The organism is Streptomyces sp. 6N223 (assembly GCF_052246635.1).
In the GTDB taxonomy this organism is placed as follows: Bacteria; Actinomycetota; Actinomycetes; order Streptomycetales; family Streptomycetaceae; genus Streptomyces.
This window is the reverse complement of the sequence record NZ_JBQQCA010000006.1, coordinates 1-55,689: the sequence shown is the minus strand read 5'-3', so window position 1 is coordinate 55,689 and position 55,689 is coordinate 1. Positions and strand designations below refer to the sequence as shown.

The 55,689-nt window shown below is 73.9% G+C and carries 51 protein-coding genes and 2 pseudogenes (1 of these 53 only partly in view); 24 read left to right on the top strand and 29 right to left on the bottom strand.

The features are described from left to right. On the bottom strand, positions 1–942 hold the 5' portion of the coding sequence (locus tag ACTWQH_RS06495) for a DUF2264 domain-containing protein (protein ID WP_443285376.1). The gene continues 813 nt to the left of window position 1, outside the view; only the first 942 of its 1,755 coding nucleotides appear in the window; the start codon lies at positions 940–942; its stop codon lies off the left edge, out of view. Between the two features lie 232 nt (positions 943–1,174). Between ACTWQH_RS06495 and ACTWQH_RS06490 the strand changes: the two genes are divergently transcribed. Continuing rightward, positions 1,175–1,852: a DUF4352 domain-containing protein gene (locus tag ACTWQH_RS06490; RefSeq protein WP_443285375.1), complete on the top strand. Its 678-nt coding sequence runs from the start codon at positions 1,175–1,177 to the stop codon at positions 1,850–1,852. Between the two features lie 109 nt (positions 1,853–1,961). Here the strand turns inward: ACTWQH_RS06490 and ACTWQH_RS06485 are convergent, their stop codons facing one another. Together ACTWQH_RS06485 and ACTWQH_RS06480 are read right to left on the bottom strand one after the other, a co-directional pair. After that, complete coding sequence (locus ACTWQH_RS06485) at positions 1,962–3,080, bottom strand: ADP-ribosylglycohydrolase family protein (RefSeq protein WP_443285374.1); 1,119 nt, start codon at positions 3,078–3,080, stop codon at positions 1,962–1,964. Between the two features lie 20 nt (positions 3,081–3,100). After that, positions 3,101–5,713 (bottom strand): bifunctional FO biosynthesis protein CofGH, encoded by a 2,613-nt coding sequence (locus tag ACTWQH_RS06480; protein ID WP_443285373.1) that lies wholly within the window; start codon positions 5,711–5,713, stop codon positions 3,101–3,103. A 197-nt stretch (positions 5,714–5,910) separates the two neighbouring features. On the opposite strand from ACTWQH_RS06480, the gene ACTWQH_RS06475 reads away from it, so the two are divergent. The 3 genes from ACTWQH_RS06475 (at position 5,911) to ACTWQH_RS06465 (ending at position 11,063) form a co-directional block, all read left to right on the top strand. Then, a complete protein-coding gene (locus ACTWQH_RS06475) occupies positions 5,911–7,458 on the top strand; it encodes a CehA/McbA family metallohydrolase (protein WP_443285372.1) in 1,548 nt (515 codons plus the stop codon). Positions 7,459–7,644: 186 nt separating this feature from the next. Continuing rightward, a complete protein-coding gene (locus ACTWQH_RS06470) occupies positions 7,645–10,590 on the top strand; it encodes a BTAD domain-containing putative transcriptional regulator (protein ID WP_443285371.1) in 2,946 nt (981 codons plus the stop codon). 167 nt (positions 10,591–10,757) lie between these two features. After that, positions 10,758–11,063, top strand: coding sequence for a hypothetical protein (locus ACTWQH_RS06465; RefSeq protein ID WP_443285370.1), 306 nt, complete (start codon positions 10,758–10,760; stop codon positions 11,061–11,063). 708 nt (positions 11,064–11,771) lie between these two features. On the opposite strand, the gene ACTWQH_RS06460 is transcribed toward ACTWQH_RS06465, so the two are convergent. Next, the gene (locus ACTWQH_RS06460; protein WP_443285369.1) at positions 11,772–13,802 is read right to left on the bottom strand and encodes a GTP-binding protein; all 2,031 of its coding nucleotides are present in this window, start codon (positions 13,800–13,802) and stop codon (positions 11,772–11,774) included. Between the two features lie 156 nt (positions 13,803–13,958). Here ACTWQH_RS06460 and ACTWQH_RS06455 point away from each other — a divergent pair, with 156 nt between their 5' ends. Beyond that, positions 13,959–14,096 carry a hypothetical protein gene (locus tag ACTWQH_RS06455; protein WP_443285368.1) on the top strand — a complete coding sequence of 46 codons (138 nt, stop codon included), beginning with the start codon at positions 13,959–13,961 and terminating at the stop codon, positions 14,094–14,096. Positions 14,097–14,142: 46 nt separating this feature from the next. Here the strand turns inward: ACTWQH_RS06455 and ACTWQH_RS06450 are convergent, their stop codons facing one another. Then, on the bottom strand, positions 14,143–14,334 hold the full coding sequence (locus ACTWQH_RS06450) for a hypothetical protein (protein WP_443285367.1): 192 nt from the start codon (positions 14,332–14,334) through the stop codon (positions 14,143–14,145). Positions 14,335–14,359: 25 nt separating this feature from the next. Next, complete coding sequence (locus ACTWQH_RS06445) at positions 14,360–15,211, bottom strand: helix-turn-helix domain-containing protein (protein ID WP_443285366.1); 852 nt, start codon at positions 15,209–15,211, stop codon at positions 14,360–14,362. Positions 15,212–15,360: 149 nt separating this feature from the next. Between ACTWQH_RS06445 and ACTWQH_RS06440 the strand changes: the two genes are divergently transcribed. Next, positions 15,361–15,795: an ATP-binding protein gene (locus ACTWQH_RS06440; RefSeq protein ID WP_443285365.1), complete on the top strand. Its 435-nt coding sequence runs from the start codon at positions 15,361–15,363 to the stop codon at positions 15,793–15,795. A 71-nt stretch (positions 15,796–15,866) separates the two neighbouring features. Here the strand turns inward: ACTWQH_RS06440 and ACTWQH_RS06435 are convergent, their stop codons facing one another. Genes ACTWQH_RS06435 through ACTWQH_RS06425 form a run of 3 tightly spaced genes read right to left on the bottom strand, consistent with a single transcriptional unit; the run spans position 15,867 to position 17,885 of the window. Next, positions 15,867–16,439 (bottom strand): histidine phosphatase family protein, encoded by a 573-nt coding sequence (locus tag ACTWQH_RS06435; protein ID WP_443285364.1) that lies wholly within the window; start codon positions 16,437–16,439, stop codon positions 15,867–15,869. After that, positions 16,436–16,951: an AAA family ATPase gene (locus ACTWQH_RS06430; RefSeq protein ID WP_443285363.1), complete on the bottom strand. Its 516-nt coding sequence runs from the start codon at positions 16,949–16,951 to the stop codon at positions 16,436–16,438. The genes ACTWQH_RS06435 and ACTWQH_RS06430 overlap by 4 nt, the downstream gene beginning before the upstream one ends. Before the next feature lie 43 nt (positions 16,952–16,994). Further along, positions 16,995–17,885 (bottom strand): LysR family transcriptional regulator, encoded by an 891-nt coding sequence (locus ACTWQH_RS06425; RefSeq protein ID WP_443285362.1) that lies wholly within the window; start codon positions 17,883–17,885, stop codon positions 16,995–16,997. A 96-nt stretch (positions 17,886–17,981) separates the two neighbouring features. Between ACTWQH_RS06425 and ACTWQH_RS06420 the strand changes: the two genes are divergently transcribed. Together ACTWQH_RS06420 and ACTWQH_RS06415 are read left to right on the top strand one after the other, a co-directional pair. Then, on the top strand, positions 17,982–19,322 hold the full coding sequence (locus ACTWQH_RS06420; protein WP_443285361.1) for an alpha/beta fold hydrolase: 1,341 nt from the start codon (positions 17,982–17,984) through the stop codon (positions 19,320–19,322). A 4-nt stretch (positions 19,323–19,326) separates the two neighbouring features. After that, entirely contained in the window at positions 19,327–20,160 is an 834-nt protein-coding gene (locus tag ACTWQH_RS06415) for an SDR family oxidoreductase (RefSeq protein ID WP_443285360.1), read from the top strand. Positions 20,161–20,182: 22 nt separating this feature from the next. Here ACTWQH_RS06415 and ACTWQH_RS06410 read toward each other — a convergent pair whose 3' ends face one another. Then, positions 20,183–22,126: an endonuclease/exonuclease/phosphatase family protein gene (locus ACTWQH_RS06410; RefSeq protein WP_443285359.1), complete on the bottom strand. Its 1,944-nt coding sequence runs from the start codon at positions 22,124–22,126 to the stop codon at positions 20,183–20,185. Positions 22,127–22,281: 155 nt separating this feature from the next. On the opposite strand from ACTWQH_RS06410, the gene ACTWQH_RS06405 reads away from it, so the two are divergent. Beyond that, entirely contained in the window at positions 22,282–22,950 is a 669-nt protein-coding gene (locus ACTWQH_RS06405) for a hypothetical protein (protein ID WP_443285358.1), read from the top strand. 68 nt (positions 22,951–23,018) lie between these two features. Here the strand turns inward: ACTWQH_RS06405 and ACTWQH_RS06400 are convergent, their stop codons facing one another. Further along, positions 23,019–25,715: a serine/threonine-protein kinase gene (locus tag ACTWQH_RS06400; RefSeq protein ID WP_443285357.1), complete on the bottom strand. Its 2,697-nt coding sequence runs from the start codon at positions 25,713–25,715 to the stop codon at positions 23,019–23,021. Positions 25,716–25,983: 268 nt separating this feature from the next. Here ACTWQH_RS06400 and ACTWQH_RS06395 point away from each other — a divergent pair, with 268 nt between their 5' ends. Beyond that, a complete protein-coding gene (locus ACTWQH_RS06395) occupies positions 25,984–26,625 on the top strand; it encodes a TetR family transcriptional regulator (RefSeq protein ID WP_443285356.1) in 642 nt (213 codons plus the stop codon). Between the two features lie 133 nt (positions 26,626–26,758). Beyond that, a complete protein-coding gene (locus ACTWQH_RS06390; RefSeq protein WP_443285355.1) occupies positions 26,759–27,928 on the top strand; it encodes a flavin-containing monooxygenase in 1,170 nt (389 codons plus the stop codon). Between the two features lie 212 nt (positions 27,929–28,140). On the opposite strand, the gene ACTWQH_RS06385 is transcribed toward ACTWQH_RS06390, so the two are convergent. Beyond that, positions 28,141–28,605 (bottom strand): ATP-binding protein, encoded by a 465-nt coding sequence (locus ACTWQH_RS06385; protein WP_443285468.1) that lies wholly within the window; start codon positions 28,603–28,605, stop codon positions 28,141–28,143. 153 nt (positions 28,606–28,758) lie between these two features. After that, a complete protein-coding gene (locus ACTWQH_RS06380) occupies positions 28,759–29,130 on the bottom strand; it encodes an STAS domain-containing protein (protein ID WP_443285354.1) in 372 nt (123 codons plus the stop codon). A 342-nt stretch (positions 29,131–29,472) separates the two neighbouring features. Between ACTWQH_RS06380 and ACTWQH_RS06375 the strand changes: the two genes are divergently transcribed. After that, positions 29,473–30,045 carry a sigma-70 family RNA polymerase sigma factor gene (locus ACTWQH_RS06375; RefSeq protein WP_443285353.1) on the top strand — a complete coding sequence of 191 codons (573 nt, stop codon included), beginning with the start codon at positions 29,473–29,475 and terminating at the stop codon, positions 30,043–30,045. Continuing rightward, positions 30,042–31,400 carry a zf-HC2 domain-containing protein gene (locus tag ACTWQH_RS06370; protein WP_443285352.1) on the top strand — a complete coding sequence of 453 codons (1,359 nt, stop codon included), beginning with the start codon at positions 30,042–30,044 and terminating at the stop codon, positions 31,398–31,400. The genes ACTWQH_RS06375 and ACTWQH_RS06370 overlap by 4 nt, the downstream gene beginning before the upstream one ends. A gap of 43 nt (positions 31,401–31,443) precedes the next feature. On the opposite strand, the gene purU is transcribed toward ACTWQH_RS06370, so the two are convergent. The 4 genes and pseudogenes from purU to ACTWQH_RS06350 form a co-directional block, all read right to left on the bottom strand. Further along, a complete protein-coding gene (gene purU / locus ACTWQH_RS06365) occupies positions 31,444–32,331 on the bottom strand; it encodes a formyltetrahydrofolate deformylase (RefSeq protein WP_443285351.1) in 888 nt (295 codons plus the stop codon). Between the two features lie 28 nt (positions 32,332–32,359). Then, on the bottom strand, positions 32,360–32,806 hold the full coding sequence (locus ACTWQH_RS06360) for an SCO4402 family protein (RefSeq protein WP_443285467.1): 447 nt from the start codon (positions 32,804–32,806) through the stop codon (positions 32,360–32,362). A gap of 35 nt (positions 32,807–32,841) precedes the next feature. Continuing rightward, a complete protein-coding gene (locus tag ACTWQH_RS06355) occupies positions 32,842–34,419 on the bottom strand; it encodes a hypothetical protein (protein WP_443285350.1) in 1,578 nt (525 codons plus the stop codon). 146 nt (positions 34,420–34,565) lie between these two features. Next, positions 34,566–35,984, bottom strand: a pseudogene (locus ACTWQH_RS06350) (hypothetical protein); the annotation flags it as partial. Between the two features lie 455 nt (positions 35,985–36,439). On the opposite strand from ACTWQH_RS06350, the gene ACTWQH_RS06345 reads away from it, so the two are divergent. The 3 genes from ACTWQH_RS06345 to ACTWQH_RS06335 are packed head-to-tail and all read left to right on the top strand — an operon-like array spanning position 36,440 to position 39,563. Further along, entirely contained in the window at positions 36,440–37,066 is a 627-nt protein-coding gene (locus ACTWQH_RS06345) for a bifunctional DNA primase/polymerase (RefSeq protein ID WP_443285466.1), read from the top strand. A 41-nt stretch (positions 37,067–37,107) separates the two neighbouring features. Next, positions 37,108–37,929, top strand: a complete 822-nt coding sequence (locus ACTWQH_RS06340) for an ABC transporter ATP-binding protein (protein ID WP_443285349.1) — start codon at positions 37,108–37,110, stop codon at positions 37,927–37,929. Further along, entirely contained in the window at positions 37,926–39,563 is a 1,638-nt protein-coding gene (locus tag ACTWQH_RS06335) for a transporter (RefSeq protein ID WP_443285348.1), read from the top strand. Before ACTWQH_RS06340 ends, ACTWQH_RS06335 begins: the two co-directional genes overlap by 4 nt. Here ACTWQH_RS06335 and ACTWQH_RS06330 read toward each other — a convergent pair. Both ACTWQH_RS06330 and ACTWQH_RS06325 read right to left on the bottom strand, forming a co-directional pair. After that, entirely contained in the window at positions 39,550–40,440 is an 891-nt protein-coding gene (locus ACTWQH_RS06330; protein WP_443285347.1) for an alpha/beta fold hydrolase, read from the bottom strand. The genes ACTWQH_RS06335 and ACTWQH_RS06330 overlap by 14 nt on opposite strands. A 278-nt stretch (positions 40,441–40,718) precedes the next feature. Further along, positions 40,719–41,411: a metal-dependent transcriptional regulator gene (locus ACTWQH_RS06325; RefSeq protein ID WP_443285346.1), complete on the bottom strand. Its 693-nt coding sequence runs from the start codon at positions 41,409–41,411 to the stop codon at positions 40,719–40,721. Positions 41,412–41,531: 120 nt separating this feature from the next. Here ACTWQH_RS06325 and ACTWQH_RS06320 point away from each other — a divergent pair, with 120 nt between their 5' ends. Continuing rightward, positions 41,532–42,290 (top strand): SIS domain-containing protein, encoded by a 759-nt coding sequence (locus tag ACTWQH_RS06320; RefSeq protein ID WP_443285345.1) that lies wholly within the window; start codon positions 41,532–41,534, stop codon positions 42,288–42,290. Between the two features lie 383 nt (positions 42,291–42,673). Here the strand turns inward: ACTWQH_RS06320 and pdxH are convergent, their stop codons facing one another. After that, complete coding sequence (pdxH, locus tag ACTWQH_RS06315) at positions 42,674–43,297, bottom strand: pyridoxamine 5'-phosphate oxidase (RefSeq protein ID WP_443285465.1); 624 nt, start codon at positions 43,295–43,297, stop codon at positions 42,674–42,676. Positions 43,298–43,495: 198 nt separating this feature from the next. Between pdxH and ACTWQH_RS06310 the strand changes: the two genes are divergently transcribed. The 3 genes from ACTWQH_RS06310 (at position 43,496) to ACTWQH_RS06300 (ending at position 45,949) form a co-directional block, all read left to right on the top strand. After that, a complete protein-coding gene (locus ACTWQH_RS06310; protein ID WP_443285344.1) occupies positions 43,496–44,605 on the top strand; it encodes a citrate synthase 2 in 1,110 nt (369 codons plus the stop codon). A 6-nt stretch (positions 44,606–44,611) separates the two neighbouring features. Continuing rightward, positions 44,612–45,502 carry a PhzF family phenazine biosynthesis protein gene (locus ACTWQH_RS06305; RefSeq protein ID WP_443285343.1) on the top strand — a complete coding sequence of 297 codons (891 nt, stop codon included), beginning with the start codon at positions 44,612–44,614 and terminating at the stop codon, positions 45,500–45,502. Between the two features lie 156 nt (positions 45,503–45,658). Next, entirely contained in the window at positions 45,659–45,949 is a 291-nt protein-coding gene (locus ACTWQH_RS06300) for a hypothetical protein (RefSeq protein WP_443285342.1), read from the top strand. 13 nt (positions 45,950–45,962) lie between these two features. On the opposite strand, the gene ACTWQH_RS06295 is transcribed toward ACTWQH_RS06300, so the two are convergent. The 3 genes from ACTWQH_RS06295 to ACTWQH_RS06285 are packed head-to-tail and all read right to left on the bottom strand — an operon-like array spanning position 45,963 to position 47,866. Then, positions 45,963–46,979 carry a peptidyl-alpha-hydroxyglycine alpha-amidating lyase family protein gene (locus ACTWQH_RS06295; protein ID WP_443285341.1) on the bottom strand — a complete coding sequence of 339 codons (1,017 nt, stop codon included), beginning with the start codon at positions 46,977–46,979 and terminating at the stop codon, positions 45,963–45,965. Positions 46,980–47,009: 30 nt separating this feature from the next. Beyond that, entirely contained in the window at positions 47,010–47,504 is a 495-nt protein-coding gene (locus ACTWQH_RS06290) for a carboxymuconolactone decarboxylase family protein (protein WP_443285340.1), read from the bottom strand. Beyond that, the gene (locus ACTWQH_RS06285) at positions 47,501–47,866 is read right to left on the bottom strand and encodes a GNAT family N-acetyltransferase (RefSeq protein ID WP_443285339.1); all 366 of its coding nucleotides are present in this window, start codon (positions 47,864–47,866) and stop codon (positions 47,501–47,503) included. Before ACTWQH_RS06285 ends, ACTWQH_RS06290 begins: the two co-directional genes overlap by 4 nt. A gap of 143 nt (positions 47,867–48,009) precedes the next feature. On the opposite strand from ACTWQH_RS06285, the gene ACTWQH_RS06280 reads away from it, so the two are divergent. The 3 genes from ACTWQH_RS06280 (at position 48,010) to ACTWQH_RS06270 (ending at position 50,053) form a co-directional block, all read left to right on the top strand. Then, on the top strand, positions 48,010–48,246 hold the full coding sequence (locus ACTWQH_RS06280; RefSeq protein ID WP_443285464.1) for a hypothetical protein: 237 nt from the start codon (positions 48,010–48,012) through the stop codon (positions 48,244–48,246). Further along, a complete protein-coding gene (locus ACTWQH_RS06275; RefSeq protein WP_443285338.1) occupies positions 48,243–49,274 on the top strand; it encodes a serine hydrolase domain-containing protein in 1,032 nt (343 codons plus the stop codon). The genes ACTWQH_RS06280 and ACTWQH_RS06275 overlap by 4 nt, the downstream gene beginning before the upstream one ends. 473 nt (positions 49,275–49,747) lie before the next feature. Continuing rightward, positions 49,748–50,053, top strand: coding sequence for a hypothetical protein (locus ACTWQH_RS06270; RefSeq protein ID WP_443285337.1), 306 nt, complete (start codon positions 49,748–49,750; stop codon positions 50,051–50,053). Here ACTWQH_RS06270 and ACTWQH_RS06265 read toward each other — a convergent pair. The 4 genes and pseudogenes from ACTWQH_RS06265 to ACTWQH_RS06250 all read right to left on the bottom strand — a co-directional run. Further along, positions 50,046–50,141: pseudogene (locus ACTWQH_RS06265) on the bottom strand (LysE family translocator); the annotation flags it as partial. The gene ACTWQH_RS06270 and the pseudogene ACTWQH_RS06265 overlap by 8 nt on opposite strands. 65 nt (positions 50,142–50,206) lie before the next feature. Then, entirely contained in the window at positions 50,207–50,641 is a 435-nt protein-coding gene (locus tag ACTWQH_RS06260) for a pyridoxamine 5'-phosphate oxidase family protein (RefSeq protein ID WP_443285336.1), read from the bottom strand. Position 50,642: 1 nt separating this feature from the next. Then, on the bottom strand, positions 50,643–51,047 hold the full coding sequence (locus tag ACTWQH_RS06255; protein WP_443285335.1) for a RidA family protein: 405 nt from the start codon (positions 51,045–51,047) through the stop codon (positions 50,643–50,645). Positions 51,048–51,199: 152 nt separating this feature from the next. Continuing rightward, positions 51,200–52,093 carry a sulfotransferase domain-containing protein gene (locus ACTWQH_RS06250; protein WP_443285334.1) on the bottom strand — a complete coding sequence of 298 codons (894 nt, stop codon included), beginning with the start codon at positions 52,091–52,093 and terminating at the stop codon, positions 51,200–51,202. Between the two features lie 116 nt (positions 52,094–52,209). Here ACTWQH_RS06250 and ACTWQH_RS06245 point away from each other — a divergent pair, with 116 nt between their 5' ends. Then, the gene (locus tag ACTWQH_RS06245) at positions 52,210–52,650 is read left to right on the top strand and encodes a PPOX class F420-dependent oxidoreductase (protein ID WP_443285333.1); all 441 of its coding nucleotides are present in this window, start codon (positions 52,210–52,212) and stop codon (positions 52,648–52,650) included. A gap of 14 nt (positions 52,651–52,664) precedes the next feature. On the opposite strand, the gene ACTWQH_RS06240 is transcribed toward ACTWQH_RS06245, so the two are convergent. Together ACTWQH_RS06240 and ACTWQH_RS06235 are read right to left on the bottom strand one after the other, a co-directional pair. Continuing rightward, complete coding sequence (locus tag ACTWQH_RS06240) at positions 52,665–54,188, bottom strand: sodium:solute symporter family protein (protein WP_443285332.1); 1,524 nt, start codon at positions 54,186–54,188, stop codon at positions 52,665–52,667. A 110-nt stretch (positions 54,189–54,298) separates the two neighbouring features. Further along, positions 54,299–55,570, bottom strand: coding sequence for an enolase C-terminal domain-like protein (locus ACTWQH_RS06235; RefSeq protein ID WP_443285331.1), 1,272 nt, complete (start codon positions 55,568–55,570; stop codon positions 54,299–54,301). Positions 55,571–55,689 lie beyond the last annotated feature (119 nt).

Below are 55,689 nucleotides of genomic sequence, written 5' to 3'. Positions count from 1 at the left end.
GAGGAAGTGCCGCAGCATGCCGCTGGCGACGCGCCGCGTCAGGCCGGGCGCCAGCGGGGTGGCGTCGAAGAGCGCGCCGGTGAAGAACGGGGCGGCGGCGGCGAAGCGGTAGGTCAGGGAGCGGCCCTGGAAGAGCGGGGCGCCGTCGGCGGCCACCAGGTGCTGGGCGTCGTCGAGGAAGGCGCGCAGGCGCTGGCGGTAGCGCTCGGCGAGCGGGCCGTCGGTCTCGCCGGAGATGCGGCAGGTGAGGAGCGGGTACAGGTGCAGGGCCCAGCCGTTGTAGTGGTCGAAGTTGGCCTTGCCGCCGTCGGTGTACCAGCCGCCGCCCGCGTACCAGCCCTCGGTGGCCTCGATGGCGTGCGCGATGTCGTCGGCGGAGTGCGGGGCGCCGACCGAGCGCAGGAACGCCGCGACCACGGCCCGGAACCACACCCAGTTGTTGCGCGGCACCTCCACCCCGCCCATCTCCGACAGCCACAGCACGGCGCGCTCGCGCACGGGCGCGGGCAGGCGGTCCCACAGCAGGGGGCGGGTGAGGTGCAGGGCGAGGGCGATCGAGGCGGCCTCCACGCGGGCCTGCGTCATCTCCGGCAGGCGGGGCCAGCGCGCGTCCGGCGCGGGCGAGGCGGGGTCGGTGCCGGCGGCCAGCCCGGTGGCATAGGGGGCCAGGAGGCGTTCGGCGTGGGCAGGATCGGCGTGGGCGGCGCGGAACGCGGCCAGCAGGAAGGTGCGGGCGTAGCCCTCCAGGCCGTCGCTCCACTCCCCCGAGCCGCTGGCCGGGCCGGGGAGGCGGATGAGGGAGCCGCTGTCGTTGGCGTGGGGGCGGACGGCGGCCAGCAGCGCGTCCGCCGTCCACTCCCAGTGCGCGCGGGTCCAGCCGGTGAGGGGAGACAGCTCACGGTCCTCGGGCGGGGGCGAGGACGGAGACGGGGCCGCGCTCATGGGCTGTCCTTTCCTGCGGCGGTGGCGGTGGCGGCTGCTGAGCCTCCCATCCTCTCCCCGGCCGGAGAGCCCCAGAACCGTGAAGGGGGGTGCCGGAACATGGCCGCCGAGGTGCGGCCGCTGGGACCGGCGGGACCGGCGGGCGGGAGGGCATAGGCTGAAGACAGCGGACGGTCGCACGCGTGTGCGACATGTCTCCGCGGCCTCTGGACCATCCGGCTAGGACAGACCGATGAAGCACCAGCTCACACCGGCGGCCGCGGCGCTCCTCGCCGCCGTCCTCGTCTGCGGCGGCGCGGGAGCAGCCACAGCCGTGCAGCCTTCTTCTGCGATCCCTTCATCACCCTCCGGAGCGGAGAGCGAGAAGAAGTGCCCCCCGGAGAACGACGACAAAGACGGCAAAGACGATGAAGACGGGGAGGAGCGAGGGCTTGACCTAGGCGACAGCGCGAATCTGGACGACCTCGAGGACCAGGTGAGGATGACGGTCGTCGACGTGGTCGATCCGGCGACGCCCGAGGACGAGTTCTCCGCGCCTGCGGCGGGGAACCGGCTGGTTTCCGTGCAGTTCTGCGTGGAGAACACCGGCGGCGGCTTCTTCGAGGACTACTTCCTCGACACGCAGATCATCGACGAGGAAGGGCAGCAGTTCGACGTGGCCTACTTCTTCTACAGCGACGCCGGCCCGCACTTCCCGGACGCCATCCGGGTCTCTCCCGGCGAGGCCGCCCTCGGCTTCATCAGCTACGAGGTCCCGAAGGGCTCGGAGATCGACAAGGTCAGCTACCTCATGCCCTACGGCCTCGGCGGGGGCGACGACCAGGCCGAGTGGGACATCTCCGAGGAGGAACAGCGGGACGCCTCCGAGGAGCGCGACCCGCCTGTCGAGCTCGACCTGGCGCGCCCGTAGCGAGCGCGCGTTGGACACGCCGTCGTCCGCTCACCGTCGCTCACCCGGAACGGGCAGCCCCGGGGCCCACCACGCAGGCCGCCGCCAGGGGTCACGCCCCCACGGCGGCTCAGCCTCGCGGGTAGCGCTCCAGCCAGACGCGGGCCGACTCGCCGGGGCCGTGCAGCGCCGGGCCCTGCGTCATCTCCATCGCGAAGTCGTCGGCCAGCTCCAGCAGCGCGGCGCGGCCCTCCAGCTCGGCCAGCCACGCCGGGGGCAGCGCCGTCTCGCCGTGGAGGGCGCCCAGCAGGTTGCCGCAGACGGAGCCGGTGGAGTCGGAGTCGCCGCCGTGGTTGACCGCCAGCAGCAGGCCGTGGCGCATGTCCTCGGCGACCAGCGCGCAGTACACGCCGATGGCCAGCGCCTCCTCCGCCGTCCAGCCCTCCCCCAGCGACTCGACGCGCTCCGGGCTGGGCAGGCCCTGGCGGACCGCGCCGAGCGCCCGCTTCAGGGCGTCGGTCGTCTCCTCGTGCCCGGGGCGGGTGGCGAGGTGGACGAGGGCCTTCTGCACGGCGGCGTCGAGCGAGTCGCCGCGCACCAGCGCGTGGACGATCGCGGCGAACGCCCCGGCCGCCAGCTGCCCGGTGGGGTGCCCGTGCGTCTGGGCGGCGCACTCGATGCCGAGCTGGAACACCAGCTGCGGCTCCCAGCCGACGAGCAGCCCGAACGGCGCGGAGCGCATCACCGTGCCGCAGCCCTTGGAGTCGGGGTTCTTCGGCTTGTCGACCGTGCCCATCGCGTCGTCGCCCAGGCCCGCCAGGCAGGCCCGTCCCGGCGCCCGCTGGGAGTACAGCCACTCCTGGCGGGCCAGCCAGCCGTCGCCGTCGCGCCGCTCGTCCGGGCCCCACTCCCGCTGTGTGACGAACCAGCGGCGATACGCCTGGTGCACGTCCGTCGGCGGGTGCCAGGCCCCGGTGTCGCGCCGCACGTGGGCGCGTATCAGGCCGTCGACCGTGAACATCGTCATCTGCGTGTCGTCGGTGATGGCCCCGCGCCGCCCGTACGCCGGCACGTAGTCCGTCACGCCCTCCGGGCCGTACTGCGCGCGTATGTCCGAGAGCGAGCTGAACTCGATGCCCGCGCCCAGCGCGTCGCCGATGGCGCCGCCCAGCAGGCAGCCCCGCACCCGGCTGCGGAAGTCCTGCTGCTCCGCGCGGCCCCACACGGCCCCCGCGACCGGCCCTCCCACTGGCCCTCCCACTGGCCCCGTCACCCCGCCACCTCCACCACCGGCAGCAGCTCGGGCAGCTGCCCGTCCGACGCCAGCGCTGCGGCCTCGCGCTCCGCCGGGACGGGGCCGTAGGTGGTGGTGCGCAGCCGGGAGGGGCGGCCCGCGGCGTCGGCGATGGCCCGCAGCCCGGCGACGGAGCGGTAGGAGCCGTACGCCGAGCCGGCCATGCGGGAGATGGTCTCCTCCATCAGCGTGCCGCCCAGGTCGTTGGCGCCCGAGCGCAGCATCTCCGCCGCGCCCTCGGTGCCCAGCTTCACCCAGCTCGTCTGGATGTTCGTGATGTGCGGGTGGAGCAGCAGGCGGGCCATCGCCGTCACCGCCCGGTTGTCGCGGTGGGTCGGTCCCGGGCGGGCGATGCCCGCCAGGTACACCGGGGCGTTGGTGTGGATGAAGGGGAGGGTCACGAACTCGGTGAAGCCCGCCACGCCCTTCTCCTCGTTGGCCCGCTGGATCCGGGCGAGGGTCCGCAGGTGGCCCAGCCAGTGCCGGGGGGAGTCGACGTGCCCGTACATCATCGTGGACGAGGAGCGTATGCCCAGCTCGTGCGCGGTGGTGACGACCTCGATCCAGGTGTCGGCCGGCAGCTTGCCCTTGGTGAGGACCCACCGCACCTCGTCGTCGAGGATCTCCGCCGCCGTGCCGGGGATCGTGTCCAGGCCCGCCTCGCGGGCGGCGGTCAGCCAGTCGCGTATCGACAGGCCGGTGCGGGCGGCGCCGTTGACCACCTCCATCGGCGAGAAGGCGTGGACGTGGATGCCGGGCACCCGCTCCTTCACGGCGCGGGCGATGTCGAAGTACGCCGTGCCCGGCAGGTCGGGGTGGATGCCGCCCTGCATGCAGACCTCGACCGCGCCGACCTGCCAGGCCTGCTCGGCCCGCTCGGCGACCTGGCCGAGGGAGAGGGTGTAGGCGTCGGCGTCGGTGCGGCGTTGCGCGAAGGCGCAGAAGCGGCAGCCGGTGTAGCAGACGTTGGTGAAGTTGATGTTGCGGGTGACGATGCAGGTGACCTCGTCGCCGACGACCGAGGCCCGCAGGTCGTCGGCGGTGCGGCACAGCGCGTCCAGCGCCGGGCCGTCGGCGTGCAGCAGCGCCAGGGCCTGCTCGTCGGTCAGCCGCGTCGGGTCGTCGGCGGCCACCGACAGCGCCGCCCTCACGTCGCCGTCGGTCCTCTCCGGCGCCATGCCGGGGGCGGCCAGCTCGCGCAGCGCGCCCCAGTCGCCGTACACCTCGTCGAAGTCCTCCCGCCGGTCGGCGCCGCGCCCTTCGGTGTCGATGGCGCGGTGCAGGTCGGTGCGCCCGGCGGCCGTCAGCGGCTCGTCGGGCTCCTGCCAGGGCAGCCCGCGCGGCGCCGCGTCCTCCCGGGCCAGGCCGGTGGCCGGCTCGGCCAGGGCCGTGACGTGCGGCAGCAGCCGCGGGTCGAGCCACGCCTCGCCGCGCCGGATGAACTCCGGGTAGATGGTGAGGCGTTCGCGGAGCGTGAACCCGGCGGCGGCGGTGCGCTCGGCGAGGGCGTCGATGTGGGGCCAGGGCCGCTCGGGGTTGACGTGGTCCGGCGTGAGGGGCGAGACGCCGCCCCAGTCGTCGATGCCGGCGCCGATGATCAGGGAGTACTCCTCGTCGACGAGGTTCGGCGGTGCCTGGATGCGGGCGGACGGGCCCAGCAGCAGGCGGGCGACGGCGACGGTGGCCGCCAGCTCCGCCAGCTCCGCGTCGGGCATGGCCCGCATCGCCGTGTCCGGCTTGGCCCGGAAGTTCTGCACGATGACTTCCTGGATGCCGTGGTACGCGCGGGCGACGCGCCGCAGCGCGAACAGCGACTCGGCGCGCTCGGCGTACGTCTCGCCGATGCCGATGAGGAGGCCGGTGGTGAACGGCACGCTGGAGCGCCCGGCGTCCTCCAGCACCCGCAGCCGCACCGCGGGCTCCTTGTCGGGCGAGCCGTGGTGCGGGCCGCCCGGCTCGGACCACAGGCGGGTCGCGGTGGTCTCCAGCATCATGCCCATCGACGGGGCCACCGGCTTCAGCCGCTGGAAGTCCGTCCACGACAGGACGCCCGGGTTGAGGTGCGGCAGCAGGCCGGTCTCCTCCAGCACCCGGATCGCCATGGCCCGCACGTAGTCCAGCGTCGAACCGTACCCGGCGGCGTCGAGCCACTCGCGGGCCTCGGGCCAGCGGTCCTCCGGCCTGTCGCCGAGCGTGAACAGGGCCTCCTTGCAGCCCAGCGCCGCCCCGCGCCGCGCGATGTCGAGCACCTCGTCCGGCGAGAGGAACATCCCGTGCCCCTCGCGGCGCAGCCTGCCCGGCACCGTGACGAAGGTGCAGTAGTGGCAGCGGTCCCGGCACAGGCGTGTGAGCGGGATGAACACCTTCTTCGAGTACGTGATGGTGCCCGGGCGCCCGGCCGCCGCCAGGCCCGCGTCCCGCACCCGTGCCGCCGTGGCGCACAGGCGCTCCAGGTCCTCGCCGCGCGCCCGCAGCAGCACGGCGGCCTCCGCCGCGTCCAGCGCCACCCCGTCCCGGGCGCGGCGCAGCGCGCGCCGCATCCCGTTGGCCGTCGGCGCCGCCGGAGGTCCCTCCGCAGGTGAAGTCATGCCCCGAGGATAAGAGCGAACGCCGACAGCCGAACATGGCAGTGATCACCGGCACTCCCCGGCAGGCACCGGCGCACGCCGTCGCCGAGTGTGCGCCCCGTTCTTGACCTGCCTTCTCCCGCGCGCCACCTCGACGTGTGACGGTACTCACTCCCCGCTCGCTCCCCCGACACCGCCTCGACGAACGGAGTTCCGCCATGCCCTCCAGGCCTTCGGGTGTCAAACGCCGGGATCTGCTCAGACTCACCGCGGCCACCTCGGGCGCGGCGGCCATTACGCTCTCCCCCGTGACGTTCGCCCACGCCGACGGACAGGAAACGGAAACCCGGACCATCACCGGCCATCTGGCCACGGGCGCGCCCGACTTCGTCTACGTCCCCCTCGAAGTGCCGCGCGGCGTACGCCGGATCCACGTCTCCTACACCTACGACCGCCCCACCGTCCCCGCCGGAACGCCCGGCAACGCCCTCGACATCGGCATCTTCGACGAGCGCGGCACCGACCTGCCGGGCGAGGGCTTCCGCGGCTGGTCCGGCGGCTTCCGCACCGAGTTCTTCATCAGCGCCGAGGAGGCCACCCCCGCCTACCTCGCCGGCCCCCTCAACCCCGGCACCTGGCACGTCATCCTCGGCCCCTACACCGTCGCGCCGCAGGGCCTGAACTACGAGCTGTCCATCACCCTCGACTACGGCCGCCAGGGCCGCACCCCCCGCCCCGTCTACCCGCCCGAGCGCGCCCCCGGCCGGGGCCGGGCCTGGTACCGGGGCGACTGCCATCTGCACACCGTCCACTCCGACGGCGCCCGCACCCCGGCCGAGGTGGCGGCCGCCGCCCGCGCCGCCGGCCTGGACTTCATCAACACCTCCGAGCACAACACCTCGTCGGGCCACGCCGCCTGGGAGGGCCTGTGGGACCATCCGGACGGCGAACTGCTCGTGCTGTGCGGCGAGGAGGTCACCACGCGCAACGGCCACTACCTGGCGCTCGGCATCGACCCGGGCACCTTCATCGACTGGCGCTACCGCGCCCGCGACGACGCCTACGACCACTACGCCCGCCGCATCCACCGCGCCGGCGGCCTGCTGGTCCCCGCCCACCCGCACGCCACCTGCATCGGCTGCGCCTGGAAGTTCGGGCTGCTCCAGGCCGACGCCGTCGAGGTGTGGAACGGCCCGTGGACGCCGGATGACGAGGCGTCCCTGGCGACGTGGGACGGCACGCTGGTCGCGAACGCCGCCACGGGCGCGTGGCTCCCCGCCATGGGCAACAGCGACGCCCACCGCGAGCCGCAGGTCGTGGGCCTGCCGCAGACCGTCGTCCTCGCCGACGACCTCAGCCGCCAGGCGATCCTCGCCGGGCTGCGCGCGGGGCGCTCGTACCTCGCCGAGTCCTCGTCCGTCGAGCTGAGCCTGACCGCCACCGACGGGCGCGGCCACCACGCCTCGATCGGGGAACGCCTGGCGGGCGAGGGCGTCGGCCGCGACACCGAGGTCACCGTCCGCGCCGAGGCCGGCGGCGTGCCCGGCGGCAGCATCCGCCTCGTCACCGACCAGGGCCTGATGCGCACCGAGCCGCTGCCGGCGGACGGTTCGGGCGCGGTGGAGTGGCGGACGACGGTCTCGCTGGCGGCGTACGTCCGCGCCGAGGTCCGCCACGCCCCGGCCGACGGCGGCGCCTCCGGGCTGCCCGGGGCGATGGCTGCAATGAGTAATCCGCTCTTCCTTGGGGACAGTCGAAGCCGATAGGCTGTAACGCTCTCGTCTCGGGCTTCCGCTCCCGGCGCGTGCCCGCGCACATCACGCGCCGTCAACCAGGGAAAGGTGGACGCACGGTGACGAGGCGTGTGCCCGCGCGGCGGCACTACGCGCGATGCGCGGCACACCCAACGGCGTGAATCGGCTTCGGAAGCGCAAACAGAAGCAGGGGACACCATGGCGGCCAAGGGTGGGGGGACCGCGGAGGGGCGCACGCCTGCGCCCCTTCTCCGCCTGACCGTGCTCGGCCCGGTCCGGGCATGGCTGGGCGACGAGCTCCTTCCTTCCGGCACACCACAGCTACGCGCGATGCTGGCCGCCCTGGCGCTGAGACGGGGGCGCACGGCGACCGCCCACGAGCTGGTCGACGTGCTGTGGGGAGAGGAGTCCCCGGAACACGCGGTGCCGACGCTGCGCACCTACGCCACCCGGCTGCGGAAGATGTTCGGCCCGCGCGCCGGGGCGCTGGTGAGCGAGGCGGGCGGCTACGCGCTGCGGCTCGGCCAGGGCGACGAGATCGACGCCCACGAGGCGGAGCGGCTGGCCGCCGAGGCGGAGAAGTCCGCGGCGGCCGGCGACCTGACGCGGGCGTACGAGCTGTACGGCACGGCGCTGGACCTGTGGGACGGCGACGAGGCCCTGGCCGGGATCCCCGGCCCCGGCGCCCAGCTCCACCGGGAGCGGCTGGGCGAGCTGCGCCTGACGCTGATCGAGCAGCGCCTCGACGTCGGGCTCCAGACCGGGCTCCACTCGGAGCTGGTCTCGGAGCTGACGGGCCTGACGACGGCGTACCCGCTGCGCGAAGGGCTGCGCGAGCTGCTGATGCTGGCGCTGTACCGCTGCGGGCGGCAGGCGGAGGCCCTCGCCGTCTACGCCGACGCCCGCCGCATCCTCATCGACGAGCTCGGCATCGAGCCGGGCGCGGCGCTGTCCGACCTCCAGCAGAAGATCCTCAACGCCGACGACTCGCTCAACCACACGGGCCAGGCGCCCTCCGCGAGCGCGCCGCCGCCGGTGCGGCCCGCCCAGCTCCCCGCCACCGTCCCGGACTTCACGGGCCGGTCGTCGTTCGTCGCCGAGCTGGGCGCGGAGCTGGCCTCGGCGGGCGGCCGGGTGATGGTGGTGTCGGCGGTGGCGGGCATCGGCGGCGTCGGCAAGACGACGCTGGCCGTGCAGGTGGCGCACGCCGCCCGTGACCAGTTCCCCGACGGCCAGCTGTACGTGGACCTCCAGGGGGCCGGTCCGACGCCGACCGAGCCCGAAGCCGTGCTGGGCTCCTTCCTGCGGTCCCTCGGCACACCCGACTCCGCCATCCCCGAGGGCGTGGACGACCGCGCCGCGCTCTACCGCTCGCTGCTGGACGGCCGCCGCATCCTGATCCTGCTGGACAACGCCCGGGACGCCGCCCAGGTCCGCCACCTCCTGCCGGGCACGGCCGACTGCGCGACGCTGATCACCAGCCGCCACCGGATGGTGGACCTGGCCGGGGCGCACCTGGTGGACCTGGACGTGATGAGCCCGGAGGAGGCGCTGACCCTCTTCACCAAGATCGTCGGCGAGGAGCGGGTGAGCGCCGAGCGCGAGGCCGCCATGGACGTGGTCGGCGCCTGCGGCTTCCTGCCGCTGGCCATCCGCATCGCCGCCTCCCGCCTGGCCGCCCGCCGCACCTGGACCGTCGCCACCTTGGCCCAGAAGCTGGGCGACGAACGCCACCGCCTGGACGAGCTCCAGGCGGGCGATCAGGCGGTCAAGGCAACCTTCGAACTGGGATACAGCCAGCTCAGGTCCGAGCAGGCGCGGGCGTTCCGGCTCCTGGGGCTGACCGACGGCCCTGACATCTCTCTCCAGGCAGCGGCCGCGCTGCTGGACCGAAGCGCCGCCACGACCGAGCAGCTGCTGGAGTCGCTGGTGGACGCCTCGCTGCTGGAGTCGGCGGCACCTGGCCGGTACCGCTTCCACGACCTGGTGCGTCTGTTCGCCAAGGCGTGCGCCGAGCGCGATGAGCTGCCCCCATCTGAACGCGAGGCAGCCCTCTCGCGGTTGCTCGACTTCTACCTGGCGACAACGGCTGCCGTTTATGCCCTCCAGCGTCCGGGCGATCGTTTGATCGACCACCTGCAGCCGACGGCCCAGCGTGGCCTCACCTTCGACTCGCCCACGACGGCCGTCGATTGGCTGTTCACCGAAGCGGACAGTCTCCTGTCCTGCGTGCAGCAGTCCACGCATGCGGCCGGGCGCCGCCGGGCCGCTGATCTGCTGCTGCTGGGAGGGGATCTCGCCGAATCCGGCGTCTTCTCGCTCCAGTACGAGCGAGCGTGCAAGACGCTGTTCGAGGCGGCGCACACCACCGAGGACACACTCGCGGAGGGACGCGTACGCGTCGCCCTGGCCCAGGCCGAGCACATGGCGGACCGGCTTGACTCCTCGGACGAGCACGGTCGGCGGGCCATGCTGCTCGGTGTGGCCGCCGATGACCCCATCGCCCGCGCCCGCGGGGCGAACAACAGCGGCATCATCGCGCTCTATCAGAACCGGCACGAAGACGCTGACGCCCACCTGACGCGCGCCCTCCAGGAGTACCGGGCAGACGCCGACCGGCCGGGGGAAGCCGGCGCCCTGGGAGCCCTGTCCCGGCTCAATTTGCAGCTGGGCCGCACGGACAAGGCCGTGCAGCTCGCTCAGGAGGGCGTCACCATCCTTCGCCGGATGGGTTCGCGGCTGCGTCTGGCGAACGGCCAGTACACGCTGGGGATCGCTCTGGCCGAGGACGGACAGCATGCCGCAGCGCTCGACGAGTTCACCGCGGCGTTGAAGAACTTCCGTTCGAACCGACAGCGTGTGTGGGAAGGGCTCACGCTCTTCCGCCTGGCCGAGATGCACCTGGCCATGGACGACGCCCCCAGGGCCGCAACGCTGGCAGAGGAGGCTCTGGCACAACTGCGCACCGCCGGTGGACCACTGTGGCGTGCCAACGTCCTTACCGTGCTGGGGCGAGCGCTGGACGCCATCGGGCACAGCGGGCGTGCCCGGGCCTGCTGGGAGCAGGCGCTCACTGTCTTCGAGGAGCAGGACAGCCCGGAAGTCGTGGAAGTCCGCAACCTTCTGGCGTCCACCCCCGTCTGAGTCCTTGAACCGTCTCTCCCGGGGCGTTCATCAGACGTTTATCGGCTGCTGCCAGGCTCCACCATCGCGGCCGCTCCCTGGGTAGCGGTCATGTAAAGGGCCGTCCGTGATCATGGGGAGAATCCGAGGGCGGCCGTGCTGGCACTGACATCACATGGGGGTTGACCGTGACCGAGAACCAGGCGCAAGACGACCGACGCCCCGTCAAGCGAACGGAGGTCGGCGAGACCACCGAGACGACGGAGGAGGGCGTCGTCAAGCCCACGGACGCCTGGCCCAAGGACGAGCCCGTCAAGGACGGCAGCATCGTCAAGCCGACCGACGCGTGGCCCAAGGACGAGCCCGTCAAGGACGGCAGCATCGTCAAGGCCACGGACGCCTGGCCCAAGGACGAGCCCGTCAAGGACGGCGGCATCGTCAAGCCGACCGACGCGTGGCCCAAGGACGACAAGCCCGTCATGGACGAGGACTGAGGCTGAGACGTCGAGAGAACTGGTGACCGGCTGTGGCACTCGCATTCCGCCGCAGCCGGTTCTTATTTGGTTGTCGGGGGCATCGATACCAGCAGACGCGGCCGATCGGCGGCGTTGATCAATACGGATAGAACCTCTTCAGGCAAGGAGGCTTCATGGGCAGCGCACGGAGAATTCTGGCCATCTGTGCCGTAGCGGTGGCACTGGTGGCGGGCACGGCGGCACCCGTCTTAGCCGACCACGACAGCACGGCGTCCCCGGCGGTGATCACACCATCCGACGGGTGGCCGAAGTAGACGTGCCCGCATCGGAGACATCCGACTCGTCGTAGGCGAGCCCAGCAGCAAAACGGGCTCGCCTACGACGTTTATTAGGTGTTTATGGCGGCCTGCCATTCTCATCATCAACCGGCCGGACAGGGGTGCCCGGCCGGCCTCCTAGGGAGCCTGTCCGGCGGTCGCGGGGGAACCGCCGGACAGGCCGGGGAAGCCCGGGGGGGAAGCGGGGGATCCCGGGGGGACACCGGGGGGAGCGGGGGAGGCCCGGCCCGGGCGGCACTGGAGGGGAGCTGCCCGGGCCGGTCCTACACAGACAGAGAGACGTCCGGCGAGTGGGGACCCGCCGGACCAGCCGGGGGGCTGGGGCAGACCCGGGCGGCAGCGGGGAACGGCGGCCGCCCGGGTCACCTCATTTCTGCCCCACCACGCCTCACACCGCTTGGCGCGGCACGCGCCGCAGCACCTTCAGCAGGTACTCCCGGCGGTGGAGCGGGTCGTGGTCCGTGCGCGGGCGAGACGGGACCGGGCCCGGGCCGGTGACCGGCGCGTAGTGGTCGAACGCCGACTCCAGGAGCCCCTCCCCCCGCGTCAGCCCCGGCAGCCGCTGCCCCAGCTCGTGCACGGACGCCGCCGGCACGTCCCCCTCCAGCGCGCACGCCGCGCCCCGGGTCACGGACTCCCGCACCACGCCCCGCAGCGGCGCCAGCGCGGCGACGACCGCGCCCACCGTGTCCGCCGGGATGTCGAGCCGGAAGCGGTGCATCGGCTCGTGCACCCGGGTCCCGGCCCGCCGCAGCGCCTCCATCAGCACCAGCGGCGTGAGCCCCCGGAAGTCCGCGCCCGTGCTCGACATGCTCTTGTCGAAGCGGGCGTGGGCGTGGCTCTGGCGCGGCGCGTACCCGGAGTGGGTCATGGTGACGACGCAGTCGATGACCTCCCAGCCGCGCAGGCCCTGCCGCAGCGTCTCCCGCACCGTGTCCTCGACCGCCTTGAAGAAGGCGTACGGCATCGACCCCAGCTCCACCCCCAGCCGGAACGCCACCCCTCCCCCGGCCGGCCCTGGCTCCACCCGCAGCCCCACCGTGGCGAGGAACGGGTTGGGCGCCTGCCCCTTGACCTCCACGGCCTCGCCCATGCCCGTCGGCCGCTCGACGCAGATGGTCGTCGTCTCGCGGAAGCTGACCGCCACGCCGAAGTCGTCGGCCAGCGTGGCCTGGATGACCTCCTTCTGCACCTCGCCGTAGAGCGAGACGGAGATCTCCTGACGGATGTCGTCCTGCCGGAGGTTGATCAGCGGGTCCTGCTCGGCGAGCTGGGTGAGCGCGAGGTGCAGCGCGCCCTTGCCGGCCGGGGTGGCGGGGACGACGACCGTCTCCAGCGTCGGCGGCGCGAAGTGGCGGCGCGCGCCCGTCCCGGCCTTCTCCCCGATGTGGTCCCCGATCCGGATCTCGCCGAGCCCCCACAGCTTCCCGATCTCGCCGGCCGCGACCGAGGAGCGGCGTCCGACCCCGCCCCGGTCGAAGACCCCGATCCCGGTGACCTTCGCCTCCCGCCCGTCCCGCCCGCCGCTCAGCCGCACGGGCTCGCGCACGCGCAGCGTCCCGGCGTACATGCGGGCGTACGCGATCTTCTCCCCGGCCGGGCCGCGCTCGACCTTGAAGACGGTGCCCGCGACCGGCCCGTCCGGCTCGCCCCGCTCGGCGGGCAGCAGCTCGGCGATGCCACTCATCAACGCCGCGACGCCCGCGCCCGTGATGGCCGAGCCGAAGAAGACGGGGTGCACCAGCCCGCGCCGGGACTGCGCCGCGAGCTCGCCCCGCAGCCGGGCGTACGGGAGCGCGGCGCCCTCGTCGTGCACGTACGCCGCGAGCAGCGCGTCGTCGTGCTCCGCGAGCAGCTCGGCCAGCCGGGCCGTGAAGGCGGCGTCCAGCGGGCCGTACGGCGTGACGGCCGGCCGGCGCGTGCCGAGCCCGCGCGCCGCGCCCATGGCGACGACGGCCGGGGTCAGCTTCTCGGCGATCTCCCGCAGCACGGGAGCCTCGCGCGCGCCCGCGCGGTCGATCTTGTTGACGAAGACGAGCGTCGGGATGCCCAGGTGCCGCAGCGTGCGCATTAGCACGCGGGTCTGCGCCTGCACGCCCTCGACGGCTGAGACGACGAGCACGGCGCCGTCGAGCACGCTGAGGACCCGCTCCACCTCCGCGATGAAGTCCGGGTGGCCGGGCGTGTCGATGAGATTCACCGTGACGTCGTCGATGGGGAACGACACCACGGCGGACTTGATGGTGATGCCGCGCTGCCGTTCCAGCGCGAGCGTGTCGGTCTGTGTGCTGCCGTCATCGACGCTGCCGACCTCGTCGATGACACCGGCGGCGTGCAGCAGCCGCTCGGTCAGGCTTGTCTTTCCGGCGTCTACATGGGCCAGAATCCCCAGGTTGAGCGTTCGTGGTGTTCCTTGCACCAGGCGTCATGTCCTCTGTATCGAAGGGTTCCGTTCCGCTGGGACATGCGCGTCTGCCTCATTCTTCTGTTCCTTTCTCCTCGGTTCGTGGGCGTGGTTTCGCCGGGCGGGAGTACAGCAAGTGCGCCCGGCCCGGGCAACCGGATTTTACGGCGTGTGAGATACCGAAAGGCAGCAATCGGTGACCGTGCGTGGTGCTCGCAGCCTGGCTGCGGCTTGCGGGTGCTGGCCAAGGTGGCCGAGGACAGGAAGGCCCTGGAGGACGTGGTGGAGGGCGCGGTCGCGGCGCTGTGAGGGTGCTGGCGGCCCTGCGGTCATGCCCCCGAGCACGCCGAAGCGGTCAGAGCAGGTGGTCGACCTTGCCGGCCTTGATGTCGCGGATCAGCGCGGCCAGCGCCTCGCGCGAGTCCCGGATGGCGTTGCCCTCGTCCCCGGCGACGGCGAGATAGGCGTTGCCTTCGGCGTCCGTGCCGATCCGGAAGCAGTTGTTTCCCTCAGCGCAGAACGGGTCTTCCCACACAATCGGTGACATGACGGGCTCTCCTACGCCTAGCCGACTACAACTGCTCGATGATCCGCTGGATGAAGTCACGCGACTCCGCTTCCGGCAGCGCTGTCTCGTCCATCCAGTCCAGATGAGAACGGTACTTCGCCAACTGCGACTCGGCGAACGTGAATTCCGGCCCATGAGCCGAGTCCAACTGCGCCGTGTCGAGACGCGGCACCTCCCCGTGGGCGTAGAGGAGGGCGTGCCCGGCCCCGGGAAACGCGCCGATCGCGACTGGTAGCACACGCACGCTGATGCGGTCCGCCTCCGACATGGCGGCGATGTGCGTCAGCTGCCTGCGCATGACGGCGCTACCGCCGAACCGCATCCGCAGCGCTGCCTCGTGGATGAACGCCACGTACTCCGGCGGCTCGCTCCGCTCCAGCACGCGCTGCCGCTCCCTGCGGTGCGCGGTGCGGCGTTCGATCTCCTCCTCCGGCAAGGGCGGCAGGGCCGCCCGGAAGATAGCCGTCGCATAGTCCTCGGTGTGCAGCAGACCGGGCACGTGCACCGTCTGGGCCGTGCGCAGGCGCGTTGCATGCCACTCCAGTTCGGCGATGTCGAGCAGCCCGGAGGGCAGGCTGCCCCGGTAGCTCTCCCACCAGCCACGCGGGGCCCGGCCCGCCATGGCGGCGAGAGCGTCGATGTACGCCTCGTCCGAGCAGTCGTAGTTGCAGGCCAGGATGCGCAGCCGCTCCGGCGTGATGCCCCGGACTCCCGCCTCGATGTTGGAGATCTTCGTCCGGTCGAGCCCGAGCAGCCCGGCCGCGTACTCCGTGGACATCCCCGCCTCCGTGCGCAGCCTGCGCAGTTCGGCGCCAAGTCGCTTCTGACGCTGTGTCGGCGTCGTCCTCGTGGGCATGTTGCCTTCCCCTCCATATGTGAGCTTGTGGCACCAGTGCCACTTTATACGCTACTCTGGGCGAGGCGCCGAACACGGCAGGCTAGCCACTCTCCTTGGCCTGCGCTCCCCCCAACTCCCTTCCGCAATCGTATGAACGGAGCTCCGCCATGTCCGGTTACGCCTTCCCATTCCCTCCCCCGCCTCCTCCCCCCGGCGTGGACTGGTGGTACCGCATCCAGGTCCCGGCCCAGCCCTGGGCCGTGGGGCAGGTGCGGGACTCGGTGCGGTCGGCGTTGTGGCGGCACGGGTGTGGCGTGCGGGCCGACGAAGCCTGTCTCCTCGCCTCCGAGCTGGTCACCAACGGCATCGTGCACGCCAAGTGCCCCGTCTCCGCCTGCCTCTCGGGGCGCTGCGGCAGCATCGTCCGCATCGAGGTCTACGACCCCGCGGCCACGCTCCCGCAGACGCGGCGGGCCGGCGCCGACGACGAGGCCGGGCGTGGACTGGCGTTGATCGACGCCCTGGCCGCCGCCTGGGGGACGCGACTGCACCCGCGCGACGGCGGCAAGTCGGTGTGGTGCGAGCTCAGCTGGCCGTGCTGAGCCGCCGCACAGCCCCGGTATCCGTCACGGCAGAACATGCCGACGGCCACCGGCGGGCGTGGTCCAGCGAACTACGACAGGTGACGGACCGAGGCGATCTCCACCACCCCGCGCCCTGCTGGCTCCAGCATGGTCAGCGCGCACGACGGGACCCCACGGCGTACCAGCTCCGGATCCACGGCGTACTCATCGCCGAGCAGGGTCCGCAGCGCGTCCACCGTCACCCCGCCGTGGGTGACGACCGCGAACGGGCCGCCGCCGGGTCGCGGCTCGGTCAGGCATGCCAGGAACCGCTCCGCCGCCCGGCGGGAGGAATCACCGATTCGGGGGGCGAAGTCCCGGTCGCGCACGGTCCTCTCCCAGTCCGCGAGGAAGTGCGCGAACGGCAGGCTCCCGTCCCAGTTCATCCGCTCGCGCAGCCGAGCGTCCTCGCGGACGGCGAGCCCCGTCTCCGCCGCGATGGCCTCGGCCGTCTCCCGGGCCCGCCGCAGCGGGCTGCTCAGCAGCGGCCCGCGCAGACCGAGCGACGCCAGCCACCGCCCGGTGAGCGCCGCCTGCCGCCGCCCGAGCGCGGTCAGGCCGGGGTCTCCGGCCGTCTTCTCCTTCTCGCCGTGCTGGACGATGTACCAGCGAGCAGCGTTCATGACGCGATGGCGGCGGCGAGCGCCGCGACGTCGACCGGGCGGGTGGTGTCGACCCGGTGCAGCGGGCTGCCCAGCGCCAGGGGCTCGGCCACGGTGGCCCAGAACTCCCAGGCGGTCTCGACATGTATCGCGTGCCTGCGTGCTGCCCGCTCCTCGTAGCGGCGGCGCGCGACGGCGAGCGGCACCTCGCACCACACCTCGTGCACCGCGTGCGCCTCCCGCACCCCGGCCCGTTCCAGCCCGGCCGCCACGATGGGCCGCAGGTGCGCCAGAAAAGGGCTCTCCAGCACGGCCCCGGCGGGCGCGTCCGCCAGCAGCGACCACAGCGTCTCCCCGGCCGCCCGCCCCAGCGCCCGGCTCCACTCCCGCGTCGGGTAGGTCCCGAACGCGTCGGCCAGCGTCTCCTTGACGATGTCCTTGCTCAGCAGCGGCAGCCCCAACTCCCGCGCGAGCGCCCGCGCCAGGGTGGTCTTCCCGGCCCCCGGCAGCCCGTTCACCAGCACGGCGATCATGGGCCGATTCTCCCGAACTCCCGGAGTCGATGGCGAGGGGATATCACCTCGCGATCAGAAGGCTGCTCACCGCCGCCGCCACGAACGCCCGCACCCGCTCCGTCTCCGACGCCGCGCGCCACACCAGGGCGTAGTCGTACGCCGGCGCCTCCGGGAACGGCACATACACGACATCCGGCCGCGCGTAGTACGCCGCGCCCTGGGCGCCGAACTGCGCGATGCCCTGGCCCGCGCCGACGACCGTCAACAGCTCCTGGCAGGTCGTGAAGGTCTGCTCGCGGCGCAGCGGCATGCCGCACGGCAGGTGGGAGGGGCAGCGGTGGTCGCGCCAGTACGCCGGGAGGCCCGCCGCGTCCAGGACCGTCTCGCCCGCCAGGTCGCGGTACGTCACCGAGGCGCGCCGTGCCAGGCGGTGGCCGGTGGCGACAGCCAGGACCGTCGGCTCGGAGAAGACCACCGGGCCCACCACCAGGCCCGGCTCCCGCACCGGGAGCGGCACGGCCAGGACGTCGACCTCGTCGGCCAGCAACGGGCCCAGCAGGTTCCCCAGGTGCGTCTCGCGGACCGTCACCTCCGTGCCCGGCCGCTCCGCGCGGAACGCCTCGGCCGCCGCCATCAGGACCTGGCCCACCGCCGGGCTCAGGAATCCGGCCCGCAGCACCCCACCGGCGCCCCGCGCGGCGGCCACGGCGCGCGCGAGGCCCGCGTCGATGCGCTCGCGCGCCGGGCGCAGGTCCTCCACCAGCCGCCGCCCTATGGGGGTGAGGGCGACCCGGCGGCTGGTGCGCTCGAACAGCGGCGCGCCGATGCGGCGTTCCAGCTTCCTGATCGTCTGGCTGACCCTGGCCTGCGAGACGAGCAGCCGCTCGGCGGTGCGGCCGAAGTGCAGCTCCTCGGCGAGCGTGAGCAGGATCTCCATCTCCCGGCGTTCCACCGTCCGGCTCCCCTGTCTGTTGGCGATAAGCGCTGCTTATGGATCGTTGCGTGATCGGTCGTTGTTCCCGGCATCGACGGGGCCGATCGTGGGGGCATGATCGACAACGCCAGCGACCTGCCGCGCGTCGCCCACCGGTTCGCCGAGGTGGACGGGCTGCGGATCTTCTACCGTGAGGCGGGACCGGTCGAAGGGCCCGTCCTCCTGCTCCTGCACGGCTTCCCCTCCGCCTCCCACCAGTTCCGGCGCCTGATCGACACGCTCGGCCGCCGCTACCGCGTCATCGCGCCCGACTACCCCGGCTTCGGGCACAGCGACGCCCCGCCGCCCGAGGAGTTCGCCTACACCTTCGACGCGCTGGCCGACGTGATGGAGGGCTTCTGCCGGGCGCTCGGCCTGAGCCACTTCGTGGCGTACCTCTTCGACTTCGGCGGACCCGTCGGCTTCCGGCTGGCGACCCGGCACCCCGAATGGATCGCGGGGCTGGTGGTGCAGAACGCCAACGCCTACGAGGAGGGCCTCAGCGAGGCCGCCCGCGCCTTCGTCGCCGAGGAGGACGAGAGCCGGATCCGGGACTTCCTGACGCTGCCCGCCACGCGCGGCCAGTACGAGGACGGGGCGGGCGACGTGGAGGCCGTCGACCCGGACGCCTGGACGCTCGACCAGCACTTCCTCGACCTGCCGGGCCGCAGGGAGATCCAGGTCCGGCTGGCGCTGGACTACCGGGGCAACCTCGCCCTCTACCCCCGCTGGCAGGAGTGGCTGCGCACCCACCAGCCGCCGGCGCTCGTCGTCTGGGGGCGCGGCGACGGCATCTTCACGGAGGCGGGCGCGCGGGCGTACCTGCGCGACCTGCCGCGCGCCGAGCTGCACCTGCTCGACGCCGGGCACTTCGCGCTGGTCGAGCGGCTGCCGCAGGTCGCGCCGCTCGTGGGGCGTTTCCTCGACGAGCTTCCGCGCGTCGACCGCACGGAGGTCGTCGACGCGCTCCACCGCTTCGCCCTCGGGCAGGACCGCAAGGACCGGGAGCTGTTCGCCTCGGCGTTCGCGCCCGACGCCGAGGTGGACTTCCGGCCCGCGGCGGAGCGCATGGGGGTCGGGAGCGAGCTGATGCGGGGGCGGGAGACGATCGTCGACACCATCCTCGGGCTGTTCGCGGGGCGCGTGGACACCACGCACCAGGTCACCAACGCGCGCGTGCGGCTGGTCGGCGCGGGCACGGGGACCGCCGAGCTGACGGCGTTGGTGGAGGCGCAGCACCTGCTGAGCGCGGACCACTCCCGCCACGTGCTGCTGAAGAACCACTACGTCTGCGAGGTGGTCCGGGACGGCTCCCGCTGGCTGCTGCGGCGGGTCCGCATCGAGAACGCCTGGTACACCGGCGATCCTCGCGCGATCTTCGGCGATGTCACAGACTCGGGGGCCGCGTCGTCCTAGGGGCATGAGCAGCACGGACAACGCGAGCGAAGAGAGTGAAGAGAGCGAAGAGGGCCAAAGGGGCGAACGGAACGCGAGGAAGACGATCGCCGTCGCCGGCGGCACGGGGACCCTGGGGCGGCGGGTCGCCGCGGAGCTGGCGGCGCGCGGCCACGAGGTACGGGTCCTCAGCCGCACCTCGGGGGCGTGGCGGGTCGACCTGAGCACGGGCGAGGGGCTGGCGCAGGCGCTGGCGGGGTGCCACGTGGTGGTGGACGCGAGCAACGAGCGCTCGGCGAGGCGGGCACGGCGGACCCTGGTCGAGGGCTCGCGGCGGCTGCTGGACGCCGAGTGGTACGCGGGCGTGGGCCACCACGTGTGCGTCTCGGTCGTCGGCTGCGACCGCGTGCCGATGGGCTACTTCCGTGTGAAGCACGAGCAGGAGCGGGTCGTGGAGGAGGGGCCGGTGGCGTGGAGCATCGTGCGGGCCACGCAGTTCCACGAGCTGGTGGCCGAGCGGTTCGCGGCGGGCGGGCGGTGGCGGGTGCTGCCGCTGCCGCGCGCCCGCCTGGCGCCCGTGGCCTGCGCCGAGGTGGCGCGGGTGGTCGCGGAGGTGGCGGCGGGCGAGCCGCTGGGGAAACGCCGTGAGGTGGCGGGCCCGGCGGTGGCGGAGCTGCGGGATCTGGCGCGCGGCTGGCGTTCGGCGACGGGGCGGCGCGCGCTGGTGCTGCCGGTGCCGTTCCCGGGCCGGGCCGGGCGGGCGCTGCGCGCGGGCGTGGCGACGGCGGAGCGGCCCGAGGTGTGGGGGACCACCTCGTTCGCGGCCTGGCTGGAAGGCCGCGAAGGGCTTCCCCGCTAGTCCGGCCTCACCGTCTAACCGTCTAGTCCAGCCACACCGTCGTCGTCAGGGGCAGGTGGTCGGAGGCCCCGGCCGCGGGGAGGTCGTCCGCGTCGAGGATGCGGAAGCCCTCGAACGCCACCGCCCGCGCGCCGAAGATCCAGTCGACGCGGCGGCGCGGGTCGAGGTGCGTGAGGCGGCCGGGGTCGCCCGCCTCGTCCTGGGCGCTGGTGAAGCCGGACTGGAGGACGGTGTCGATCTCCGCCGAGTCGGGCTCGGCGTTGAAGTCCCCGGCGAGCACGGCGTGGTCGGGGTGCTCGGCCTCGCCGACGGCGGCCAGCACGGCGTCGAGCTGGGCCAGGCGGGTCTCGGCCGCGTCGGGGTCGCCCTCCAGGTGGGTGGTGGCGATGGCGGCGGTCTCGCCGTCGGTCAGGCGGACGGTCACGGAGGCGTAGGAGCGGTCCATGCCGCCCCCGGCCAGGGGCAGGGTCTCGGTCGTGGAGTCGACGACCGGCAGGCTGGTGAGGATGAGGTTGCCGAACTGCCGGTCGGCCGCCGGGGCCCAGACGGCCTCGGCGTCCAGGCGGCGTTCCAGCCAGGAGGCCAGGTCCAGGCCGCCCGCGCTCTGCCAGCCGCGCGGCACCTCCTGAAGCAGCACGACGTGGGCCTCGGAGCGGCGGATCACCTCCAGGATGTCGTCGGGGACGACCTCGCCGTCGCCGTCGACGGCGTGGTGCACGTTCCAGCTCAGCAGCCGGTAGGTGGCCCCGGCGGTGTCGGTGGGCAGCGGCTCGGGCGCGGAGCGGGTGGCGTCGGCGAGCGGCGGGAACGCCAGCAGGCCGGTCGCCAGCAGCACCGGCAGGAAGGGGCGGGGCAGGCGCTGCCCGGTCGTGGTCGTGGTCGTGGTTGTGGTTGTGGTTGTGGCCGCGATCGTGGTCCGGTCGAGCGCGCCCGCGGCGAACCACGCGGCGACGCCCAGGCCGAGCGCGCCGAGCACGGGCCACCACGCGGGGACGACGCGGAGCTGGCCGGGCAGCACCAGCACGAGGTAGCCGAGGCCGCAGCCCGCGCCCGCCACGGCCAGGTCCGCGAGCGTGCCCCGGCCGGTGGCCCAGCCGGCGCCGAGTGCGGCGCGCAGCACGGCGGGCAGCGTGGCGAGCCCGGCGATCGTCGCCAGGCCGGTCAGGGGCGCGAAGCCGGGCAGCAGCAGGAGGGTCAGCACGGCGGCGGCCAGCAGGGCGGGCGGCGCGGGCGAGGCCCAGTCGGGCAGCCGCTCCGGCAGGCGCGCCGAACCCCGCAGGGGCAGGCGTTTGGGCCGCGTCGCCAGAAGCCCCCAGACGCCGGCGAGCGTCCCGGCCGCGATCCACAGCCCGGCGGCGGTCAGCGAGACGCCGCCCTGCGAGGCGACGAGGCCCGGCGAGGCGAGGAACGCCCCGTACAGCGCGAGCGCGGGCCCCAGCAGCGCCGGCTCGACGCCGCCGCCCGCCGCGGCCGGCGTACGCCTGTGGGAGTCCCAGGCCAGCGCGCCCAGCAGCCCGGACAGCGCCAACGCCGTCAGCCAGCCCAGCGCCCCGCCCCGCCACACCGGGTCCCACAGGTCGAGCGGCAGGCGCAGCGCGGCGTCCGCGCCCACGGCGAGCGCGATCGCGACGGCCGCCCGGGCGGGGTCGGTGCGGCGTACCGCCAGCACGAGGGCGGCGAGCGCGAGGGCGACCGCCGCGGCGACGACCGGGTGGGTGCGGAGGGCGGGGAGCTGCACCAGCAGCCGGGCCAGGGCCAGGCCGCCGACGGCCACGGGCAGGGCGCGGCGTACGCCGAGCCACCACACCAGCGGGCCGGCCAGCGCGGCGCCGGCGAAGCCGAGCGCGGTCACCACCACCGCGCCCGTCGAGCCGCCGGTCGCCGCGCCCGCGACCCGCAACAGTTCCAGGGCGGTCAGCGTCGTCACCGCCGTGAGGAGGGTCGGCGTGCGCGCGGCAAGGCTCATGGGCGTGGAGGCTAGCGGCACGGCGCGGCGGGCGGGCGCGTGGGTCCGGTGGTTGAGAGCCCTCGGGGTTGGGGCGTTGGCGTCGGGGCGTCGGGGCGTCGGGGCGTTGAGGTGCCGGGGTGCGAGGGCGGCGGGCCGAACGTAGCGTCGAATACATGGACCGAAGCAAGGGCCAGAGCCCGTGGCGCGAGGCGCTGGGGAGCCTGCTCGCCGCCGCTGCCGCCGCCCTGGCGCTGGTCAGCCCGCTGCTGGACTGGTACGGCGACCGCCGGGGGCGCGACTTCGAGCTCACGGAGCTGTTCTCGCCGGACGGCATCACCGCCGACGAGGCGGGCCTGCTCACCGGCGTCTTCCTGGCGATGCTCGTCGCGGCGGTGCTGCTGCTGACGGCGGCGACGCTGCGGTGGGCGTGGCTGATGGCGCTGGCGTCCCTGATCGTGCTCGGCATCACGATCCTGTGGATGGTGCGGCAGTACCAGGTGGCGGACGCGCTGTCCGTCAGCCGGGACGGGCTGGGCGAGGGCGTGGGGTGCGCGCTGGTGGCGGGCGTGCTGGCGCTGGTGGCCGCGGCGGCGACGTACGGGAGGGGGCGGGGGCGGCACAGACGCGGGAAGACGGTGGAGATTCCGGCCGCGCCCGAGCGGCGGGAGCCCTCCGCCGGGACCGGCGTGGTGCAGGGGCCGTGGCCCGGGGGCCTGCGCGGGCCGGGGCCGGAGCCGCCCGAGGAGGCGGAGCTGCCGCCGGAGCTGCCCAGACGTGAGCCGCAGCGCCCGGAGCAGCCCGGGGGGCGGGAGCCACCGGACGAGAGCCGCGACGCGGCGTGAGTCCTACCGGGACCGGGGGCGACCGGGGGTGGGACATCCCCGGGGGCTGGGGGCGGAGCCCCCGGGGGTCACGTCCGCTGGCGCGTGCCCCAGGCCGCGTCGAGGGCGTAGACGCAGCGGTCCTTGCTGCACGCGAAGACCATGCCGCTGCTGCCGCCGCTCGTCGCGTCGGCCACCACCGGCGTGCCGGTGATCGCCCCGCCGGTCTCCAGCTTCCAGCTCAGGCGCCCGCTCACCGCGTCCACCGTGTACAGGCAGTGGTCCTCGGAGCCGAAGTGCACCCGGCCGCCGCTGGCCACGGGCGCGCCGACGATCGCGTCGCCCGCCCCGAAGCGCCAGCGCGGGGTGCCGCTGACCGCGTCCAGCGTGTAGACGGCCGAGCCGCTGCCCAGGTGCACCAGGCCGTCGGCGACCACCACCGGCTCGGTGGACTGCCGGGCCTCGGTCGCGATCCGCCACCGGTCGTCGCCGGTCGTGACGTCCAGGGCGTAGACCGTGCCGAGGTAGTCCGCGAAGTAGACGCCGCCCGCGCCGCTGCGGCCGGGCTGGTGCGCGGGCGGGCACAGGATCGCCGCCGGGGCGTCGAAGCGCCAGCGCTCGGCGCCGCCGGCCGCGTCCAGGGCGAGGACGCGGGAGCCCGCGCACACGTACACCACGCCGTCGTCCGTCGGCAGCGCCCGGACCGGGACGCCGCCGGTGACCGAGGTGTCGCCCACCGCGTACCGCCACAGCTCGGTGCCCGTGCGCGCCTCCAGGGCGTACAGCTGGCCCTCGCCCCAGGCGTAGACCACGCCGCCGAGGACGACGGGGCCGGTGTCCTGGGTCTCGAAGTCGGTCTGCGCGCCGGTGAGCTCCCACAGCTGCTCGCCGGTGCCGGCCTCCCACGCCTGTACGCCGCCGCCGCGGGTGGCGGTGACGACGGTGCCGCGCTCGGCGCTCAGCGCGTAGATCCACGAATCGCTGGGGACGCGCCAGTGGTCGGTGCCGTCGGTGGCGTCCAGGGCGTAGAGGCTGGGGCCGTCGGAGGCGAGCAGCCGGCCGCCGCTGACCGCCATCGACCAGGCGACCTCGCGGGTCTTGAACTGGCGCCGCCCGCTGGCCACCTCCAGGGCGTGCACCTCGAAGGAGGTGACGTACAGCAGGCCGTCGCGGACGACGGGCGAGCCCCACAGGTCGTTGTTCATGCGGAAACGCCAGGGTCCCCAGCGGGCGGGCGCGGCGGGCGGCTCGGCGGGCGGCTCGGCGGTTGACGGCTGGGCGGTTGACGGCTGGGCGGTTGACGGCTGGGCGGGCTGGGAGGGGGCGGCCGGCTCGGCGGGCCCGGTGTGGGGGCTTTCGGACCGGCCGTTGGCGGTGGCCGGGCTCGGCATGGGCTGGGCGGCGGAGGCCGAGGCCGGCGGGCGGGCCCAGTCGGGCGACTGGGCCACCAGCGCGTCCCGGCCGTCCCGGCGGTCCGGGTTGTCGTGGGCCAGGCCCGGGTTGCTGCGGGGCCCGGGCCCGATGGGCATCTGGGCGCCGGGCAGCCGCACCCGCTCGCCGTGGTCCACGGGGGCCGACGACGACGGCACGGGGGAGGGCGGCGCGGACCGGGGGCCCGAGGGCGGTGCCGACGGGGGCGGGGGCGAGGGGGGCGCGGCGGGCGGCGGCGCGGAGGGGTGAGCGGACGGTGGTGCGGACGGAGGCGGCGGCGACGGCGGCGCCACCGGCGGGTGCGCGGTGGGCGGCGTCGGCGGGGCCGGGGGCGGTGGCGGCGCGACCTGCGCCGAACCGTGCGCCCGCGACGGGACGGCGGACGGCGGCGGCGACGGCGGTGCCGACGGGGGCGGGGGCGAGGGGGGCGCGGCGGGCGGCGGCGGCTCGGGGAGGCGCGGGGCGCGGCCCTTGCGGCGTTCGATCATGCCGACCGCGCCCGGCGGCAGCCACGCGGAGGCGGTGCCGGAGTCGTCGCCGCCGGAGAAGAGGTGCGGCGCGAGCTGGGACTGGAGGTCGGCCGGGGTGGGCCGGTCCTCCGGGGTGTGCCGCATCAGCGAGTCGATCAGCGGGCGCAGCTCCTCCGGCAGCCCCTCCAGGTCGGGGCTCTCGCGCAGCAGCATGAATACGGTCTCCACCGGGTTGGCCCCGTGGTAGGGCGCGTGGCCGGTGGCGGCGAAGACGAGGGTGGAGGCGAGGGAGAAGACGTCGCTGGCCCCGGTGACGCGGCGGGAGTCGCGGGCCTGCTCGGGCGACATGTACGCCGGGGTGCCGACCGCGACGTTCGTCATGGTCAGCTTGGTGTTGGAGACGCCCGAGGCGATGCCGAAGTCGATGACGCGCGGGCCGTCCTCGACGACGAGCACGTTGGAGGGCTTCAGGTCCCGGTGCACCAGGCCGGCGCCGTGGATGGACTGCAACGCCTCGGCGATCCCGGCCGCGAGCCAGCGCACGGCCTGCGGCGGCAGCGGGCCGCACTCGTTGACGATCTCCTCCAGGGAGGGGGCGGGCACGTACGCCGTCGCCAGCCAGGGCACGGCGGCGCGCGGGTCGGCGTCGACGACGGCGGCGGTGTAGAAGCCGCTGACGGCGCGGGCCGCCTCGACCTCGCGGGTGAAGCGCACGCGGAACAGCTGGTCCTCGGCGAGCTCGCTGCGCACCGTCTTGATCGCCACCCGCCGGCCGGAGGCCGACCGGGCCAGGTAGACCAGCCCCATGCCCCCGGAGCCAAGGCGGCCGAGCACCTCGAACGGCCCGATCCGCCTCGGATCGTGCTGCGTCAGCTGCTCCACCATGTGCCTGACACCTACCTCCCCGTTAGGGCACTGCCTCGTCGTCGTGCCGCCCTGCACGCAGCATCTCATTGCCTTCTGGCTCCTCGGACTCGCCGAGGAGCTCCCACCAGATTCTTCCCTCCACCACCGACACCGGCGAACCCGGGGCACCGCCGGGCATCCGGCCAGAACCCACCCGGAATCCACCCGGAACCCTCCCCGGACCCTCCCGGGACCCATTCGGATGCGGTCAGATAGCGATTTGATCACGTGTCGATAAGCTGACGGCATGACAGGACAGGTAACGACCGTCGACGGCCGGGTCGCCGGCCGTCGTGGCCAGGCAACACGGCAGAAGCTGCTCGACTGCCTCGGCAAGATGCTGGGGACCTCTCCCTACCGCGATGTCAAGGTCATCGACGTGGCCCGGAAGGCCGGCACCTCGCCCGCGACCTTCTACCAGTACTTCCCGGACGTCGAGGCGGCCGTGCTGGAGATCGCCGAGGGCGCGGTCTCGGAGAGCGCGGGCCTCGCCGAACTCGTCGCCGGGCGTTCCTGGGCGGGCAAGGCGGGCCGGCAGACGGCCGAGGAGCTGGTCGACGGCTTCCTCACCTTCTGGCGCCGGAACGACGCCATCCTGCGCGTGATCGACCTGGGCGCGGCCGAGGGCGACCGGCGCTTCGTCCGCATCCGCACGCGCGTGCAGGGGGCGGTGGTCAAGCCGCTGACCGAGGCCATCGACGAGCTGGGCCGCACCAAGGAGGTGTCGGCCGCGGCGATCGCCGGGTCGCTGGTCACCATGCTCTCCGCGACCGCCTCCCAGCCGAAGAGCCTGCAGTCGCTCGGCGCCAAGCAGACCGAGCTCAAGCCCGCGCTGACGCTGCTGGTGCACCTGGGCGTCACCGGCAGGAAGCCCGCGCCCGCGAGCTGAGGAGCCCGCGGTGGCTGGGGGCGCCACCCGGTTCCTGTCGCCGGGGAGGCGTGCGCCGGTCGCCGCCGCGTGGCGCCGCGCGCCGCACCGTTGCGCCCTGCCGCGGGCAGCGCGCCTGCGTATCCTCATGCACATGCCGAACAACGCGCTATCGGCACAACCCGTCTACGTGGTGGGCGCTGGCCCGGGAGGGCTCGCCACCGCGGCCGCACTGGGACAGCGCGGCGTGCGGGCCGTCGTCGTCGAGCGATCCGGCGGCGTCGCCGCGTCCTGGCGCGGACACTACGACCGCCTGCGCCTGCACAGCACGCGCCGCTGGTCCTCGCTGCCCGGGCTGCCGATACCGCGCTCCGCGGGCCGCTGGGTGCACCGCGACGACTTCGTCCGCTACCTGGAGGACTACGCCCGCCACCACCGCATCGACCTGGCGACCGGCGTGACCGTGGCCCGCATCGACCGGGCCGGGCCGTCCCCGGAGGGCGGCGGCTGGGTGCTGCGCGCCAACGGCGGCCGTGAGCTGCACGCCTCCGCCGTCGTGGTGGCCACCGGCCACAACCACACGCCGCTGCTGCCCGACTGGCCGGGCCGCGGCGGCTTCGCCGGCGAGCTGCTGCACGCCGCCGCGTACCGCGACGCGGGGCCGTACGCCGGGCGCGACGTGCTGGTCGTCGGCGCCGGGAACTCCGGGGCCGAGATAGCCACCGACCTGGCGGACGGCGGCGCGGCCCGGGTGCGGCTGTCGGTGCGCACCGCCCCGCACATCCTGCGCCGCTCCACCCTGGGGTGGCCCGCGCAGGCCGGCGGCATCCTGGGCCGGCGGCTGCCGGTGGGCCTGGTGGACCGGATGGCCCGCCCGCTGGTGCGGCTGAACCCCGACCTCGGCGAGTACGGCCTGCCGCGCCCGGAGACCGGGCTGTACGCGCGGGTGCGCCGGGGCGCGATCCCGGTGCTGGACACCGGCCGGACCGGCCTGGTGCGGGCGGTGCGGCAGCGGCGGGTCGAGCCGGTGGGGGCGGTGAGCTCCTTCGACGGCGGGAAGGTGCTGCTGGCGGACGGGGAGGTGATCAGCCCCGAGGTGGTGATCGCGGCGACGGGCTACCGGCGGGGGCTCGAACCGCTCGTCGGCCACCTGGGGATTCTCGACGGGCGGGGCGGTCCCCTGGTGCACGGTCGCGAGACGCACCCGGCGGCGCCGGGGCTGTACTTCACGGGATACACCAATCCCATCAGCGGCGCGCTGCGCGAGCTGGCGCGGGACGCGCCGCGCATCGCGGCGGCCATCGCGCGGGCGCGGCGGCGCTGACGCGGCGGCGCCGCGGGCCCGGGGAGGGATTGGGGGTGGTCGGTCCCTCCCCTCCAGGGGAGGGACCGTGGGGCTGCCCCGCGTTCGCCGAGGATGACCCCTTCAGGGCCGGGCCTCGGCGTCCCCTCGCATCGGAGCGCCCCGTTCCGGACGTGTCCCGCCTCCTGGGACGAACCGGACCTTCCTAAGGGTGATCAGGCCACCACGGCACGTCAATAGCTGGCTGGTACCTTGCGGTCGTCATGAGGGGTGTCGCGCCCGCTCGCGCAGTCCAGCTCACACCACACGCGCTTGCCGGCCCCTTCGCGCTGCCACCCCCACCGGTCAGCCAGCAGCTCCACCAGTTCGAGACCCCGCCCCCCGGTGTCCTCGTCCGCCGCGCGCCGGGGCCGCGGCGCGCGGCTGCTGCCGTCGACGACCTCCAGCCGCACCGGGACCGTGCACGCGGGTCCGCGCGCCGAGAGATGCAGCATGGCGGGGCGGCCGGTGTGCACCACGGCGTTGGTCACCAGCTCGGAGACGAGCAGCACCAGGGTGTCGGTCTGCGACTCGTCGGGGCAGGCCGGGCAGGGGTGCCCCCGGCTCGCGCGGAGGAGTTCCGCCCTCACCCACCTCCGGGCGCGCCCCACCTCCGCCGGCTCGGGTCCGACCTCCAGCTGTTTGTCCAGCACCTGCACCGTCCACACCATCCCAACCACGGCTGGGCCCAGCATGATTGACGGGCGAGTCGGACAACAAGCGCTTCAGGAATAATCCGGCACAAAGGAGTAAGGGAGCGTCAAATTGTGCGAGATGAGGCCCTTATCCTCGAACAGCCAGGCGGGATCGTTTCAGCGGGCGCCGGAAGGGCTCGCGTCGGTGGCCGAGTCCAGGTCCGGGTGGCAGTCGAAGAGGCGCCGCAGCCCGAGCGCCGCGAGCACGCGGTTGACGTGGGAGCCGTCCTCGGCGCCCCGGTCCGGCAGGATCAGGCGCAGCCGCCCCGCGCAGGAGCGCATCAGGCGGCGGGCGGCCACCAGCACGCCGACGCCGCTGGAGTCGCAGAAGAGCACCTCGGACAGGTCGAGCACGAGCTGGCGCCGGCCGTGCGCCACCGCCTCGTGGACGTGCTGGCGCAGCAGCGGCGACGTCGCCAGGTCCATCTCGCCGATGACCCGGAGCACGGACCACTCGCCCCGCTGTTCTTCCTGCACCTTCAACGCCACGCGCGTGCAGCCTCTCCGCTCGCCGGACCCGGGCGGGCCCGGCTTGGCCCGGCCCGACTCTATGTGCGGACTGCCCACTTTCCGTCCGGCCACGCACGCGGCCACGCGGTTGGCCGCGGAAGCCGCCGATCGATCCCGGCCCGACGCCGCCCATTCGGCCACCCGAACGGGCGCACTTGGTGACCGGATCGGGTCGCCTCCTGCGCGTACCTGTGCCCGCGGGGCGCGCTCGCCGTGCGGGGGCGCGCCTGAACAGTCCCTCGCACTACATTTGACGTACGCGCGGGGCCGCAGGTTGCGACGGGGCGATTCCAGGAGCACGTCGAGGGGAGTGGGGGCCGCATGGGCCATGAGACGCCGCCGCACTGGGACAGGGAGATGCGGGACCGGCTCCGGAACGGGGAGGCCGCCGCCCTGGCCGAGCTGTACGACCGGTTCGCCTCGCTGGCGTACGGCATCGCGCAGCGCGTGCTCGGCGACGAGGACGCCACGGGGCAGGTGACCGGCGAGGTGTTCGCCCGGATCTGGGAGGCGCCGGAGGACTTCGATCCCGAGCAGGGGCCGATGCGTTCCTGGATCGCCGCCGAGGCCCACCGGCGCGCGGTGGACCGGCTGCGCGCGCTGATCGAGGCGGCGGCGGACCTGGCGGCGGACCCGGCGCCGCCGGCGGCCGGGGCCGTGGACGGCGTGCGCTCCGCCGCCACCGCGGCCCGCGCCGACTACATCTTCACCGCCATGCCCACGCCGCTGCGCGACGCGCTGCGGCTGGCCCGCTTCGAGCAACACGACTACCGGCGCATGGCCAGGGAGCTGGGCATCACGGAGGCCGAGGCCTGCCGGCGGCTGCGCCTGGGCCTGCAACTGCTGTCCTCGGCCGCCGAGTACCCGATGGGCACCGCCCGGGAGGAACGATGACGGTTCCGCATCCGGACGGACGGGAGCCCGGCGACCGGGACCCGGGCGGCCCGGGCGGGGCCGGCGCGGCCGAGCCGTCCCGGGTGCCACGCCAGCGGGAGGCGCCCGGGACGGTCCCGCTCCCGGCGCCGGAGTTGCCGGAGTTGCCGGGGCTGCCGGAGCCGGCGGAGCCGGCCGGGCTGCCGCCCGCGCCGCGCGAACGCAGCCACCAGGACGTGATGTCGCTGCTGGGCGCCTGGGCGCTGGCGGCCTGCTCGCCCGAGGAGGCCGAGTCCGTCGAGGCCCACCTGAACGACTGCGCCGCCTGCGCCGACGAGGCACTCCGCCTGTGCAACGCCGCCACCCTCCTGGAGCCGCAGCGCAGCCTCGACCTCGACCCCCACCTGCGCCCCCGCGTGCTGGAAGGCTGCCTCGCGCGCCGCCCCGCCGCCCTCCCGGTGCCGTCCTGGGCCGAGCCCTACGACGCCGAGGCGGCCCGGCTCGACGCCCTGCTGAACGACATCAACGCCGAGGAGTGGCGCGCCCCGGTCACCCTGCGCTGGTACGCGGGCGGCGACTGGGAACGCCGCTCCACCACCGTCGGCGGCGTTCTCGACCACCTCCTCGCCGTCGACGGGCTGCTGGCCCGCACGGTCGGGCTGCGCGACCCGCTCGACGGGCAGCCCGCCGGGGACGGCGGCCCGATGGAACGCACCCTGGCGCGCTGGGCCGGGGAGGACGAGAAGGGCGCCTGGAACGCGTGGGCGCCGTGGCGCGAGCAGTCGCGCGCCCTGGTGCGGGCCGCGGCCCGCACGGGCGGGCGGGTCGGCGAGCGCACCATCCCCCACCACCGGTACGGCGATCCCGGGCTCTTCCTCGGCGGGGACGGGCGCGGCGAGCTGGCGCTGTCCGACGCCTACCTCGGCAGGGCGTTCGCCTGCTGGGTGCACGCCGACGACATCGCACAGGCGGTCGACTACCCCTACGACCCGCCGCTCGCCGCGCACCTGCGGCTGCTGGTCGACCTCACCGCCCGCCGGCTGCCCGGCAGCATCGCCGGACGCCGGCGCGCGGGCCTGGCGAACCTGGCCGGGCGGCTGACCCCGGCGGGCAAGCCCGGCAGGACGCTCCACCTGGAGGTGGAGGGCGCGGGCGGCGGCGACTTCTACATATCCCTGGACTCCGCCACCGCCACCGTCTCGCGGGCGGCGGCCCGGCGCGCGGTCGCCCATGTCGCCCTCGACGACGTGCTGTTCTGCCAGCTCGCCTCGGGCCGGATAACGCCCGAGGAGGCCGCGGAGGGCGCGGGCGTGGAGGGCGACACCGACGCGGTGCACGACGTGCTCTTCGCCGCCGCGGACCTGTCGCGCCTGTGAGGCCCCTGCCTTCACGCGCCTTCATGTGCCTTCAGGAGGCGAACTAGGAGAACACCACCGTGCGGCGGCCGTTGATCAGCACCCGGCGTTCGCTGTGCCACTGCACCGCGCGGGCCAGCGCCCGGCACTCCACGTCGCGGCCGACCGCCACCAGCTGCTGCGGGCTCAGCTCGTGCCCGACGCGCTCGACCTCCTGCTCGATGATCGGGCCCTCGTCCAGCTCCGCCGTGACGTAGTGCGCGGTGGCGCCGATCAGCTTCACGCCCCGGGCATGCGCCTGGTGGTAGGGCCGGGCGCCCTTGAAGCTGGGAAGGAAGGAGTGGTGGATGTTGATGATGCGGCCCGAGAGGCGCTTGCACAGGTCGTCGGAGATCACCTGCATGTAGCGGGCGAGCACCACCAGCTCCACCCCCTCCTCCTCGACGATCTTCAGCAGCCGCGCCTCCGCCTCCGGCTTGGTGTCGGGGGTGACGGGGATCTGGTGGAACGGCGTGTCGTAGGAGGCGGCGAGCTCGGCGAAGTCGGTGTGGTTGGAGACCACGGCCGCGACCTCGATCGGCAGCGCGCCGATGCTGGTGCGGAAGAGGAGGTCGTTCAGGCAGTGCCCGAACTTGCTGACCATGAGCACCACGCGCATCCGCTGCCGGGCGGGGTGCAGCTGCCAGTCCATCTGGAAGGAGTCCCCTATGGCGACGAAGCTGGCCCGCAGCTTCTCCACGGTGATCGAGGGCTCGACCGCCGAGAAGTGAACCCGCATGAAGAACAGCCCGGTGTCGCGGTCGCCGAACTGCTGGCTGTCCTCGATGTTGCAGCCGGTCATGAAGAGATAGCTGGACACGGCGTGCACGATGCCCGGCTTGTCCGGGCAGCAGATCGTGAGGACGAACTGCTCGGCAGGCGGCTGGGGCGGCTCGGAGGCGGTGGGGTTCATGATGACCAGCGTGGCACAGGCGCGACGCTCAGAAGGTGTGCAGGGTTGCGGTCAGGTCATCAAGGGAGCCCGGGGGCGCATCCGGGTCCTCGCCGTCGTTGACCGCGAGCCGTGCGTGCGCCTCACGCGCCGCCCGGACGGCTTCCGGCCAGCCGTGGTGCTGGAGGTACGCGGCGACCGGGGCGTCGGGCCCGACCTGGTGCATGATCCGCAGGACGCGCAGCACCGCGACGTCGACCAGGGACGCCTCCTGCGCGTCGCGGAAGACCGTGCCGACGTACTTCTCGGCGGACCAGTTGTCCAGCCAGGTGTCCTCGACCAGGCGGTAGACGGCGTCGGTGACGTCGCCGTAGCCGGGCACCCCGGAGACCCAGGCCTCCTGGTGGAAGACGGGGTCGGAGAGCATGTGCAGCGCGGAGCGCACGTTCGCGCGCCAGCGCCACCACGGCAAGTCGTGTAGGGGCATGGCACCCATGGTGCGGGAACGCCGCGCGGGAGGGAATGCCTGGCTCACAGCTGGCTCGCCGTCCGCTCCGGCAGGCCGTACTCCTGCGCGATGGGGTTCCACAGATCGGCCGCGCGCTCCTTGGCCTGGGTGGCGGTGCCGCTGGCCTGGTCGCCGTCGGTGGCGCTGTCGGTGTGCCGGGCCTGGCCCTGCCTGCACACCTCGCCCCTGCTTTCGCGGGCGTCGTCGGCCCAGTCGGCGTAGTGGTCGTCGGCCTCGGCGGACGCCTCCCACGCCTCGGTGAGTGCCTCGGCCAGCGCGTCGCCGTCGGGGAGCCCGCCGAGGTCGAGCTCCTCCAGGCGGTCGACCAGGCCCTCGCGCTGGTCGGCGGCGGAGCGCAGGTCGCGGGCGGCCTTGGCCAGCTGGCGGCAGGACCTGATGTCCTCCACGGCGCTGATCACGGCGTCGCGGCTGTTGTTGCTGTCCTCCAGCAACGCCGACAGGTCCCCGGCCTGCCGGCGCGCGGCCTCGTCGTTCTCCTCTTTCTTTTCCTCGTCGACGGGTCCGGCGCCCGCGGAGTCGCCCTCGCCGGCGCCGCCCGCGGCGTCACCGCCGCCGGAGTCGTCCTGCTCGGCGGTGCCGGAGTCGTCCGACGCGCCGCCGCTGTTGAGCACGGCGCCCGCGATGAGGCCGACGAGCGCGCTGGTGAGGACCACGGCGAGCACCATGGCGACGGGGAAACGCCGGCGGGCAGGGCCGTCGGCGCGGCGGGAGCCGCGGCCGCGTGGCGGGGGCGGCGGGTCGTCCTGCGGCGTGTGGTGGGCGGCGGAGCGGAAGAGGCTGTCGAAGTCGCCCGCGCCGCCCGAGGCGTTGACGCCGGGCATGGCCTGGGTGGACTCGACGCCGGTCTCGGGGCGTACGCGGTGGCGGGGGCCCCCGGGGCCTGGGGGACGGCCGGGGCGTACCGCGCGGATCCTGGTCGTCGTCTCCGGGTCGGCGGGCGGGCCGCCGGGCCGCACGGCCGGGGTGGGCTGGGTCGCGGTGGCGTCGGGGGAGGCGTCGGTGACCGGGGGCAGGAGCTGCGTGGCGCCCTCGGGGTCCACGGGCGGCTGCGCGGGCTGGGCCGGTGGGACGGGCGTGTCGTGGTGGGGCACGGCGCGGATCTGGGTCGTCGACTCCAGGTCCGACGGCGGGGGCGCCGACTGCGCCTGCGGGGCGGGCGGTGCGGCCTGGGCCGGCGGGGCGGGCGGGGCCGGCGGGGCCTGGCTCGGCATCGGCGGCGTCGGCTGCTGCGGCAGCTCGGCAGACCGGTGGGGGGAGGAGAGCGCGTGCTGGTCGGGCGCCGCCGGGGCCTGCGTCGCCGGAGGCTGCGGGGCGGGGGCGGGTGGCGACGCCGGGGCCGCGGGGGTCGCGGGGGCCGACGGCTGGGAGGACACCTGCGCGGCCGGGGGCGCGTCCGGCGCCGGCGGCGAGGCGGGAAGCTGCTCGGGCCCCCAGGGCTGTCCCCACGGCTGGCCCGTGGAGGGGGTGCCCAGGGCCGGCTCCGTCGTGGAGGACTGCGCGCGCGGGTCCCACGGCTCGCCGTTCGCGGGCAGCACTATGCCCTCGCGCGGCTCGTCGTCCCGTCCACTGGTGCTCGTCACCCGGCTCACGTTAGCGGCTCCCCTCAGGGCCGTCGAACAGCTCAGCGTGCGCCGGGGTTCCCCCTGTTCACCCCGGCGCCCGCCGCGACACCCCCCGCGACGCCCGCCGCGACGCCCGCCGCACCGTCGCCCAGATGCGGCTGCCAGCGGGCCGAGAAGTCGCGGACGACCGGCTCGCCGGCGTGCGGATGGAGGCGGGAGGCGAAGTCCGTGAAGTAGTCCCCGCCCCGCCCGCTGCGCAGCGAGGCGAGCAGGGTGCCCGCCTCGTCGGCGGTGTGGCAGGCGTGTTCGAGATCACCCTCCTGCAACTGCCCGGTGGCCAGCACCAGCAGCCCGATGGCGCGGCGCCGGGCGCGGCCGGCCGGGTGCCCGGCCAGCGCCTCGGCGGCCCGCTGCTGGGCGGCCTGGCCCTGGCCCAGGTCGCGGTGGCAGTGGGCGAGTTCGTCGGCCAGGTACGCGGCGTCGAAGTGGCCGATCCACGCCGGGTCGTCGCCGGTGCCGTCGGCGGCGCGGTCCATCGCGGCCAGCGCCTGGGAGGCGGTGCGGCGGCAGGTCTCCTTGTCCCCGAGCTGGGCGTGGCCGCGCGCCTCGGCGGCGAGGAACAACGCCTCGGCGCGCGGCGTCACGCGGCCCCGGGCGCCCTCCTGCGCCGCCCGCGCGAGCTGGATCACCTCGCGGGGGTTGCCCAGTTCGGCGGCGAGGTGGCTCATCCCGGCGGCCAGCACGTACCCGCCGAAGCCGCGGTCGCCCGCCGCCTGGGCCAGCCGCAGCGCCTGGATGTAGTACCGCTGCGCGAGGCCCGGCAGTCCGCTGTCCACGGCCATGTATCCGGACAGCTCGGTGAGGCGGGCGGCGGCGTTGAACAGCTCGCGGCCCACGGTCTCGCGGTAGGTGCCCGCGAGCAGCCCGGCGACCACGCTGTTGAGGTAGTGCACCACCACCGGGCGCACGTGCCCCGATCCCCAGCGGCGGTCGAGGCCGATCAGCGCGGCCGTCGTCGCCAGCACCGCCTCGACGTCCGAACTGCCCACGCGGGGCCCGGAGGCGCGGGCCACCTCGGCGTCGGCCGGGGTGATCAGCCAGTCGCGGCTGGGCTCCACCAGCGCCGAGGGCGCCACGTGCGCGGCGGAGCCGTACGCGCTGCCGAACCCGATGGCGCCGAGGCCCCGGGCGAGGACGGCGCCGCCGTCGTTCTCCCGGCGCGCCACGTCCGAACGCCACAGCTCGGTCGCCTGCTCCACGCACTCGGTCAGGCCCTGGGCGTAGTGCAGCCCCACCGAGGAGCCGAGCTGCCGCGAGCTGCCCATGCCGATCTCGTCCACCGTGACCGGGCGGCCGAGCTTGCGGCCCAGCGCGTCGGCGATGATGTCCGGGGCCCGGCCGCGCGGCTGCTGGCCGCGGATCCACCGGGCGACGGAGGTCTTGTCGTACCGGTAGTCGAGCCCGCGTTCGGCGGCGCACATGTTGACGCGGCGGGCCAGTCCGGCGTTGGAGCAGCCCGCCTCCCGGATCAGGGACAGCAGGCGCTCGTTCGGCTGCCGGGCGATCAGTGGTCTGGCGGTCATCAGCGGCTCCCCAACCGTCACGTTCTCCTCAAGCTCCTCAAGCCGTGCGCTGGTCCCGTCCGCGGCCCGCTCTGCACTCCGCGCTCCGCGCTCACCGCGCTCATGACTGCCCGTCGGTTTCCGGGTCCATCCCATACGCCCCCGTTGATGCACCGATGCGCCCCGAATGCAGGACGGGGAGCACAACAACGACACGCACGGAGCCGTAACCCATCTGGACGATCAGAGTTGTGTTCGATGTGGAAGAGACCATCGGAGCCATCCCCGTCCCCTCGATCGCCTCGCGCCCGGGCATCGCGCCCCAGCCGCGGGCCGTCCCGCCCGTGCCGCCGGTCCCTCCGGCGGCGCCGCCCCCGGCCTCCAGGCCCGCGGCGACCTGGGCGCCGACCCAGCCCCGGCAGGTCAGCGCGGTCGCCGCGCCCGCGCCCCGGCCGGCCGCCGCGTCGCGGGTCACCATCAGCGCTCCCCCGGAGCCGCTGCTCGAACACGCCGTCCGGTACGTCAAGGAGAGGCACTGGGAGGTGCTGCCCGGGACGTGGCTGGAGTTCACGGGGGGCGTGCCGCGATGTTCGTGCGGCGCGAACGATTGCGACGCGCCCGGCGCACACCCCGCACGCTCCGATTGGACGCCGCTGGCTACCGGGAGCACGAGCACGGTCCGGCGGCTGTGGACGGCCGAGCCGCGTGCCGCGATCCTGCTGCCGGCCGGGCGCACGTTCGACATCCTGGAGGTGCCGGAGACGGCGGGCTGCCTGGCGCTGGCGCGGATGGAGCGGATGGGCACCACGCTCGGCCCGGTCAGCGGCACGCCGACGGGCCGGATGATGTTCTTCGTGCTGGCGGGCGGTGCGGCCAAGACGCCCGCGCTCCTGCGGCAGCTCGGCTGGTCGCCGGCGAGCATGGACCTGGCGGCGCGCGGCGAGGGCGCGTACGTGGCGGCGCCGCCGACGCGCATCGGGCCGCGCGGCTCGGCACAGTGGGTGCGCGAGCCCACCACCGTCAACCGCTGGCTGCCCGACGCCGAGGAGCTGATGCCGATCCTCGCCTACGCCTGCGCCCAGGACCGGCGCGAGCGCGGCTGAGCCCCTTCGGAGCCCCGGTCCCGGCGTCTATGGTGAGGGCCATGACGGTTCACGGGGAGAGCACCATCGCAGCGCCAGACGTATCAGACATATCACCACCCGCGGTGCGGGTGCGAGGGCTGTGGAAGCGGTTCGGGGAGCAGCTCGCCGTCGCCGGGATCGACCTGGACCTGCCCGCCGGGCGGTTCATCGGCCTGGTCGGCCCGAACGGCGCGGGCAAGACGACCACCCTGTCCATGGTCACCGGGCTGCTGCGGCCGGACTCCGGCGAGGTCGAGGTCGCAGGGCGCGACGTGTGGCGGGACCCGGTCGACGTCAAGTCCCGGATCGGCGTGCTCCCCGAGGGCCTGCGGCTGTTCGAACGCCTCTCCGGCCGCGAGCTGCTCACCTACCTCGGGCAGCTGCGCGGGCTGCCCGACGAGGAGGTCGAGCGGCGCGCCGACCAGCTCCTCGACGTGCTCGACCTCTCCGCCGCCCAGCACAAGCTGGTGATCGACTACTCCACCGGCATGCGGAAGAAGATCGGCCTGGCGGCGGCGCTGCTGCACAACCCCGAGGTTCTCTTCCTCGACGAGCCCTTCGAGGGCGTCGACCCCGTCTCCGCGCAGACGATCCGCGGCGTGCTGGAGCGCTACACCGCCTCCGGCGCCACCGTCGTCTTCTCCAGCCACGTGATGGAGCTGGTGGAGTCGCTGTGCGACTGGGTGGCGGTGATCGCCGCCGGGCGGATCAGGGCGCACGGCACGCTGGCCGAGGTCCGCGGCGAGGCGGAGTCGCTGCAGAGCGCCTTCCTCGAACTGGTGGGGGCTCAGGGCAACCCGGAGGGTCAGAGCCTGGACTGGCTGGGCGGCGGCGCCCGGTGAGCGCCACCGCGGTCTCCCCTGCGAACGCCTCCTCCACCGGGTCGGTCACCCGCACCTTCGTCCGCCTGAAGCTGGCGCTGCTGCGCAACGGCGCGCGCCGTACCACCGGCCGCTCGGCGGCGTTCCTCGGCACCGTCGCCCTCACGGTCGTCTTCGGCGGGCTCGGCCTGCTGACCTTCCTGTCGCTGCGCGGCCACGAGCACGTGGCGGACGGCGCCATCGCGGTCGTCGCGGTGATCGCCCTGGCGTGGGCGTTCATGCCCTTCTTCGTCAGCGGCATCGACGAGACGCTCGACCCCGGCAGGCTGGCGATGCTGCCGCTGCGGCCCCGCCCGCTGATCGTGGCATTGCTGGTGGCCTCGGTCGTCGGCGTCGGCCCGCTCTTCACGCTGCTGCTGGTGCTCGGCGCGGCCCTGGCCATCGCGAGCGGCGCGGCGGGCTGGGCGGCGGCGGCCGTGGCGGTGCCGCTGACGCTGCTGGTGTGCACGACGCTCGCCCGCGCGCTGGCCACCGCCAACGCCCGGCTGCTGAGCAGCCGCAGGGGCCGCGACCTCGCCATCCTCAGCGGCGTCGTCATCGCCCTCGGCATCCAGGCCGTCAACATAGCGATCTCCCGGCTCTCCGGCGAGGGCGGCATCGGCCCGATCGAGGCTATGGCGGACGTGGCGCGCTGGCTGCCGCCCGCCTCCGCCATCGACGCGATGCGGGCGGCGAGCGAGGAGTCCTACGGCGTCGCCGCGCTCGGCCTCGGCGGCACGGCGGCGGCGCTCGCACTGCTGCTGTGGTGGTGGGCGCACACCCTGACCCGGCTGATGACCTCCCCGGACTCCTCCACCCTCCAGCCCGACTCCGCCACCGGCGCCGCGTCCCGCACCCGCCCGGCGCGCTCGCGGGCCGGCGCCTGGCTGCCGGAGGGCCGCACCGGCACGGTGATGCTGCGCACCCTGCGCTACGCCTGGCGCGACCCGAAGACCAAGATGGGCTGGGTCATGGCACTGTCCATGGGCCTGGTGATGCCGGTGGTCTTCGCGGTGCAGGGCAGCGCCAGCGTCTACCACGCCTGCTGGGCGGCGGCGCTGCTCGGGCTGATGATGTACAACCAGTTCGGCCAGGACTACAGCGCCTTCTGGCTGGTCGCCCAGACGATCTCCGGCCCCCGCGACGCCTTCGTGGAGCTGCGTGCCCGGGCGTACGCCGTCGCGCTGATCGCCGTGCCCTACACCGTGCTGGTGGTGGTGATCTCGGCCGCCGTCATCGGCTCCTGGGGCGCGCTGCCGGACGCCACGGGCATCGCGCTCGCGGTGCTGGGCGCCCTCTTCGGGGCGGGCGCGATCTCCTCGGCCCGCTTCCCGTACTCCATCCCGCAGGACAACCCGATGCAGAACGTGGCCTCCGGGCAGGGCGCGGTCGCGTACTTCAGCATCTTCGGCGGGGCGGCCGTCGGCGGGGCGCTGTGCGCGCCCGTCATCGGCCTGGCGGTCTGGCTGCGGGCGGCGGACAGCGCCCTGGTGTGGACCGTGCTGCCGGTGGGCGTCGGCTACGGCGTGCTGCTGGCGTACGCCGGGCTGCGCGCCGCCGCCGGACCGGCCCACGCCCGCATCCCCGAGATCCTCCAGGCGGTCAGCCGGGCGTGACGCCGCCGGTGGCGCGGGCCAGGAAGGGGCCGACCAGCTCGCGCCACTCGGCGGGCCGCTCCAGGTGGGCGAGGTGGCCGGCGTCGGGGATGTCGGCGTACTCCCCGCGCGGCAGCACCCGCACCATCTCGTGCGCCTCGGCGCGGCCCAGCTCGCCGTCGATGCCCCGCACCACCAGCGCGGGGCACCGCACCTGGGACAGTTCCTCCCAGTGCGCGTCGTGCACCCAGCCCTCGCGGGCGGCGAGCATCTGACCCCGGTCGAACGCCGGGACCCAGCCGTCCTCGCCCTCGGCCATGACCTCGGTGAAGAAGTCCCCCCTGGCCGGGCGCGGCCGGTCCAGCGTCGGGTCCTCCTCGCCGAACCAGCGCCGGACGTCGCCGAGCGTGGCGAACGGCAGCGGCCAGGAGTGGAACCACTCCTCCCACTCCCGCTGCGTGTCCGCGCCCAGGGCGGAGGCGCGCATGTCGCAGATGACCACGGCGCTGACCAGGTCGGGGCGCCGCGCGGCGAGCTGCCAGGCGGTGAGCGCGCCCATGGCGTGGCCAATCAGCACCACCGGCGCCAGGCCGAGCCGCTCCACGGCCGCCTCGGCGTCGGCGACGAACGCGTCCCGGTCGAACGGTCCGGACGGCGGCTTGTCGCTGCGGCCGTGCCCGCGCTGGTCGAGGCTGACCGCCCGGAACCGCCCGGCCAGCCACCGGGCGGTGTCGGCCCAGTGCGCCGCCCGGCCCATCAGCCCGTGGAGCAGCAGCACGCCCGGCCGCCCCTCGCCGTCGGCCTCCTCGGAGGCGTCGGCCCCCTTCGGCGGCTCGCCGAACTCCCACGCGGCCAGCCCCACGCCACCGCGCCCGGTGATCCCGGTCCGTCGCACCATCGGCGCCCTACCCCCTTCCGCCTGCGGTTCCGCTTCCCCCAGAATATCGAACTAGCATTCGAACGCGTGGCGAACGACAGCGTTTCCCCTCGTTCGAGTGACACGGCGCATGAGTCGCCGGCCCCGCGGCCGGGGAGAGTGCAACCGGGAGGGACGCCGACCCTCAGAGCTCGGGGCTAGAGGGTCGCGCGAATGGGGAGAGGGTGAGAGGTGGGCCGGCCGCGGCGACGCCAGGGCCCGGTCGGCCCACCACCACCCGGCTACGGCCCCCACCGCTCTCAGCCTTTGGCGACGAACACATGCATGGCGACCCCCGGCTCCAGCTCCGCGGCCTCGCCACCGCTGCCGACCTGCACGCCGCCGCCGGCCCCGGGCGTCACGCTCACCGACGCCCCAGGCTGCACGCCGGCCCGCCGCAGCGTCTGCATCACCTGCGGGTCGGTCTGGATCGGCTCCCCGATCCGCCGGACGATGACCGTCCTGCCCTCCCCGGACGCCAGGTCGGACAGCGCCACCATCCCCTCCTCCAGGAAGGGATCGGGCTCGCCCTTCTCCCCCAGCTCGGCCAGGGCGGGGATGGGGTTGCCGTACGGCGACTCGGTGGGGTGGTCCAGGATCTCCAGCACGCGGCGTTCGACCGCGTCGCTCATCACGTGCTCCCAGCGGCACGCCTCGGCGTGCACCTGCTCCCACTCGAGGCCGATCACGTCGACCAGCAGGCACTCGGCCAGCCGGTGCTTGCGCATCACACGCTCCGCCAGCCGCCGCCCCTGATCGGTGAGCTCCAGGTGGCGGTCCCCCGCCACCTTCACCAGGCCGTCGCGCTCCATGCGCGCCACCGTCTGGCTGACGGTGGGCCCGCTCTGCTCAAGACGCTCGGCAATACGGGCCCGCATCGGGACGACCCCCTCCTCCTCCAGCTCCAGGATGGTGCGGAGGTACATCTCGGTGGTGTCGATGAGTCCGGACATGAAAGCCCCTAGATTCTCGTGCGGTGGCCCTTCTCCAATTCTGACGTATGCCAGTGACAACCGTTCCCGTTCGGCAGAGATGACCGAGACCGTTCACCGACCGATCGACAGGAGCCGCACATGAGCCAGCTCGCCGGCCAGTACCTGGATGCCGCGATGGCGCTGCTGAGGCGGGTGAGGGAGGAGGAGACGGCGGCGCTCGCGGCGGCCGCGCGGCTGGTCGCGGACACCGTCGCCGAGGGCGGCAAGCTCTTCGCCTGCGGCGCGGGCCACTCCGCGCTGCCCGCCCAGGACCTCGTCTACCGGGCCGGCGGCCTCGCCCTGGTCAACCTGCTCGCCGTGCCGGGCGCCACCGGCATCGACGCCACCCACGCCACGCTCGGCAGCGCGCTGGAGCGGGTCGGCGGCCTCGCCCGGGCCACGCTCGACGCCGGCCCGGCCGGCGCGGGCGACCTGCTGATCCTCATATCGCTCTCCGGCCGCAACCCGCTGCCCGTCGAGCTGGCCTCGCACGCCCGCACCCGCGGCCTCGGCGTGATCGGCGTCACATCCCTGGCGTACGCCGACGACCCGAGCCCGGCCACGGCGTCCCGCCACGCCTCCGGCACGTACCTGAGGGACCACTGCGACGTGGTGCTCGACACCGGCATCGCGATCGGCGACGCCGAGCTCACGCACGAACGCATCGCCGCGCCCTTCGCACCCGCCTCCACGGTGGTGGCCGCCGCCACGCTCCAGGCGGTCATGGCCCAGGCCGCGGGCGACCTCGCGGAACGCGGCGTCGACCCGCCGCTGCTGCGCTCGGCGAACGTCGAGGGCGGCGGGGAGTGGAACGAGCGCGTCTACGCGGCCCACGCCGACCGCATCTTATGGCGCTAGCCCGGCCCTCACCCGCGGGTGGGGTGCCGGGGTGTGGGCGGCAACGGGGGCCGGGGGCGGAGCCCTCCGGCGGGGGCCGGGGCGGAGCCCCGAGGGGCGGGTGGGCGGGAAAAAAACTCCTTGTGTCCCCCGACGGGAAGCGCCTAGCGTATGGGGCACACGAGAAGGGAGGTGGTTCGGCAGATGATTGACAACCGGACGCGTGAGGTGGCTGCGGCCTAGCGGTCGTCGCCCCACTGCACGTGGTGCCGGCACCGCCGGCCAATCCCATGCAGTCACCCGATCCGCGGGCCGCCGGTAACGTCCGGCCGGCTCCCCGGGGCGCCACGGCGCCCGGGGGACCAGGTCCGCGGGTCGTTTTCTTTTTCCCTCCCCCACCGCCCCTAGGGACAGAGCCGCTCGATGGCCCAGCCCGCGCCCTCGCGCACGTACCGCAGGCGGTCGTGCAGCCGGTTCTCCCTCCCCTGCCAGAACTCCACCGTCTCCGGCACCACCCGGTACCCGCCCCACTGCGGCGGCGCCGGCACGTCCTCTTCCTCCGGATAGCGCTCGGCCAGGTCCGCGTAGAGCCGGTCCAGCTCCGCCCGGGAGGCCACCTTCGAGGACTGCTCGCTCGCCCACGCGCCGAGCTGGGAGCCGTGCGGCCGCGTCCGGAAGTACGCCACCGTCTCGTCCCGGCCGGTGCGCGAGGCCGTGCCGGAGATGATCACCTGCCGGGCGACGCCGTGCCACGGGAAGAGCAGCGACACGTGCGGGTTGGCCTCGATCTCGCGGCCCTTGCGGGAGCCGTAGTTGGTGAAGAAGACGAAGCCCCGCTCGTCGTACTGCTTCAGCAGGACCGTGCGGGAGCTGGGCCGCCCCTGGGGATCGGCGGTGGACAGCACCATGGCGTTGGGCTCGTGCAGTCCGCTCCCCGCGGCCTGCGTGAACCACTCATCGAACTGGACGAACGGGTCGGCTGCGAGATCCTTCTCCTCCAGTCCGGCCTCGCGGTATCGCGCGCGCATCGCGGACGGGTCGAGCTGGCTGGCGTGGTCGTTGCGAGTGGGGATCCATGAGGTGCTGCGGCTGTCGGCGTGGGACACGGGCCATATCTTGCAACAAACGACTGACACTGGTGGCCGGAGCCAGGCTTTTGTCCCATGCTCTGTGCCTTGTGGGCGCCTCTTGGGTACCTCATGGACACCCCCGGTTAAGGTGGCGCCATGGCACCACCCACCCCCGACTCCCCCCGCTTCGTTCCAGGCCTCGAAGGGGTCGTCGCCTTCGAGACCGAGATCGCCGAGCCCGACCGGGAGGGCGGCGCGCTGCGCTACCGGGGCGTGGACATCGAGGAGTTGGTGGGCCGGATCTCCTTCGGCCAGGTGTGGGGGCTGCTGGTGGACGGTGCGTTCGAGCCGGGGCTGCCGCCCGCCGAACCGTTTCCGCTGCCGATCCGCTCCGGCGACGTCCGGGTCGACGTGCAGGCCGCCCTCGCCCTGCTCGCGCCGGCCTGGGGCCTGCGCCCGCTGCTCGACATCGACGCCGCCCAGGCCCGCGACGACCTCGCCCGCGCCGCCGTGATGGCGCTCAGCTACGTGGCCCAGTCGGCGCGCGGCCCGGAGCTGCCGAGGGTGCCGCAGCGGGAGATCGACAAGGCCGGCACCGTGGTCGAGCGCTTCATGCGGCGCTGGCGCGGCGAGCCCGACCCCCGGCACGTCGCGGCGGTGGACGCCTACTGGATCACCGCCGCCGAGCACGGCATGAACTCCTCCACCTTCGCCGCCCGCGTCATCGCCTCGACCGGCGCCGACGTCGCCGCCGCCCTGTCCGGCGCGGTCGGCGCCATGTCAGGGCCGCTGCACGGCGGCGCGCCCGCCCGCGTGCTGGGCATGGTCGAGGAGGTGGAACGCAGCGGCGACGCCGAGGCGTACGTGCGGCGCGCGCTCGACGCGGGGCAGCGGCTGATGGGCTTCGGCCACCGTGTCTACCGCGCCGAGGACCCGCGGGCGCGGGTGCTGCGGCGCACGGCGAGGGAGCTGGGCGCGCCGCGCTACGAGGTGGCCGCCGCGCTGGAGCGGGCCGCCCTGGCCGAGCTGCACGCCCGGCGTCCGGACAGGGTGCTGGCCACCAACGTGGAGTTCTGGGCCGCGGTGGTGCTGGACTTCGCCGGGGTCCCGGCGGAGATGTTCACGGCGATGTTCACCTGCGCCCGCACGGCGGGCTGGTCGGCGCACGTTCTGGAGCAGAAGCGCACCGGCCGCCTGATCCGCCCCAGCGCCCGGTACGTGGGCCCGCCGGCCCGGTCGTTCGCGGACGTGGCTGACGTACGCTGACTGACTGTGGACTACACCTTCTTCCTCGCCGACGTCTTCACCCAGCGGCGCTTCGGCGGCAACCAGCTCGCCGTCTTCCCTGACGCCCGCGGCCTGTCCGCCGACGACATGCAGGCGCTGGCCCGGGAGTTCAACTTCTCCGAGACCACCTTCGTGCTGCCGCCCGAGGACCCGGCGCATGACCCGGGCACCACGCGCCGCCTGCGCATCTTCACGCCTCAGGTCGAGCTGCCGTTCGCCGGCCACCCCACCGTCGGCACCGCCGCCGTGCTGGCCGCGGCCGACGAGGCGCTGAGTGCCGGGAAGATCGTGCTGGAGGAGGGCGTCGGCCCGGTGGAGGTGGAGGTCACCGGCGGCCCCACCGGCGCCTACAGCCGCTTCACGGTCAACGCCCCGTTCGACTCGCCTGGTCACACCCCGCCCGTGGACGCCGTCGCCGCCGCGCTCTCCCTCCCCCCTGAGGCGATCCGCGAGACCTGGTACGGCGGCGTGGGCGTGCGCTTCTGCTACGCCCGCCTCGTCGACGCCGCGACGGTCGACCGCGCGGTGCTGGACCACGCCGCCTGGTCCGGCGGCGTGGCGGGCGGCTGGTCCCCGAACATCTACCTCTTCGCGGGCGACTTCCGCGACGGCGGCCACCTCCATGCCCGGTCCTTCGTGCCGGAGATGGGCATTCCCGAGGACCCGGCCACCGGCGCCGCCTGTGCCGGGCTCATCGCCGGCCTCGCCGTCCGCGGGGGCGAGGCGTCCCCGAGCCTGAGCATCGACCAGGGTGTGGCGATGGGCCGCCCCAGCCAGATCGAGGCCAGCGCGCGGACGGACGCGGACGGCGGGCTCGCCGGCGTATCGATCGGCGGCCACACCGTCATCGTCGGCAGCGGCACCATCACCCTCTGACCCAGCTGATGCAGCTGATCCGGCTGACCCAGCGCCCGGACTCCGCGTCGTAATTCCTCGTCCTGATTCCGCGTTCTCCTGATGGGCAGTCAGCCCGGGGCCTAGGATGGCAGCCGGTAATCGGGGGTTGACGCAACAGGAAGCGGAGGATGAGCGGTGACTCGTCCGGTGCTGCGGCGGCTCGACCCGGCGATCGTCGGCGTACAGGCCTGTCCGAGCTGCCGCATCCGCTCGGTGAAGCTGCCCGGGCTCATCCACCCTCTGTGCCTGCACTGCTTCGCGGCCGAGCGCCTGCCGTACGAACGCCAGGCCGGCGGCTCCGCGCGCTACCTGACCGCGTGCGTCGCCGGCCCGGAGTGCCCCGCCTGCGGCAGCACGCGCGTGGACGCCGACGGCGCGACGTGGTGGTGCGAGGCCTGCGGCATGCGCACGCGCGTGGCGCAGTAGCGATGCCGGCTGGTCAGCCGCGCACGCGGCGCCACTTCCGCAGGCTGACCATCTCGCGCGGCGGGTCCAGCGTGCTCCCGACCTCGACGTACGACACCTCGGCGGCGTACACGCTGCCCTCGGAGTCCACGGCCACGCTGTGCAGCCAGTTGAACTGGTCGGGCCCCTCCCCCGGCAGCGCGGCGCCGAAGCGCGTGATCCGGCGTCCCTCCAGGTCGTAGATCCCGATCCGGTGGCCGAGGCCCGGCACGCCGCGCTGCACGGGCGGCGGCCCCTGCTCGGCGACGTACACGGTGGTGTCCTCGCCCCGGCCCGCGCAGACGGCGGCCGCCTTGTGGACGTGCCAGGTGGTCAGGACCTCGCCCTCCAGGGAGAAGACCTGCACGCGGTGGTTCTCGCGGTCGCAGACGATCAGCGCCTCGTCGCCGAACATGGCGACGCCGTGCGGCAGGCTGAACTGCCCCGGGTCGGTGCCGGGTTCGCCCCACGAGGTGATGTGCGTGCCCTCCGCGTCGTACCGGTGGATCCGCGAGTTCCCGTACCCGTCGGACACGAACACATCCCCCGTCTTCGGCGAGATCGCCACGTCGGTCGGCCGGTTGAACGGCACGCCGCTCTGGAAGCCGCTCGGCCGGCCCGTCCCCAGGGTGTGGAGGGTGTTCCCCTCCCGGTCGGTCGCGGTGATCCGGTTCCCCACGTCGTCCACCAGCCACAGGCGGTCCTCGTGGTCGACGGTGACGGCATGCGGGCGCGTGAAGCGGCACCCCTTCCAGCGCGGCGTCATGGTGCCGTACGGGTCCTCGAACAGCTCGGTCCCGGCGAACGGGGTGTCGTTCCCCCACATGTCGATGAGGTTCCCATCCCGGTCGAAGACCAGGACCGGCATGTTGCCCCGGTTGAAGACGTAGACCCGGTCCTCGGAGTCGACGGCGACCGAGGTGGCCTCCTTCAGCCAAATGCCGTGCGGGATCTTCGCCCAGTACGGCACGGGCTCGTACACCGTCTCGCTGGTCGCCGGTCCGACACTCATCGACGCCTCGCCTTCCTCCCTGGCCCAGGCTCAGGTTTCTACCCGGGAATCGCGCGCGTGAGCCCCGCGAGGTGGGACGGGGTGGCGGCTGAGGATCGAGACGCGGTTGAAGGCGTTGATGGCGATGGCCGCCCAGATCAGGAGCGACAGCTGGTCGTCGGTGAGGCTCTGGCGGAGGCGGTCGTAGTCGGCGTCGGGGAGGTGCCGTCCGGGACCGGCGACGAGGGTGACGGCCTCGGCTATCTCCAGGGCGGCGCGCTCGACGTCGGTGAACAGCTCCGTCTCGCGCCACGCGGGCAGCACGGCCAGGCGCTGCGGCGTCTCGCCGGCGGCGAGGGCGCGGCGGGAGTGCAGGTCCAGGCAGTAGGCGCAGGCGTTGATCTGCGAGACCCGGACGTTGACCAGCTCCAGCGTGACGCGGGACAGCCCGGCGTCGTCGGCACGGGCGCGTATCTCGGCGGCGGTGGCCGACATGGCCGCGAAGACGGAGGGGGACTGCTTGTCGAGGTAGACGCGCTTCGTCACGCCCGCCCGCCCCCGGCTGCCAAGGCCTCCCGAACCGCAGGGGTGACCGGGTCCAGGGCGTCGTCCACCTCGTGGTGGATGCTGACGTACTTCGCGACGAACGGACAGACCGGGACGATACGCCTGCCCGCGTCGCGCGTGTCGACGAGCGCCTCCTCCACGAGGGCGCCGCCCAGGCCGCGTCCCTGGAAACGCTCGTCGATCTCGGTGTGGTAGAAGATCCGCTGCCCGGCGTTCTCCACGTACGCCGTGAATCCGGCGCGCTCGCCGTCGGCGGTGATCTCGTACCGCTGCCGCTCGGGCACGTGGGCGACGGCCGGGTCGTGCTTGTCGTGCTTGTCGTGCTTGTTGTCCTGGTCCATGGGTCCACTATGTCTCCGCCTCTCCGCCACGGGCGCCTCGCCCCCCGCCGTGTCGGTCGCCGCGGTCGCCACCGCGGCCGAACGCCAGCCGTCAACATAAGTTGACCGCTCGGGTATGGGTCAAATAGGGTTGACCGATGCCCATGGATGTGAACGAGATGACCGAGCTCGTGGCTTCGACGGCCGACAAGGACCCGCTGGTGGGGCTGGGCGCCGTGGCGCGGCTCCACGCCGAGCTGGAACGCGTCGAGGCCGTGCTGGTGCGGCGCGCACGCAACAACGGCGCGACCTGGCCGCAGATCGCCGCCGTCATGGGCGTCTCGAAGCAGGCCGTCCACAAGAAGCACGCGGGCCGGGGCCTGTTCGGCGGCCGGCCGTGACCGCCGCGGTCCATGGCGACGACCGGCTCGCCGCCAGGCTCGGGAAGCAGCTCGGTCGACGCAACCAGGTCGCCGCCGCGGCCGTCGTCTCGCCTCGGGACACGGGCACGACAGTCGCCAGCCGCGGGGCCGCCTTGGACGCCGACTTCGAGATCGGCTCCCTCGCCAAGTGCGTCACCGGACTGCTGTACGCCGACGCCCTCGCACGCGGCGAGATCGGCCCCGACACGACCCTCGGCGAGCTGCTGCCCCTGGGCGACGTCCCCGCCGCGCGGGCAACGCTGCACTCGCTGAGCACGCATCGCTCGGGCCTGCCCGCGCTGCCCAAGTCCGCCCGGCCCCTGCGCACCACCATCGCCCTGTGGCGGCACGGCACCAACCCCTACGGCGAGAACCTCGAACAGCTCCTCGACCAGGCCCGAGGCGTCTCGCTGGGCAAGCCCCGGCCCCACTACTCCAACTTCGGGTTCGAGCTCCTCGGCCACGCCCTCGCCCGCGCCGCCGGCACGACGTACGCCGAGCTCTTCCACCGGCGGCTCGCGGCCCCGCTCGATCTCGACCGCTTCTACGCCCCGGCGACCGCCGACGAGCTGCGGCTCGGCGCGCTCACCGGCACCGGCCGCCGAGGACGCCCGCGTCCCCCCTGGACGGGCGAGGCACTCGCACCGGCGGGCGGCATACGGGCCTCCATCACCAGCATGGCCCGCCTCACGGCAGCGCTGCTCGACGGCACCGCCCCGGGCCTCGCCGCGCTCGACCCCGTCGCCCGCTTGGGCCCGAACGGCGTCCGCATCGGCGCCGCGTGGATCACGATCGAGGTGAAGGGCCGCTCGATCACCTGGCACAACGGCGGCACCGGCGGCTTCCGGTCCTGGCTCGGCCTGGACCGCGACGCCGGGACCGGCGTCGTCATCCTCTCGGCCAGCAGCGCCCCCGTGGACCGCCACGGGTTCGCGCTCCTGGCGGAGTTCAGCGAACGGGGTCACCCGCGCGGTGACGGTGACGGTGACGGTGACGTTGGAGCGTGACCGACCGGCCCTCAGCAGTTGCCCTGGCTCGCCGACGCGGACAGCTCAACGCGGCTGCGCAGCCGCTCCGGTATCGGAAGGCGCGGCGTCTGGGGAGGCAGGTTCTCGCAGAGCTCCGCCTCGCTCATCGGGGCCGCGGCGCGCTCATCGATCCGCAGGCACACCGGGTGGTCGCCCTCGGCGTTGGTGATGACGAACCCCGCACCTATCGTCGGACGGCCTGAGCGCCCTGGCAGCCGCCTCGGGAGGCGAACGCCAGGTCGGATTCCCACCAGCTTCCCTGCGCTTGGCCCGCGCGAGTGCGACGCAACGGTTCGTTTGGCGGCGATCTCGGTGCCGTTCGTCGCAGTCGACGGCCGGACCGGGCGTATGTCACCGGTGTTGGGTCCAGGTCGGCAGGGCCGGTGCAACCTCCGGCGACCTGGCGACGTCACCATCCCCGAAGTGATCCGGCCTTTACCACGGGGGGTGGCATGGTGGTCCGCTGGGCCCTGACCGTCAAACAGAACACGGGTGACGCGAACTACCAGTTCTGGGAGACCACGGTGATCGGCGAGGTCACCGGGACGCGCGAGCAGGCGCTCGCCGCCCTATGGCATCACGCGGTCAACTTCCAGCCCAGGCATCCGCGGGCAGGGGCGAAACGGCGATGGGTGCTCCGGGACGGCGACGGATTCCTCCTCGCCAGCGACGGCGTCACACGCGACTCCCTGTGCGAGTTCCGCGCGTACGAGATCCTGTGGGACTCCGCGTTTCATGGGCAGCCGTCGCCTACTTAGGCGCGGCCGCCAGCCGCACCGCCAGCCCGGCGAAGACCGTGCCGCTGAAGATGCTGAGCGCCCGCGCCACCCGGCGGCTGCCGCGCAGACCATGGGGCCCATGCTGCGTGTGAGCGGGGAGGGCGGCGAGTGATTTTCGGGGAGTGAGACGGGTCAGCGGGCGACGGCGTAGCTCAGGTCCTGGGCCTTCAGCGACGCGGGGGCCAGCCGCAGCCACACCGTGCCGCGCTCGGCCGGGTCGTCGTGCAGGTAGTCCACGAAACGCCGGTCCCAACGGGTCTCGTCCTCGCCCAGGTAGCGGACGAGCTTGCGGCGGCCCCGTGGCACGTCGAAGGGCACCAGCTCGGCGCGGCCCCGGGCGATCACCTGGCGGACGAGCCCCGTGCCGGTGTCGCACACGTCGACGACGAGGGCGACGCGCGGGTCGGCGCCGACGCGGTGGAACAGCTTCGTCCACGGGCCGGTCAGGATCCAGAAGGCCCCGTCCTCCCAGAGGAACCACACCGGGCGCACGGTCGGCCCGTCGGTGGCGACGCGGGCCGTCAGCGGCTGGGCGAGGAACGCGTCGATGTCAAAAGGGGACGGCATGTCAATCGCTGACGATCGCCAGCGCCTCGACCTCCAGCAGGAGTTCGGGCCGGACCAGGGCCGCCACCTGGACCGCCGTGCTGGCGGGCGGGCGTTCGGTGTTGACGAAGGCGTCGCGCACGCGGCGCACGGCGGGCAGGTGGGCGACGTCCGTGACGAAGAAGGTGAACTTGACGATGTCCTCGAAGGTGGCCCCCGCGGCGGCCAGGCAGCGGCGGAGGTTTTCGAAGACCTGCCGGGCCTGGGCCTCCGCATCGCCCTCGCCGACGACGACGCCGGACTCGTCGAACGCCACCTGGCCCGAGATCGCGACCAGGCGGCCGTGGCCGGTGACGACGTGCGTGAAGCCGGGGATGGGGAAGACGCCTTCGGGCTCGGGGATGTGCGTGAGGTGGGTCTGGGTCATGTCAGCGACCGTACAAGGGCCCCAGGGAGTCTCCGGGAGGGAGTTGAACCCAACGGGCCCCCGCTCCGTATGGAAGGGCGGAGGCACACCGCGTGCCTCCACGGCTCAGTGGCAGCGTCCAGTCGCCTTGGCGGCCCCTGAGCTGTCCGCGATCACCCCGCCTGTTCCTGCGCGGGGAGCCCGAGGCGGGGTGGTCGCTCACCCTCCAGCCAGCGCCGCAGCCCGTCGGGCAGGCGGCGTACGGCCCGGTCGTACAGCTCCAGGTCGTCATCCGTGACCACCCCCCGCCACTGCCCGCTGGTGCCCCGGTGGAAGAACCACGGCCCGCCCTCGGTGGCGGCGCCGAGCGCGGGCAGGACGCGGGCGGCTTCGGCGCGCATCGCGTCGAAGCGGCAGGCCTCTACCAGCTCGTGCCAGTCCTCGGCCGGCACCGACACGCCCAGGTGGGCCGCCACACGCCGCATCTGTCCCTCCAGGTCGTCGGTCAGGTCCTGGTAGTGGACGAGCAGCACGCGCGGCTCGTGCCGCAGCCGCCACCAGGACGTCAGGTGCCCGGTGAACCGCTCCAGGGTGATGCCGCCGCCGCGCCCCATCGGCTCGCCGGAGAAGAACGCCCGCCAGAACGCGCGCGGGTCGTGCGGCAGCGCGCCGTGCACCCCCGTCCTGGCCATGTGGTGGTGGAAGGAGAGGGCGACGTCCCGCAGGTCCCGGACGACCACCAGGTACGACACGGTGGGCGGCAGCGGCGGCAGCCCGTCGGCCGGGAGGTGCGTCTTGAGGAAGCGGCGGTGCTCCTGGGCCTCCAGCCGGGCCAGCATGGCGTCCAGGTCCAGGTCGTCGTGCAGGAACTCCAGCCAGGGCGACACCTCCCGCAGCGGTCCGGGCAGCCCGGTACCGCCGAAGACGAGGCAGGCGGTGATGCGTTGCATCCATGTCGTGCCGCTCTTGGGCGGGGTGGCGATGATGATGTCGTCCGGCCGCGGCCGGAGCCGGAACCAGCGGGTGCTGTCGTAGATCGGCGTGCGGTATGTGCGATAGGTGCCCATACCTCCGTATGCCACCCGCGCCGGGCGGCGTATGGGCGCGGACGGGCGGCGCGTGGTTACGCCGCAGGGCTCGCGCGGGGTGGGAATGCGGTGGCGCGAGTGATCGTTTCCCCGGCATGAGCGCAAACGCAAACGCAGACGCAGACGCAGACACGAACAGAGACGAGGTCGTCTTCGACGAGGCGACGCGCGCGCTGCTGGACGGGAAGAACTTCGCGACAGTGGCAACCCTGCTGCCCGGCGGCGCGCCGCAGACCTCCGTGGTGTGGATCGGACGCGAGGGCGACACGGTCGTGTTCTCCACGCGGGCGGACCGGCAGAAGGCGCGGAACCTCAGGCGGGACCCGCGGGTGAGCGTGTCCGTCTTCGACTCCGAGAACCCCTACCGCTCGATCGAGATCCGCGGCACGGCGGAGCTGGAGGAGGACCCGGAGAAGGAGTTCGGGCGGCGGCTGAGCCATAAGTATCTGGGCCAGGATCCGCCGCCCGAGCCGGAGGAGGTGCTGCGGCTGGTGGTGCGCGTCCGGCCGCGGCGGGTCGTCTCCTTCGCGGTTTGATTTGATCAGTCTGATCAGTCCGAGGTGACCGGTGCGGGCTCGGCCGCCGCCTTCGCGCGCTGTTCCGAGGGGGTCGGGTCGGTGGTGAGGGAGTCGATGAGCGCGTCGCGTCCGGCGTTGCCCTCGGGACGTATCAGGCCGACGACGACGTAGAGGATGAGCGAGGTCAGCAGCGGATAGCTGACGATCTGCGTCTGCGAGGCGTCCTCCACGATGTAGCGGATGGTGTACCACACCGCCATCCCCGCCGCCCACGAGGTGATCGCGGCGGTGGGCCCGCTGCGCCGGAACCAGGGCAGCAGGCCCAGCATCAGCGGGATGGAGATCGGCCCCATGGTCGCCGCGACCAGCTCCACCACCGTGTCGAGCACGAAGCCCTCGCCGCCCGTCGAGATCGCGATGAGCATGCTCACCGACACGAACGACACGGTCGTCACCCGCGCGAACATCAGCTGCGCGGCCTCGCTCATCCGGCGTACGCGCGGCGCCAGCACGGGCGCGATGTCGCGGGTGATGACGGCGGTGACCACGTTGGAGTCGGAGGCGACCATCGCCATGGTGTGGGAGAAGAACCCCGCCAGCATCAGCCCGATGAGCCCTGCGGGCAGCAGCTCCTCGGCCATCGCGATGTAGGACTCCTCGCCGTTGTCCAGGCCCGGCACGATCAGCGGGGCGGCGAACATCGGCAGGAAGAGGACGAACGGCCACAGCAGCCACAGCGCGCTGGAGAGCAGGGCCGAGCGGCGGGCCTCGGAGCCGGAGGGGGAGGCCATGTAGCGCTGGGCCAGGTTCCACATGCCGCCGTTGTACTCGAAGGTCTTCACCAGCAGGAACGCCAGCACCAGCGTGGTGGTGACGGTGTCGTTGATGGGGTCGTTGTGGTCGGACGGCAGGTCGCTCCACATCGCCCAGGGGAAGTCGGCGCCCAGCTCCGCCATGACGGCGATCAGCATGGCGACGCCGGCGACGCCCTGGATGACGAACTGCCCCATGTCGGTGAGGACATCGGCCCACAGGCCGCCGACCGTCATGTACAGCATGGTGGCGATGCCGGTGATGATGATGCCCCACTCCATGGGGATGTCGGCGAAGCCTTCCAGCAGCACGGCGACCGCGACCCACTTGGCGGCGATGTCGACGAACTTCAGGCCGGCGCCGCTGTAGGCGAGCATCTGCTGGGTGGGGAGGTTGTAGCGGCGGGCGAGGTATTCCAGGGGGGACTTGACGTCGTGTTTCGCGCGCAGCCGGTTCCAGCGGGGGGCGAAGAGGAAGGCGCCGACGCCGACGCCGAGGCCGATGGTCAGCGCCCACCAGACGTAGACCGTCAGGCCCGAGTCGTAGGCGACGGCGGCGAAGGCGACGAACATGACGGCGCTGTAGCCGGACATGTGGTGGGAGATGCCCGACAGCCACCAGGGAATCTGGCCGCGGGCGGTGAAGAAGTCGGCAACGGTGTGAACGCGGTTCCTGGCCCACCAGCCGATGGCGACGACGACGAGGAAGTAGAGGGCGACAACGATCCAGTCCAGAGCTGACATCGCGGCTCCTTATGGGGGGATATGGGTACGTGGCGATGCGGAGGATGGAGCGGCGTTGCGGCGGTATGGGGGGATCACGGCGCTCAAGAGACCCGAGAGGCTCAAGGCGCTCACCAGTGGGCGAGCTTGGGCTCGAAGGCGGGGGCGAAACGCCGCATGTAGGAGGTGTCGTCGCGTCGCCGGATGCCGCAGCGCTCGTACTGCTCGTGCATGACCGCCAGGGCGTCGCGGTCGAGTTCGACGCCCAGCCCGGGGCCGTCCGGCAGCGGCACGGCGCCGCCCACGAACCGCAGCGCGCCGGGGGCGACGACGTCCTGGCCGTCCTGCCAGGGCGTGTGCGTGTCGCAGGCGTGGGTGAGGCCCGGCGTGGCGGCGGCCAGGTGCGTCATGGCGGCGAGGCTGATGCCGAGGTGGGTGTTGGAGTGCATGGACAGCGAGACGCCGAAGATGCCGCACAACGCCGCGATCTGGGTGGAGCGCAGCAGCCCGCCCCAGTAGTGGTGGTCGGTCAGCAGCACGCCGATGGCGCGGCGGTCGATGGCGGGCGGCAGGTGCTCGGGGGTGACCACGCACATGTTGGTGGCCAGCGGCATCGGCACCTCGCGGGCGACCTCGGCCATGCCGTCGATGGTGGGGGTGGGGTCCTCCAGGTATTCGAGAACGCCGTCCAGCGCCTTGCCGACGCGGATGGAGGTGGCGGCGTTCCAGGCGGCGTTGGGGTCGAGGCGGAGGGGGTGGGAGGGGAACGCCTCGCGCAGCGCCTGGATGGCCTCGATCTCCTGGTCGGGCGGGAGGACGCCGCCCTTGAGCTTGATGGAGCCGAAGCCGTACTCCTCGACGAACAGGCGGGCCTGGGCGACGACGCCCTCGGGGTCGAGCGCCGGGCCGAAGCGGTCCTCCGTGCCCGGTGTTTCGGGGTGGGCGGCCCACTTGTAGAAGACGTACGCGCTGTAGGGGACGGCGTCGCGGACCGGGCCGCCGAGGAGGTCGGCGACGCGCAGCCCGGCGGCGCGGGCGCGGATGTCGAGGCAGGCGGTCTCGAAGGGCGAGAAGACGGCGTCGACGGTCTTCTGGTTGCTGCCCGCGCCGGTGAGGCCGTGGGCGTCGGTGACGACGGCGGTGCCGACGCTGGCGGCGACGGCGGCGTAGAGGCGGTGGTGGGCGTGGACCTCGATGCGGGCTTCCGCGATGTCGCGGGCGGCGGCGTGGAGGCGTTCGAGGTGGGAGCTGTCGCCGTAGGTCTCGCCGAGGCCGGTGATGCCGTCGTCGCTGACCACCTCGACGATGGCGCGCAGCGCCCAGGGCTCGTGCACGCCGGTCGCGTTGAGGAGCGGGGGGTCGCGGAAGGCCACGGGCGTGATGCGGATGTCTCTTATGCGCACGGCTCGTGCCCTCCCGCCACTCGGGTGTTCATGTTCCTGAACACTGACCAGTGTCATGAACGCCCCCAAGGTAGAAGTACCCCAGAGACCCGTCAAGGGTGCCGGCTGCGGGGGATGGC

Coding starts and splice junctions, on each gene's coding strand:
- ACTWQH_RS06490 (WP_443285375.1), top strand. CDS start 1,175: ATGAAGCACCAGCTCACACCGGCGGCCGCGGCGCTCCTCGCCGCCGTC.
- ACTWQH_RS06260 (WP_443285336.1), bottom strand. CDS start 50,641: ATGCCGTCCCCTTTTGACATCGACGCGTTCCTCGCCCAGCCGCTGACG.
- ACTWQH_RS06415 (WP_443285360.1), top strand. CDS start 19,327: ATGAGCAGCACGGACAACGCGAGCGAAGAGAGTGAAGAGAGCGAAGAG.
- ACTWQH_RS06360 (WP_443285467.1), bottom strand. CDS start 32,806: ATGGGTGCCATGCCCCTACACGACTTGCCGTGGTGGCGCTGGCGCGCG.
- ACTWQH_RS06435 (WP_443285364.1), bottom strand. CDS start 16,439: ATGAACGCTGCTCGCTGGTACATCGTCCAGCACGGCGAGAAGGAGAAG.
- ACTWQH_RS06270 (WP_443285337.1), top strand. CDS start 49,748: ATGGTGGTCCGCTGGGCCCTGACCGTCAAACAGAACACGGGTGACGCG.
- ACTWQH_RS06320 (WP_443285345.1), top strand. CDS start 41,532: ATGAGCCAGCTCGCCGGCCAGTACCTGGATGCCGCGATGGCGCTGCTG.
- ACTWQH_RS06440 (WP_443285365.1), top strand. CDS start 15,361: ATGTCCGGTTACGCCTTCCCATTCCCTCCCCCGCCTCCTCCCCCCGGC.
- purU (WP_443285351.1), bottom strand. CDS start 32,331: ATGAACCCCACCGCCTCCGAGCCGCCCCAGCCGCCTGCCGAGCAGTTC.
- ACTWQH_RS06405 (WP_443285358.1), top strand. CDS start 22,282: ATGGACCGAAGCAAGGGCCAGAGCCCGTGGCGCGAGGCGCTGGGGAGC.
- ACTWQH_RS06480 (WP_443285373.1), bottom strand. CDS start 5,713: ATGACTTCACCTGCGGAGGGACCTCCGGCGGCGCCGACGGCCAACGGG.
- ACTWQH_RS06445 (WP_443285366.1), bottom strand. CDS start 15,211: ATGCCCACGAGGACGACGCCGACACAGCGTCAGAAGCGACTTGGCGCC.
- ACTWQH_RS06310 (WP_443285344.1), top strand. CDS start 43,496: ATGGCACCACCCACCCCCGACTCCCCCCGCTTCGTTCCAGGCCTCGAA.
- ACTWQH_RS06240 (WP_443285332.1), bottom strand. CDS start 54,188: ATGTCAGCTCTGGACTGGATCGTTGTCGCCCTCTACTTCCTCGTCGTC.
- ACTWQH_RS06410 (WP_443285359.1), bottom strand. CDS start 22,126: ATGAGCCTTGCCGCGCGCACGCCGACCCTCCTCACGGCGGTGACGACG.
- ACTWQH_RS06340 (WP_443285349.1), top strand. CDS start 37,108: ATGACGGTTCACGGGGAGAGCACCATCGCAGCGCCAGACGTATCAGAC.
- ACTWQH_RS06330 (WP_443285347.1), bottom strand. CDS start 40,440: ATGGTGCGACGGACCGGGATCACCGGGCGCGGTGGCGTGGGGCTGGCC.
- ACTWQH_RS06450 (WP_443285367.1), bottom strand. CDS start 14,334: ATGTCACCGATTGTGTGGGAAGACCCGTTCTGCGCTGAGGGAAACAAC.
- ACTWQH_RS06375 (WP_443285353.1), top strand. CDS start 29,473: ATGGGCCATGAGACGCCGCCGCACTGGGACAGGGAGATGCGGGACCGG.
- ACTWQH_RS06430 (WP_443285363.1), bottom strand. CDS start 16,951: ATGATCGCCGTGCTGGTGAACGGGCTGCCGGGGGCCGGGAAGACCACC.
- ACTWQH_RS06390 (WP_443285355.1), top strand. CDS start 26,759: ATGCCGAACAACGCGCTATCGGCACAACCCGTCTACGTGGTGGGCGCT.
- ACTWQH_RS06285 (WP_443285339.1), bottom strand. CDS start 47,866: ATGGACCAGGACAACAAGCACGACAAGCACGACAAGCACGACCCGGCC.
- ACTWQH_RS06400 (WP_443285357.1), bottom strand. CDS start 25,715: ATGGTGGAGCAGCTGACGCAGCACGATCCGAGGCGGATCGGGCCGTTC.
- ACTWQH_RS06325 (WP_443285346.1), bottom strand. CDS start 41,411: ATGTCCGGACTCATCGACACCACCGAGATGTACCTCCGCACCATCCTG.
- ACTWQH_RS06475 (WP_443285372.1), top strand. CDS start 5,911: ATGCCCTCCAGGCCTTCGGGTGTCAAACGCCGGGATCTGCTCAGACTC.
- ACTWQH_RS06470 (WP_443285371.1), top strand. CDS start 7,645: ATGGCGGCCAAGGGTGGGGGGACCGCGGAGGGGCGCACGCCTGCGCCC.
- ACTWQH_RS06420 (WP_443285361.1), top strand. CDS start 17,982: ATGATCGACAACGCCAGCGACCTGCCGCGCGTCGCCCACCGGTTCGCC.
- ACTWQH_RS06245 (WP_443285333.1), top strand. CDS start 52,210: ATGAGCGCAAACGCAAACGCAGACGCAGACGCAGACACGAACAGAGAC.
- ACTWQH_RS06395 (WP_443285356.1), top strand. CDS start 25,984: ATGACAGGACAGGTAACGACCGTCGACGGCCGGGTCGCCGGCCGTCGT.
- pdxH (WP_443285465.1), bottom strand. CDS start 43,297: ATGCGCGCGCGATACCGCGAGGCCGGACTGGAGGAGAAGGATCTCGCA.
- ACTWQH_RS06280 (WP_443285464.1), top strand. CDS start 48,010: ATGGATGTGAACGAGATGACCGAGCTCGTGGCTTCGACGGCCGACAAG.
- ACTWQH_RS06370 (WP_443285352.1), top strand. CDS start 30,042: ATGACGGTTCCGCATCCGGACGGACGGGAGCCCGGCGACCGGGACCCG.
- ACTWQH_RS06295 (WP_443285341.1), bottom strand. CDS start 46,979: ATGAGTGTCGGACCGGCGACCAGCGAGACGGTGTACGAGCCCGTGCCG.
- ACTWQH_RS06250 (WP_443285334.1), bottom strand. CDS start 52,093: ATGGGCACCTATCGCACATACCGCACGCCGATCTACGACAGCACCCGC.
- ACTWQH_RS06255 (WP_443285335.1), bottom strand. CDS start 51,047: ATGACCCAGACCCACCTCACGCACATCCCCGAGCCCGAAGGCGTCTTC.